Source organism: Micromonospora sp. NPDC049274, from assembly GCF_040678875.1.
Taxonomy (GTDB): Bacteria; Actinomycetota; Actinomycetes; order Mycobacteriales; family Micromonosporaceae; genus Micromonospora.
Map to the genome: position 1 here is coordinate 169,996 of NZ_JBFAQS010000003.1, position 56,460 is coordinate 226,455.

The 56,460-nt window shown below is 70.8% G+C and carries 53 protein-coding genes, 2 tRNA genes and 1 pseudogene (1 of these 56 only partly in view); 30 read left to right on the forward strand and 26 right to left on the reverse strand.

The genetic code is table 11. From position 1 onward, the window contains the following. Positions 1-744: 744 nt before the first annotated feature. From AB0K10_RS07190 to rpmH, 8 genes are all read right to left on the reverse strand, one after another. Positions 745-1,773, reverse strand: coding sequence for a ParB/RepB/Spo0J family partition protein (locus AB0K10_RS07190; protein WP_363680813.1), 1,029 nt, complete (start codon positions 1,771-1,773; stop codon positions 745-747). Between the two features lie 27 nt (positions 1,774-1,800). After that, positions 1,801-3,117 (reverse strand): AAA family ATPase, encoded by a 1,317-nt coding sequence (locus AB0K10_RS07195; protein WP_363680815.1) that lies wholly within the window; start codon positions 3,115-3,117, stop codon positions 1,801-1,803. Positions 3,118-3,370: 253 nt separating this feature from the next. Further along, positions 3,371-4,285, reverse strand: coding sequence for a 16S rRNA (guanine(527)-N(7))-methyltransferase RsmG (gene rsmG / locus AB0K10_RS07200; RefSeq protein WP_363680817.1), 915 nt, complete (start codon positions 4,283-4,285; stop codon positions 3,371-3,373). 4 nt (positions 4,286-4,289) lie between these two features. Further along, positions 4,290-4,910, reverse strand: coding sequence for a R3H domain-containing nucleic acid-binding protein (locus AB0K10_RS07205; protein WP_363680819.1), 621 nt, complete (start codon positions 4,908-4,910; stop codon positions 4,290-4,292). Between the two features lie 213 nt (positions 4,911-5,123). Then, positions 5,124-6,116 carry a membrane protein insertase YidC gene (gene yidC, locus AB0K10_RS07210; protein WP_363680821.1) on the reverse strand — a complete coding sequence of 331 codons (993 nt, stop codon included), beginning with the start codon at positions 6,114-6,116 and terminating at the stop codon, positions 5,124-5,126. Further along, entirely contained in the window at positions 6,113-6,406 is a 294-nt protein-coding gene (gene yidD, locus AB0K10_RS07215) for a membrane protein insertion efficiency factor YidD (protein WP_363680823.1), read from the reverse strand. Before yidD ends, yidC begins: the two co-directional genes overlap by 4 nt. Next, entirely contained in the window at positions 6,403-6,819 is a 417-nt protein-coding gene (gene rnpA, locus AB0K10_RS07220; protein WP_363680825.1) for a ribonuclease P protein component, read from the reverse strand. Before rnpA ends, yidD begins: the two co-directional genes overlap by 4 nt. Positions 6,820-6,853: 34 nt before the next feature. After that, on the reverse strand, positions 6,854-6,991 hold the full coding sequence (rpmH, locus tag AB0K10_RS07225; protein ID WP_007453904.1) for a 50S ribosomal protein L34: 138 nt from the start codon (positions 6,989-6,991) through the stop codon (positions 6,854-6,856). Between the two features lie 629 nt (positions 6,992-7,620). Here rpmH and dnaA point away from each other — a divergent pair. From dnaA to AB0K10_RS07250, 5 genes are all read left to right on the forward strand, one after another. Continuing rightward, entirely contained in the window at positions 7,621-9,441 is a 1,821-nt protein-coding gene (dnaA, locus tag AB0K10_RS07230) for a chromosomal replication initiator protein DnaA (protein ID WP_363680827.1), read from the forward strand. 795 nt (positions 9,442-10,236) lie between these two features. Continuing rightward, entirely contained in the window at positions 10,237-11,370 is a 1,134-nt protein-coding gene (gene dnaN / locus AB0K10_RS07235; protein ID WP_363680829.1) for a DNA polymerase III subunit beta, read from the forward strand. A gap of 39 nt (positions 11,371-11,409) precedes the next feature. Then, the gene (gnd, locus tag AB0K10_RS07240) at positions 11,410-12,282 is read left to right on the forward strand and encodes a phosphogluconate dehydrogenase (NAD(+)-dependent, decarboxylating) (RefSeq protein WP_363680831.1); all 873 of its coding nucleotides are present in this window, start codon (positions 11,410-11,412) and stop codon (positions 12,280-12,282) included. A gap of 16 nt (positions 12,283-12,298) precedes the next feature. Continuing rightward, entirely contained in the window at positions 12,299-13,432 is a 1,134-nt protein-coding gene (recF, locus tag AB0K10_RS07245; RefSeq protein ID WP_363680833.1) for a DNA replication/repair protein RecF, read from the forward strand. Then, the gene (locus tag AB0K10_RS07250; RefSeq protein WP_363680835.1) at positions 13,422-14,099 is read left to right on the forward strand and encodes a DciA family protein; all 678 of its coding nucleotides are present in this window, start codon (positions 13,422-13,424) and stop codon (positions 14,097-14,099) included. The genes recF and AB0K10_RS07250 overlap by 11 nt, the downstream gene beginning before the upstream one ends. A 10-nt stretch (positions 14,100-14,109) precedes the next feature. On the opposite strand, the gene AB0K10_RS07255 is transcribed toward AB0K10_RS07250, so the two are convergent. Further along, entirely contained in the window at positions 14,110-14,337 is a 228-nt protein-coding gene (locus tag AB0K10_RS07255) for a hypothetical protein (RefSeq protein ID WP_363680837.1), read from the reverse strand. Between the two features lie 100 nt (positions 14,338-14,437). Here AB0K10_RS07255 and AB0K10_RS07260 point away from each other — a divergent pair, with 100 nt between their 5' ends. Continuing rightward, positions 14,438-14,938 carry a MarR family transcriptional regulator gene (locus AB0K10_RS07260; protein WP_363680839.1) on the forward strand — a complete coding sequence of 167 codons (501 nt, stop codon included), beginning with the start codon at positions 14,438-14,440 and terminating at the stop codon, positions 14,936-14,938. Here AB0K10_RS07260 and AB0K10_RS07265 read toward each other — a convergent pair. Continuing rightward, positions 14,923-15,477, reverse strand: a complete 555-nt coding sequence (locus AB0K10_RS07265) for a hypothetical protein (protein WP_363680841.1) — start codon at positions 15,475-15,477, stop codon at positions 14,923-14,925. The genes AB0K10_RS07260 and AB0K10_RS07265 overlap by 16 nt on opposite strands. Positions 15,478-15,999: 522 nt before the next feature. Between AB0K10_RS07265 and gyrB the strand changes: the two genes are divergently transcribed. The 6 genes from gyrB (at position 16,000) to AB0K10_RS07295 (ending at position 22,014) form a co-directional block, all read left to right on the forward strand. Next, positions 16,000-17,946, forward strand: coding sequence for a DNA topoisomerase (ATP-hydrolyzing) subunit B (gene gyrB, locus AB0K10_RS07270; protein ID WP_363680843.1), 1,947 nt, complete (start codon positions 16,000-16,002; stop codon positions 17,944-17,946). Positions 17,947-18,076: 130 nt separating this feature from the next. Then, complete coding sequence (gene gyrA / locus AB0K10_RS07275; protein ID WP_363680845.1) at positions 18,077-20,599, forward strand: DNA gyrase subunit A; 2,523 nt, start codon at positions 18,077-18,079, stop codon at positions 20,597-20,599. Positions 20,600-20,603: 4 nt separating this feature from the next. Then, positions 20,604-21,509: a DUF3566 domain-containing protein gene (locus AB0K10_RS07280; RefSeq protein WP_363680847.1), complete on the forward strand. Its 906-nt coding sequence runs from the start codon at positions 20,604-20,606 to the stop codon at positions 21,507-21,509. A 152-nt stretch (positions 21,510-21,661) separates the two neighbouring features. Further along, positions 21,662-21,735: transfer RNA gene (locus AB0K10_RS07285), tRNA-Ile, on the forward strand. A gap of 42 nt (positions 21,736-21,777) precedes the next feature. After that, entirely contained in the window at positions 21,778-21,906 is a 129-nt protein-coding gene (locus AB0K10_RS07290) for a DLW-39 family protein (protein ID WP_007453934.1), read from the forward strand. Positions 21,907-21,938: 32 nt separating this feature from the next. Further along, positions 21,939-22,014: transfer RNA gene (locus AB0K10_RS07295), tRNA-Ala, on the forward strand. A 91-nt stretch (positions 22,015-22,105) separates the two neighbouring features. On the opposite strand, the gene AB0K10_RS07300 is transcribed toward AB0K10_RS07295, so the two are convergent. After that, the gene (locus AB0K10_RS07300; protein WP_363680849.1) at positions 22,106-22,471 is read right to left on the reverse strand and encodes a tyrosine-type recombinase/integrase; all 366 of its coding nucleotides are present in this window, start codon (positions 22,469-22,471) and stop codon (positions 22,106-22,108) included. A 219-nt stretch (positions 22,472-22,690) separates the two neighbouring features. Between AB0K10_RS07300 and AB0K10_RS07305 the strand changes: the two genes are divergently transcribed. The 3 genes from AB0K10_RS07305 (at position 22,691) to AB0K10_RS07315 (ending at position 25,495) form a co-directional block, all read left to right on the forward strand. Next, a complete protein-coding gene (locus tag AB0K10_RS07305; protein ID WP_363680851.1) occupies positions 22,691-23,185 on the forward strand; it encodes a GNAT family N-acetyltransferase in 495 nt (164 codons plus the stop codon). A gap of 639 nt (positions 23,186-23,824) precedes the next feature. Further along, positions 23,825-25,009: an IS110 family transposase gene (locus tag AB0K10_RS07310; RefSeq protein WP_363680853.1), complete on the forward strand. Its 1,185-nt coding sequence runs from the start codon at positions 23,825-23,827 to the stop codon at positions 25,007-25,009. A gap of 9 nt (positions 25,010-25,018) precedes the next feature. Beyond that, positions 25,019-25,495 (forward strand): SMI1/KNR4 family protein, encoded by a 477-nt coding sequence (locus tag AB0K10_RS07315; protein ID WP_363680855.1) that lies wholly within the window; start codon positions 25,019-25,021, stop codon positions 25,493-25,495. Between the two features lie 351 nt (positions 25,496-25,846). Here the strand turns inward: AB0K10_RS07315 and AB0K10_RS07320 are convergent, their stop codons facing one another. The 3 genes from AB0K10_RS07320 to AB0K10_RS07330 all read right to left on the reverse strand — a co-directional run bounded on the left by AB0K10_RS07320 (position 25,847) and on the right by AB0K10_RS07330 (position 28,559). Beyond that, positions 25,847-26,401, reverse strand: coding sequence for a hypothetical protein (locus tag AB0K10_RS07320; protein ID WP_363680857.1), 555 nt, complete (start codon positions 26,399-26,401; stop codon positions 25,847-25,849). A 181-nt stretch (positions 26,402-26,582) separates the two neighbouring features. Then, positions 26,583-27,191: a DUF4145 domain-containing protein gene (locus tag AB0K10_RS07325; protein ID WP_363680859.1), complete on the reverse strand. Its 609-nt coding sequence runs from the start codon at positions 27,189-27,191 to the stop codon at positions 26,583-26,585. Between the two features lie 978 nt (positions 27,192-28,169). Continuing rightward, positions 28,170-28,559 (reverse strand): hypothetical protein, encoded by a 390-nt coding sequence (locus tag AB0K10_RS07330; RefSeq protein ID WP_363680861.1) that lies wholly within the window; start codon positions 28,557-28,559, stop codon positions 28,170-28,172. 307 nt (positions 28,560-28,866) lie between these two features. On the opposite strand from AB0K10_RS07330, the gene AB0K10_RS07335 reads away from it, so the two are divergent. After that, positions 28,867-29,211 carry a hypothetical protein gene (locus AB0K10_RS07335; RefSeq protein ID WP_363680863.1) on the forward strand — a complete coding sequence of 115 codons (345 nt, stop codon included), beginning with the start codon at positions 28,867-28,869 and terminating at the stop codon, positions 29,209-29,211. Between the two features lie 18 nt (positions 29,212-29,229). Next, positions 29,230-29,334 (forward strand): annotated as a pseudogene (locus tag AB0K10_RS07340) (VapC toxin family PIN domain ribonuclease); the annotation flags it as partial. Here AB0K10_RS07340 and AB0K10_RS07345 read toward each other — a convergent pair. Both AB0K10_RS07345 and AB0K10_RS07350 read right to left on the reverse strand, forming a co-directional pair. Further along, the gene (locus AB0K10_RS07345) at positions 29,318-30,121 is read right to left on the reverse strand and encodes an MBL fold metallo-hydrolase (protein ID WP_363680865.1); all 804 of its coding nucleotides are present in this window, start codon (positions 30,119-30,121) and stop codon (positions 29,318-29,320) included. The pseudogene AB0K10_RS07340 and the gene AB0K10_RS07345 sit on opposite strands and share 17 nt — an antisense overlap. Before the next feature lie 40 nt (positions 30,122-30,161). Then, positions 30,162-34,634 (reverse strand): HAD-IC family P-type ATPase, encoded by a 4,473-nt coding sequence (locus AB0K10_RS07350; RefSeq protein WP_363681416.1) that lies wholly within the window; start codon positions 34,632-34,634, stop codon positions 30,162-30,164. Between the two features lie 162 nt (positions 34,635-34,796). On the opposite strand from AB0K10_RS07350, the gene AB0K10_RS07355 reads away from it, so the two are divergent. The 6 genes from AB0K10_RS07355 to AB0K10_RS07380 all read left to right on the forward strand — a co-directional run bounded on the left by AB0K10_RS07355 (position 34,797) and on the right by AB0K10_RS07380 (position 38,975). Beyond that, positions 34,797-35,114, forward strand: coding sequence for a hypothetical protein (locus AB0K10_RS07355; protein WP_363680867.1), 318 nt, complete (start codon positions 34,797-34,799; stop codon positions 35,112-35,114). Between the two features lie 58 nt (positions 35,115-35,172). After that, a complete protein-coding gene (locus AB0K10_RS07360) occupies positions 35,173-36,561 on the forward strand; it encodes an MFS transporter (RefSeq protein WP_363680869.1) in 1,389 nt (462 codons plus the stop codon). 52 nt (positions 36,562-36,613) lie between these two features. Beyond that, on the forward strand, positions 36,614-37,267 hold the full coding sequence (locus tag AB0K10_RS07365) for a GAP family protein (RefSeq protein WP_363680871.1): 654 nt from the start codon (positions 36,614-36,616) through the stop codon (positions 37,265-37,267). A gap of 64 nt (positions 37,268-37,331) precedes the next feature. Continuing rightward, the gene (locus tag AB0K10_RS07370) at positions 37,332-38,111 is read left to right on the forward strand and encodes an NAD(P)H-binding protein (protein WP_363680873.1); all 780 of its coding nucleotides are present in this window, start codon (positions 37,332-37,334) and stop codon (positions 38,109-38,111) included. A 37-nt stretch (positions 38,112-38,148) separates the two neighbouring features. After that, positions 38,149-38,343, forward strand: coding sequence for a hypothetical protein (locus AB0K10_RS07375; RefSeq protein WP_234584465.1), 195 nt, complete (start codon positions 38,149-38,151; stop codon positions 38,341-38,343). A gap of 83 nt (positions 38,344-38,426) precedes the next feature. Beyond that, on the forward strand, positions 38,427-38,975 hold the full coding sequence (locus tag AB0K10_RS07380) for a YbaK/EbsC family protein (RefSeq protein ID WP_363681418.1): 549 nt from the start codon (positions 38,427-38,429) through the stop codon (positions 38,973-38,975). Between the two features lie 39 nt (positions 38,976-39,014). On the opposite strand, the gene AB0K10_RS07385 is transcribed toward AB0K10_RS07380, so the two are convergent. From AB0K10_RS07385 to AB0K10_RS07410, 6 genes are all read right to left on the reverse strand, one after another. After that, positions 39,015-39,650 (reverse strand): DsbA family oxidoreductase, encoded by a 636-nt coding sequence (locus tag AB0K10_RS07385; RefSeq protein WP_363680875.1) that lies wholly within the window; start codon positions 39,648-39,650, stop codon positions 39,015-39,017. Between the two features lie 20 nt (positions 39,651-39,670). Then, the gene (locus AB0K10_RS07390) at positions 39,671-40,099 is read right to left on the reverse strand and encodes a SufE family protein (RefSeq protein WP_363680877.1); all 429 of its coding nucleotides are present in this window, start codon (positions 40,097-40,099) and stop codon (positions 39,671-39,673) included. 25 nt (positions 40,100-40,124) lie between these two features. Continuing rightward, a complete protein-coding gene (locus AB0K10_RS07395; RefSeq protein WP_363680879.1) occupies positions 40,125-40,550 on the reverse strand; it encodes a CBS domain-containing protein in 426 nt (141 codons plus the stop codon). 56 nt (positions 40,551-40,606) lie between these two features. Beyond that, on the reverse strand, positions 40,607-42,376 hold the full coding sequence (locus AB0K10_RS07400) for a proline--tRNA ligase (protein WP_363680881.1): 1,770 nt from the start codon (positions 42,374-42,376) through the stop codon (positions 40,607-40,609). A gap of 78 nt (positions 42,377-42,454) precedes the next feature. Next, positions 42,455-43,666: a hypothetical protein gene (locus AB0K10_RS07405; protein WP_363681420.1), complete on the reverse strand. Its 1,212-nt coding sequence runs from the start codon at positions 43,664-43,666 to the stop codon at positions 42,455-42,457. Continuing rightward, positions 43,552-44,601, reverse strand: a complete 1,050-nt coding sequence (locus AB0K10_RS07410) for a transporter substrate-binding domain-containing protein (RefSeq protein WP_363680883.1) — start codon at positions 44,599-44,601, stop codon at positions 43,552-43,554. Before AB0K10_RS07410 ends, AB0K10_RS07405 begins: the two co-directional genes overlap by 115 nt. 365 nt (positions 44,602-44,966) lie before the next feature. Here AB0K10_RS07410 and AB0K10_RS07415 point away from each other — a divergent pair, with 365 nt between their 5' ends. The 4 genes from AB0K10_RS07415 to AB0K10_RS07430 all read left to right on the forward strand — a co-directional run bounded on the left by AB0K10_RS07415 (position 44,967) and on the right by AB0K10_RS07430 (position 49,439). Then, positions 44,967-45,734, forward strand: a complete 768-nt coding sequence (locus AB0K10_RS07415; protein ID WP_363680885.1) for an SGNH/GDSL hydrolase family protein — start codon at positions 44,967-44,969, stop codon at positions 45,732-45,734. Positions 45,735-45,736: 2 nt separating this feature from the next. Then, a complete protein-coding gene (locus AB0K10_RS07420; RefSeq protein ID WP_363680887.1) occupies positions 45,737-46,183 on the forward strand; it encodes a hypothetical protein in 447 nt (148 codons plus the stop codon). 128 nt (positions 46,184-46,311) lie between these two features. After that, entirely contained in the window at positions 46,312-48,438 is a 2,127-nt protein-coding gene (locus AB0K10_RS07425) for a hypothetical protein (RefSeq protein WP_363680889.1), read from the forward strand. Between the two features lie 98 nt (positions 48,439-48,536). Next, positions 48,537-49,439: a sulfurtransferase gene (locus AB0K10_RS07430; RefSeq protein ID WP_266247570.1), complete on the forward strand. Its 903-nt coding sequence runs from the start codon at positions 48,537-48,539 to the stop codon at positions 49,437-49,439. A 41-nt stretch (positions 49,440-49,480) separates the two neighbouring features. Here the strand turns inward: AB0K10_RS07430 and AB0K10_RS07435 are convergent, their stop codons facing one another. The 3 genes from AB0K10_RS07435 to AB0K10_RS07445 form a co-directional block, all read right to left on the reverse strand. Then, positions 49,481-50,662 carry a hypothetical protein gene (locus AB0K10_RS07435; protein ID WP_363680891.1) on the reverse strand — a complete coding sequence of 394 codons (1,182 nt, stop codon included), beginning with the start codon at positions 50,660-50,662 and terminating at the stop codon, positions 49,481-49,483. Beyond that, on the reverse strand, positions 50,659-51,204 hold the full coding sequence (locus AB0K10_RS07440) for a SigE family RNA polymerase sigma factor (RefSeq protein ID WP_363680893.1): 546 nt from the start codon (positions 51,202-51,204) through the stop codon (positions 50,659-50,661). The genes AB0K10_RS07435 and AB0K10_RS07440 overlap by 4 nt, the downstream gene beginning before the upstream one ends. A 68-nt stretch (positions 51,205-51,272) precedes the next feature. Continuing rightward, positions 51,273-51,854: a TetR family transcriptional regulator gene (locus AB0K10_RS07445; protein ID WP_363680895.1), complete on the reverse strand. Its 582-nt coding sequence runs from the start codon at positions 51,852-51,854 to the stop codon at positions 51,273-51,275. A 107-nt stretch (positions 51,855-51,961) separates the two neighbouring features. On the opposite strand from AB0K10_RS07445, the gene AB0K10_RS07450 reads away from it, so the two are divergent. Next, positions 51,962-53,113, forward strand: a complete 1,152-nt coding sequence (locus AB0K10_RS07450; RefSeq protein ID WP_363680897.1) for an FAD-dependent oxidoreductase — start codon at positions 51,962-51,964, stop codon at positions 53,111-53,113. Positions 53,114-53,118: 5 nt separating this feature from the next. Here AB0K10_RS07450 and AB0K10_RS07455 read toward each other — a convergent pair whose 3' ends face one another. Further along, positions 53,119-54,378 carry an MFS transporter gene (locus tag AB0K10_RS07455; protein ID WP_363680899.1) on the reverse strand — a complete coding sequence of 420 codons (1,260 nt, stop codon included), beginning with the start codon at positions 54,376-54,378 and terminating at the stop codon, positions 53,119-53,121. Positions 54,379-54,498: 120 nt separating this feature from the next. Between AB0K10_RS07455 and AB0K10_RS07460 the strand changes: the two genes are divergently transcribed. Next, complete coding sequence (locus AB0K10_RS07460) at positions 54,499-56,286, forward strand: HSP90 family protein (protein WP_363680901.1); 1,788 nt, start codon at positions 54,499-54,501, stop codon at positions 56,284-56,286. A gap of 2 nt (positions 56,287-56,288) precedes the next feature. Beyond that, positions 56,289-56,460, forward strand: the 5' end (the start) of a protein-coding gene (locus AB0K10_RS07465) for a hypothetical protein (protein WP_363680903.1). 2,714 nt of this gene lie beyond the right edge of the window; 172 of the gene's 2,886 nt are visible here — the first part of the coding sequence; it begins with the start codon at positions 56,289-56,291; its stop codon lies beyond the right edge, outside the window.

A 56,460-nucleotide genomic window follows, 5' to 3' on the forward strand; every position in this document is an offset into this window, starting at 1 on the left:
CTCGTCGACTGCGCTGACTTCGCGCGGTCGAACCCTCCCTGGCTTCGCGCGACCGGGACTCGCCGGGCTCTGGACCGGTCGACGCTTTCCGGCTCTGCATGGCCTGGCACTCACTGGCTTGCGCGCCTTCCACCCTCACTTAAGCGACTACTCCCGCTGCCTTGCATGCCCCCGCCCTCGGCGACTTTCGCGATCAAGCCCCGCCGCTGGGCGGCCGGCGCTCGGAGTTCCCGGCCTGTCGACTCCCAAGGCTCGGCGCAGGATCGCGACAGCTCTGGCCGATCGGGCTAGATCTCGGCACCCGCCAGGGTCCTGGCCGATCGGGCTGGATCTCGGCACCGCCACGGAGGCGTCGCCGTTTCGGCCCAGGGGTGGGCATCGGACCGCCAGGGCGTCGACCATCCCGGCCAGATCTCGCCGCTGCACCGCCGGAGACGTCGACCTCCGGTTAGATCTCGGCGTCGTTCCGAGGCGTCGGCTATCCCACCTGTCGAACACCCATCGGCCGCCAGCGAACCCACCGTGCACCACGACGCCAAGCGGCCGGGCCGGGCCGGCACTGTGCCCGCTCATCCACCCACCGTCGGGCGGGACGTGCGACCCGGCCTGGCACGTGAGGCCGGGGACCGGCCAGCCGAGGCAGGACGTGCTGAGCCGGTGGTGCCGTTTCACGTGAAACGCGGGCGGATGCGGAACGGTCGCGCCTCCCGAGGGGAGGCGCGACCGCGAAGGGAGACGGGGAGCTCAGTCCTCGGTCTCCTCCTCCTGCTGCACGCCGATGATGCCGACGATGCGCTCCAGGTCATCCACCGTGGCGAACTCGATCGTGATCTTGCCCTTGCTCCGGCCGATGTCCACCTTCACCCGGGTATCGAAGCGGTCCGACAACCGATCGGCGAGATCCGACAGGGCGGGCGCGTGGGGCTTCGGGCGTCGCTTGGCGGCCTGACCCTTCGCCGGGCCGTCGTTCAGGGTGAGAGCAACGATCTCCTCGGTCGCCCGCACCGACAGACCTTCGGCCACGATCCGCAGCGCCAACTGCTCCTGGGCCTCAGAGTCGTCGAGACTCAGCAGCGCGCGGGCGTGACCCGCCGACAGGATGCCCGCAGCGACCCGGCGCTGCACCTGGGCCGGCAGGTTCAGGAGTCGGATCGTGTTGGAGATCTGCGGCCGGCTGCGGCCGATCCGGCGGGCCAACTCCTCGTGGGTGGCGCCGAACTCCTCCAACAGCTGCTGGTACGCCGCGGCCTCTTCCAACGGGTTCAGGTTGGCCCGATGGATGTTCTCCAGCAGCGCATCGCGGAGCATGGCGTCGTCGCGGGTGTCTCGGACGATCGCCGGAATGTTCTCCCGACCCACCGCCTGGGCGGCCCGCCACCGGCGCTCGCCCATCACCAGTTCGTACTTCTCGTCGTCGAGCTGGCGCACGACGATCGGCTGAAGGAAACCGACCTCCTGGATAGAGGTCTTCAACTCCTCCAGTGCCTCCTCGTCGAACACCTGACGGGGCTGCTTCGGGTTCGGCACGATCGCGTCGACCGGGATCTCAGCGAACCGGGCACCCGGCACGGGACTGAGCGTGGGCTCGGACTGATGGACGGGCGGTGCGACCGCAGCCGTCGACACGGCTCCGGTCGTCACGCCGTCATCGTCGACGTCGGCGTGCCCGTTCTCCGGCTCGGCCGTCATGGTGCCGGCGGCACCCGGCACCGGCCCGGTCGGGATGAGCGCGCCCAGGCCCCGTCCCAGACCGCCCCGAGGACGGTTCTTCATGCCACGCCTCCCAGCGACTTGTCCCCACTACGCATTCCGGCCCACCGGCTCCTTGACGCCCCGCTCGGCGATCTCCTGGGCAGCCTCGAAGTAACTCGTTGCGCCCCGCGAACCGGGATCGTAGGTCATCACCGACTGGCCGTAGCTGGGTGCCTCGGACACCCGCACGTTGCGGGGGATGACCGCCTGGAGAACCTTGTCGCCGAAGTGGTTCCGGACGTCCTGCTCGACTGCGTCCGCCAGGCGGGTACGCCTGTCGTACATCGTGAGCAGGATGGTGGAGACGTCGAGCTTCGGGTTGAGGTGCTGTCGCACCAGGTTGATGTTGTTGATCAGCTGGTTCAGCCCCTCCAGGGCGTAGTACTCGCACTGGATCGGGATCAGCACCTCCTGCGCGGCGACCAGAGCGTTGACCGTTAGCAGGCCGAGGGAGGGCGGGCAGTCGATGAAGACGTAGTCGAACTGGCCCGGGTAGGCGGCGATAGCGCGGTCGAGGCGCGACTCCCGCGCCACCACCGACACCAGCTCGATCTCCGCGCCAGCGAGGTCGATGGTGGCCGGCACGCACCACAGGTTGGGGATGCCCTCGACCGCCTGCGCCACCTCGGAGAGCGGCACACTGTTGATCAGGCAGTCGTAGACGTCGGGGATGCCTGTGTGATGCGGCACGTTCAGCCCGGTCGAGGCGTTGCCCTGCGGGTCGAGATCGACCACGAGCACCCGGTTGCCATGCAGGGCGAGAGCCACTGCGAGGTTGACAGTGGTCGTGGTCTTACCCACGCCGCCCTTCTGGTTGGCGACGCACATGACCCGGGTCCGGTCCGGTCGAGGCATGGTCACCTCGCCACTGGGATTCAGGATCTGCACGGCGCGCATCGCCTCCATAGCCAACGGTGGGTCATCCTCTTCGCGCGTCGGGGTTTCACGTGAAACGTACGTGGGGTCGGCCGCAACCGCAGCCAGCGACTCGGTCGACGCAACCGGTGCGTCGGGGACCACCGGCACGGTGTCGCGTGCCGCCGCCGTGGGCTGATGTGGCACTGCCGGCTCGAAGCGAACCGCCGCAGCCGTGTTCCGCCGACCGAGCGTGTGCCGCACCTCGGCGACGTTGACGGGTCGACTCGGTACGTCCGATGCGCGACGACCAGCCGTCGACTCGGGTGCCTCCGACCCGGCGAGGTGAACCGCCGGTTCGTCCCGCGCTGCCGGCGGATCGGTGTCCGCCGGGTGGGTGGACGCGCCGGCGGCACCGGGCGACCAGCTCGGGTAGTCGGTTTCACGTGAAACGGGGTCGCTGGTTGACCCGGTCACGCGTGGATCGTCGTACCTGCCGTCGTCATGCACCTGTCATCCCTGCCCGCTTCGGATGGTCGGTCCGCGCCTCGGTCAACTTGGCCATACCCGCGCTCGCACCCCGGAGCGTACGGCCCCTCGGGAGCGGTCGGAGTCCGCGACGTCCGTCGGCCGCTCCACATTATCGACGCGCGGTCAGCCTACGGCGGACGGGCGCGGCCGGTCCACGTCGGGTTCTCATTCACTCGTCCATCCGTACCGGTACAACGAGGCAACCCTCCGACCGGACGCCCGATCGCGTTGGTCAGCGGCGGCGGGCCCGCCCGCCACGGGAGCGCTTGGCAGCAGCCGGTCGGGCCGGGCCGACCATCCGCTCGCGGACGATCTCCACAACGGTTGCGGGCGGGTCGATCACGCCGACACCACAGAGGTGTACGGCGGCGTCACCGCCCCCGAGCCGCGCCACCACATCGGCGTGCTCCTCGATCTCCGCGGCGGCGGACGATCCCTTGAGCGCCAGCAGCCGCCCACCCCGCACGGCGAGCGGAAGGCACCAGGTCGCCAGCCGGTCCAGCGGTGCGACCGCGCGGGCAGTCACCACGTCGCCGCTGATCGGTTCCCGGCCACTCGATCCGCTGGCGGCCTCGTCGGCGCGGCCGCGGAATACGCGTACCGACCTGGTCAGGCCGAGCCGTTCCACGACCTCGATCAGGAACGACGTACGCCGCGCCAACGGTTCGATGAGGGTGACCGTCAGGTCGGGGCGCGCGATGGCCAGCACCAGACCGGGCAGGCCGGCGCCGGAGCCCACGTCGAGCACACTCGCGCCGGTCGGAATGCGCTCGATCACCGCGGCGCAGTTGAGGAGGTGACGGTCCCAGATCCGGGGTGCCTCGCGCGGACCGATCAGACCGCGGACCACGCCGTCGGTGGCCAGGATCTCGGCGTACGCGGCGGCCAGGTCGAGCCGGTCACCGAAGAGAGTCAGTGCGGCCGGGGCCAGCTCGGGCGGCAGCGCGACGTCCGACGGCGACGGTGTGCCGTCGGACGGGGCAGCCGGTGACGGCGAGCCGTCGGCGGGGGAAGCCGAGGACGGGCTGCCGTCGTACCCCGTCGGGTCGGCGTCGGTGCCCGAGGTGGTGTGCCGGACAGCGGACGGCCCGGACGGCGTACCGCCCGGGCCGGTCACGGCATCAGCCGCGGCGTCGTCGTGGGTCACCCGGTCAGTCCGCCGGCCGCACGACGATGCGCCGGTTCGGCTCGACGCCCTCCGACTCGCTCTCCACGCCGGACATGGCGTTGACGACGTCGTGGACGCACTTGCGCTCGAAAGCGGACATCGCCTCCAGGCGCACCGGCTCGCCGTACTCCTTGACCTTCTCGACGGCGTTCTTGGCAACGGCGGCGAGTTCCTTGCGACGGTTCGCCCGGTAGCCACCGACGTCGAGCAGCAGGCGACTCGGCGTACCGGTCTGCCGGAAGACGGCAAGCCGGGTCAGCTCCTGCAGCGCCTCCAGGGTGGCGCCACGCTGGCCGACCAGGTTCTGCAGTCGGGCGCCGACCACCTCGACCACCGGACGGCCGCCGGCGACCAGCTCGTCGATGTCGCCGTCGTAGTCGAGGATGTCGAGCAGCCCTTCGACGTAGTCGGCCGCGATCTCGCTCTGGCGGAACAGGTCGCCCTCGCCCACGGCCTTCTTCTCACGACCACCGGTGGCGGCCTCGGTGTCGTCGCCGTCGACCTCGGTCTCGTCGGCCTCGGTGTCGTCGCCGTCCACCGCGAGCGTCGCGGTCTCCTCCTCGTCCAGGGACTGCTGGGCTTGGGGGATGCTGGTCTCGGTCACGGTCTCATCTCCGTACTCGCTCGGCGGACCGTCGGGTCCGCTGGTTTCCCGGGGCCGGCGGGAGGTCGCCGGTGCCCACGGGCACGTCTGTACGGGCAGTGTCGCCCGTGACCGCGTCGTGCGCGGTCGGTTCCGCCCGGCGCCGGCCGTACGGCGGCTGCACGGTGCGGGGTCGGGCCGCCGCCGGTACTCCCGACGACGGCCCTACGGGGATCAGCCCTGCCGCTTGGCCGGAGGGCTCTTCTTCGGGTTGGTCGGCTTGGCACCCGGCTTCGGGCCCGCCACCTTCGGCGCGGTCGCCTTGACCGGGACCGCGGGGGCGGCCTTGCCACGCCCGAACAGGCCGCCCGACTTGGCGGGCTGGACCGGGCTACGGGTGGCCGCGGGGGCGGTGGCCTTCTTGGCGGTCACCGGCGGCGGGAACTTCCGCAGCACCCACTGCTGCTGGGCGAGCGTGAAGAGGTTGTTCGTGACCCAGTAGATGATCACGCCGATCGGGAAGATCGAGCCGGAGATCAACAGCGACGCGGGGATGCCGTAGAGCATCAGTCGCTGGATCATCCGCTGCTGCGGGTCCTCCGCCCAGCCGGTCTTGAGGATCATCTGACGGCTGGTCAGGTAGGTGGTCGCGATCATCACCAGGACCAGGACACCGGCGATGACCTTGACCGTCGTGCCGTTGGCGCCGAGGCGGGCCAGATCCTCCGCGGTGGATCCGAACTTGCCGGAGAGCGGGGCGGTGAAGAGCTTGGCGTTCGAGGCGCTGTTGAACTGGTCGACGGTCCAGCCGTAGATCGTCTTCTTGTCTTCCGGCTTGAACGGGTCGAGGCGGCGCAGCACGTGGAAGAGGCCGAGGAACACGGGGATCTGGAGGAACATCGGAAGGCAGCCCATGAGCGGGTTGGCCTTTTCCTTCCGATAGAGCTCCATCATCTCCTTCTGGAGCGTCTCCCGGTCACCCTTGTGCTTCTCCTGCAGCTCCTTGACCTTGGGCTGCAGTGCCTGCATCGCCCGCTGGGACTTGATCTGCTTGACGAAGACCGGGAACAGGATCACCCGGACGGAGACCACCAGGAAGACGATGGCCAGGATCCAGGCGAAGTTGGTGCCGATCACCGCGTCGACGGGCACCCCGATGGCGTCCCAGGCGGAGTGCCAGGTCAGCAGGATCCACGAAATCGCGTAGTAGATCCAGTCGAGACTCAATTCGGTGCTCCAGTCACATCGGCACGGCGGCGACTGCCCGGCTCCGGCACCGGGTCATGTCCACCAGGGTGGAAGGGGTGGCAGCGCAACAGCCGCCGGACCGCAAGCGCGGCTCCCCGGAGCGCGCCGTGCCGGGCCACCGCCTCCTGGGCGTACGCACTGCACGACGGGTAGAACCGACAGCGAGCCGGCAGTGCCGGACTTATCCACCGACGGTACGCGATGATGGGCGCGATCAGCACCCTGGCACCGGTTGACGTCGGGCGCGTGGCGGTCGGGTCGGTGCTCACCGGGACCGCCTCTCGCGGGGTGACCGGGCAACCGCGATGGCGGAGTCCAGGTCTGCGGAGAGTCGGGGGTACGACGCCTCGGCCGCGGCCGGCAGCGCCCGGACGACAAGGCTGCTGCCTGCGGGCAGCGCGTCCAGCCGCTCCCGGACCAGTGCCCGCAGTCGACGCCGGACCCGGTTGCGGACCACCGCGTTGCCGACGGCCTTGGATACGACGAAGCCGGCGCGGGCCGGAACGGAGGGCTGCTCCGCAACGGTGTGCCGCGCCGGCTCCGGCGAGGTCGTTGTGCTGGCTCCGGTGGCCGACGGCGCGGTCAGGTGGACCACGATCGCGCCTCGGCCGACGCGTCGGCCACCGCGAACCGCTGCGGCGAAGTCAGCGCTACGCCGCAGTCGCTGTGCGGCGGCCAGCACGACTGCCCACGTCCCCCGGACCGGCCCGGTCGGCTCAGGCCGACAGGGTGGTGCGACCCTTGGCGCGGCGGCTCGAGAGGATGGCACGGCCGGCACGGGTGCGCATGCGCAGCCGGAAGCCGTGGGTCTTCGCGCGCCGGCGGTTGTTCGGCTGGTAGGTGCGCTTGCTCACGTCAGGCTCTCCGTTTTCGTACGCGCCCCGCGCGACGGGATCGCCGGGGTCGTGGGGTGGTCCAGGCCACCTCGACGGTGGCCACCGATCGGTGCTGCCCTGCGGAGCCGAACCTCGGCGGTGCGGGGATGCGACCGCGGACAGCAAGCACCCATCACCCTAGCAGAGGACGAGAGAGCAGCCGCTCCAGCCTACGCAGGGGTGCAATGACCGTCAAACACCCACAGCGGGGGACATCGGGACGCGCCCGGGACCGAAGCGGCGCTTTTCGCTGATGCCGACAAGGCCGTTGCCGCGTCGCCGGTTGATGGGGCAGGGACAACGCTGTTACCGTGCCCGATTGCGGTGAGCGTCGGAAGCTCCGGTCGTCGCGCGCAGGCAAGACCGGACACGCCGGTGAATCGTTCGGCACGGTGAACCCGCTTCAGCGCACGTCCAGGCAGGGGGCAGGTCCCACCCGGCCCGGCGGGCGGCCACAATCGTTCGGTACACAGGCTGTGGATAACCTGTGGACGACAGTTGGTCAGCTGTCCGGGTGGGTGATGTTCCACCCGCGCACGCGGCGGGCCCGGGACGGCCGGCTGGCAGACAGCGGCGGCCGGGAGCAGAGGCGAGGGGGTGGCACGACGGTGGCCGGTACGACCGACCTTGCCGCGGTGTGGTTAGCGGCGACCGACGAGCTCGCCGACGAGATCATCTCCGCTCAGCAGCGTGCCTACCTCCGGCTCACCCGGCTCCGGGCGATCGTCGAGGACACCGCGCTGCTCTCCGTCCCGGACGCGTTCACCCGGGACGTGATCGAGTCGCGGCTCCGCCCGGCGATCACCGAGGCGCTGACCCGCCGACTCGGCCGGCCGATCCAGGTGGCCGTGACCGTGCGGGTGGCCGAGGACGCCACCGGCCGCCCGGCCGGCACCGTCTACCGCAGCACCCCGGAGCCGGAACTGCTCGACGTCGAGGGTCCACCGTCCGACCAGCTCGGCGACGAGTACACCGGCCGACCCGTAGCCGACGATGCCTTCCCCGAACAGCAGCGCCCACAGGCGTCCGCCGTACCGCCGGCGCCGGCGGGTCCGCCTCCCGCGTCGGCCGTCGACGGGCACCGGTCCGGCCTGATCCCCGCCAGCCGGGACGGGCAGGAGGCTCTGTTCAGTGCGGCCTTCGTCGAGCCGATGCGCTCGCCCCGACCGACGCCCGAGCGGCGTGGGTACGACGAACAGGCGGCCCGCCTCGATCCGCCCGGCCCCGACACCCGGCCGTATGAGCCCCGCTACCGCGAGGACGCCGCGTCGCCCCGGGACCAGCACGTGATCCGTCCGCTACCCCGCGACGGTGCGACGGACAGCGGTCCCGGGCGCAGCGCGGTGGACCACCGGACGGGCGGCCGCGACGACCGCCGACTGCCGGGCACCGACACCGGCGGCAACCGGCTGAACCCGAAGTACATGTTCGAGACGTTCGTCATCGGCTCGTCGAACAGGTTCGCCCACGCGGCGAGCGTGGCGGTGGCCGAGTCGCCGGCGAAGGCGTACAACCCGCTGTTCATCTACGGGCACTCCGGGTTGGGCAAGACGCACCTGCTGCACGCCATCGGGCACTACGCCACGACGCTCGGCAACGCCCGATCGGTGCGGTACGTCTCGACCGAGGAGTTCACCAACGACTTCATCAACTCGCTCCGGGACGACAAGACCAGCGCGTTCCAGCGGCGCTACCGCGACGTCGACATTCTGTTGATCGACGACATCCAGTTCCTGGAGAACCGCGAGCGTACGCAGGAGGAGTTCTTCCACACCTTCAACACCCTGCACAACGCCAACAAGCAGATCGTGATCACCTCGGACCGGTCGCCGCGTCAGCTCGCCACCCTGGAGGACCGGATGCGAACCCGGTTCGAGTGGGGATTGCTGGCCGACATCCAGCCACCGGACCTCGAGACCCGGATCGCGATCCTGCAGAAGAAGGCGGCGCAGGAGCGGATGTACGCCCCGCCGGACGTGTTGGAGTTCATCGCCTCCCGGGTGTCGAACTCGATCCGGGAACTGGAAGGTGCGCTGATCCGGGTGACGGCGTTCGCCAGCCTGACCCGGTCGACAGTCGAACTGTCGCTCGCCGAGGAGGTGCTGCGGGACTTCATGCCCGACGGCGCCGGGCCGGAGATCAACGCCGACCAGATCATGGCCTCCACGGCCGACTACTTCGGGGTGAGCCTGGAGGACCTGCGCGGCCAGTCCCGCTCCCGGGTGCTCGTCAACGCCCGTCAGGTGGCCATGTACCTGTGTCGGGAGCTGACCGAGCTGTCGCTGCCACGGATCGGCCAGGCGTTCGGCGGCCGGGACCACACCACAGTCATGCACGCGGACCGCAAGATTCGCCAGCAGATGGCCGAGCGACGCTCGCTCTACAACCAGATCGCCGAGCTGACCAACCGGATCAAGCAGAACACCTGAGGGGTACGCCGCACGACGCGGCGGACACGCCCGGCCGGATCATCGGCCGGGCGTTCTTTTTTCTTCTCCGGCGGGGCCTTCGCACGCCCCCCGGGTGGCTCGGGCTTGACCCTCGACATGGTGCAGACCACAGGATCGACGCCGTGTCCACCTCGATGCCCACTCGTTGTCCACAGCTCGTTGTCCACCGCCGGTGGATAACTACGGTCCGTCCTCCGCCAGTTACCCACAGGCTGTGGAAAAACCCTGTGCACGACGCTGTGGACGGTTGGGGACAACGAGGAAGTTATCCACCGATGATCATCGACCTGTGCACGAGCTGTTGAAGGTTCTGGGGACAACGGCAATGGTGATCTTCTCGGTCATCCACAGGCATGGGGAGAAAGTCGGTGGATTACCGGTGGACAACCGGTGGACAACTGTGGACAACTGGCCGTCGTCGTCCGGCTGTGGATACACGAGGCGGTTGTCCCCCCGGTTCTCCACAGCTAACTCACCGGTGGATAACCTGTCTGAGCTGCGCAGACCCGAGTTCTCCACAGTTTGCACAGGTGCGATGAAGACGATGGGTTATCTCTTCTAAGAGAACAAAAACCAATCATCACCGTTGGGCTTTCTGTGGATCGGGCCGAACGCTGCCGGACAGGCCGGTCAGCATCGACACGATCCATGGGGTCGGGCGCACAGCCGATGTCCCCGCGCCCTAAGGTGCGATGGGTACCCGCACGGTCGGGCGGGACGGTAGGCAGCGGTCGGCATGAGAGAGTTGTCGCTGACGTCGACGCGGAGGCATTGATGAAGTTCCGAGTGGAGCGCGACGCGCTCGCCGAGGCCGTGGCGTGGACCGCGAAGAGCCTGCCGAGCCGGCCATCCGTACCGGTGCTCGCCGGGGTGATGCTCCGCGTCACCGACGGCAACCTGCGGGTCTCCGGTTTCGACTACGAGGTCTCCAGTCAGGTGACCGTCGAGGTGCAGGGTGACGCCGACGGCGCCGCGCTGGTCTCCGGCCGCCTGCTCGCCGAGATCACCAAGGCGCTGCCGGCCAAGCCGGTAGACATCGCCGCGGTCGGCGCACACCTCGAGCTGGTCTGCGGCAGCGCCCGGTTCACCCTGCCCACCATGCCGGTGGAGGACTACCCCGCCCTGCCCGAGATGCCGCAGAGCGCCGGCACCGTCGACGCCGCGGCGTTCGCCACGGCGGTCGCCCAGGTGGCCATCGCCGCCGGCCGCGACGAGACGCTCCCGATGATGACCGGCGTCCGCGTCGAGCTGTCCGGCGGAACGCTGTCGATGCTCGCCACCGACAGGTACCGGCTGGCGCTGCGCGAGATCCAGTGGCGGCCCGACGACCCCGAGGTCAGCATCAACGCCCTCGTCCCGGCCCGCACCCTGAACGACACCGCCAAGGCGCTCGGCCCGCTCGGCGGCGAGGTCACCCTCGCCCTCGCCCAGGGCGCGGCGGGTGAGGGAATGGTCGGCCTCGCCGGCGGCACCCGTCGCACCACCAGTCGGCTGCTCGACGGCGCCAACTACCCGCCGGTGCGCTCGCTCTTCCCGGCCACCCACAACGCCGAGGCCCGGGTGTCGGTCAGCACCCTCATCGAGGTCGTCAAGCGGGTCGCCCTGGTGGCCGAGCGCACCACCCCGGTGCTGCTCAGCTTCAGCGCCGACGGGCTGGTCGTCGAGGCCGGCGGCTCCGAGGAGGCACGGGCGAGCGAGGCGATGGAGGCCACCTTCACCGGTGACGCGCTGACCATCGGCTTCAACCCGCAGTACCTCATCGACGGCCTGGCAAACCTGGGCGCGCAGACCGCCGTCCTGTCGTTCGTCGACGCCTTCAAACCCGCGGTGATCTCACCCGCCGGCGAGGATGGCGAGGCCATTCCGGGGTATCGGTACCTCATCATGCCGATCCGCGTGTCTCGCTGATCGCGCCCAGCAACACCAGATCCACGGAGGTAGGAACAGATGCAGCTCGGCCTGGTAGGACTCGGCCGGATGGGCGGCAACATGCGTGAGCGGTTGCGGGCCGCCGGCCACGAGGTGGTCGGGTTCGATCACAACCCGCAGCTGAGCGACGCGGCAAGCCTCGCCGAGTTGGCGCAGAAGCTCGAATCGCCGCGAGCCGTCTGGGTCATGGTGCCCGCCGGCGTCACCGATGCCACGATCGACGACCTCGCCGAGGTGCTCGGTGACGGCGACATCATCATCGACGGGGGCAACTCCCGCTTCAGCGACGACGCACCGCGGGCCGAACGGTTGAACGAGCGTGGCATCGGCTACGTGGACGTCGGGGTCTCCGGGGGCGTCTGGGGTCGGCAGAACGGCTACGGGCTGATGGTCGGCGGTGCGCAGCAGCACGTCGACCGGCTCATGCCGATCTTCCAGGCGCTCAAGCCGGAGGGCGAGTTCGGCTTCGTGCACGCCGGTCCCGTCGGCGCCGGGCACTACTCGAAGATGGTGCACAACGGCATCGAGTACGGCCTCATGCACGCCTACGCTGAGGGCTACGAGCTGATGGCCGCCTCGGAGCTGGTGACAAACGTCCCGGGTGTCATCAAGTCCTGGCGCGAGGGCACCGTGGTCCGCTCCTGGCTGCTCGACCTGCTGGACCGCGCCCTCGACGAGGACCCGGAGCTGGCCGACCTCAGCGGCTACACCGAGGACACCGGCGAGGGTCGCTGGACCGTCGACGAGGCGGTCCGGCTCGCCGTTCCGCTCAACGTCATCACCGCCTCCCTGTTCGCCCGGTTCACCTCCCGACAGGACGACTCACCCGCCATGAAGGCCGTCTCCGCACTGCGCCAGCAGTTCGGTGGCCACGCCGTCCACAAGCGCTGAGCGGTATCCACACCCTGTGTACGTCCACCGGCTGGAACTGGTCGACTTCCGCTCGTACGAGCGGGTCGCCGTCGACCTCCAGCCGGGGGCGAACGTCCTGATCGGCGCCAACGGCGTCGGCAAGACCAACCTCGTCGAGGCGCTCGGGTACGTGGCGACCCTGGATTCGCACCGGGTCGCCACGGACGCGCCGTTGGTCCGGATGGGCGCCACCTCGGCGGTCATCCGCTGCGCGGTGGTCCACGACGGCCGGGAACTCCTCGTCGAGCTGGAGATCGTGCCGGGCCGGGCCAACCGGGCGCGGCTGGGCCGGTCCCCGGCGCGGCGGGCCCGGGACGTGCTCGGCGCCCTGCGACTGGTGCTCTTCGCTCCGGAGGACCTGGAGCTGGTCCGCGGTGACCCCGCCGAGCGGCGGCGTTACCTGGACGACCTCCTGGTCAACAGGCAACCCCGCTACGCGGGCGTACGGGCCGACTACGAACGGGTCGTCAAGCAACGCAACGCCCTGCTGCGCACCGCGTACCTCGCCCGCAAGACCGGCGGCTCCCGGGGCGGCGACCTCGGCACGCTGGCCGTCTGGGACACCCACCTGGCCCAGCACGGCGCGGAGCTGCTCGCCGGCCGGCTGGAACTGGTCGCCGCGCTCACCCCGCACGTCGCCAAGGCGTACGACGCGGTGGCCGCCGGGCGCGGAGCGGCCGGCATCGCCTACCGGCCGTCGATCGAGCTGGCCGAGCCGACGACCGACCGGGCCACGCTGGCGGAGGCGCTGACCACCGCGCTCGCCGCCTCCCGTACCGCCGAGATCGAACGGGGCACCACCCTCGTCGGCCCGCACCGCGACGAGTTGGCGCTGTCCCTGGGCCCGCTCCCCGCCAAGGGGTACGCCAGCCACGGCGAGTCCTGGTCCTTCGCACTCGCGCTGCGGCTGGCCGGGTACGACCTGCTGCGCGCCGACGGCATCGAGCCCGTCCTGGTGCTCGACGACGTCTTCGCCGAGCTGGACACCGGGCGTCGGGAACGACTAGCGGAGTTGGTCGGCGGGGCCAGTCAGTTGCTTGTCACCTGTGCCGTCGACGACGACGTGCCGGCCGCGCTGCGCGGCACCCGCTACGAGGTCGGCGAGGGGACGGTACGCCGTGTCGGATGAACCGGGCACCAGGCGGGCAGGCGCCAACCGCACCGGCAGCGGCCGGCAGGCCGGTGACGCCGCGAACGCGCGTACCGCCCAGGCGGGCGCGACCGGCGGCAGCGGGCCTGGCGCGGCGGGTGCCGACGGCGGCGGCGGGCCGGCGGAGGGTGCGACGGGGCCGGAGCTGGCCCGGGCGGTGCTCGACGCGGCGCTGTCCCGCAGGCAGGCGGCGGCGCGCACCCGGCGTACCCCCGGCGGCGGCGCGGGCACCGACGGCGCCGGCGGCTCGGGACGGCGGCTGCGTGGCTACTCCGGCCCGGGCCCCGACCCGCGCGACCCGCAGCCTCTCAGCGCGGTGCTGAACCGGCTGGTCAAGGCGCGCGGCTGGCAGCAGCCGGCGGCCGAGGCCACCGTGTTCGGTGCCTGGGAGCGGGTGGTCGGCGCCGAGGTCGCCCAGCACAGCCGGCCGGTCAAGCTGGAGAACGGCGAGTTGACCGTGGAGGCGCGTTCGACGGCCTGGGCGACCCAACTACGGCTGCTCGCCGGCTCGCTGCTCAAGCAGATCGCCCAGGAGGTCGGCCACAACGTGGTGCGCAAGCTGCACATCCACGGCCCGGCCGCGCCGTCCTGGCAGAAGGGACCGCGTCGGGTGCGCGGTCGAGGGCCGCGCGACACGTACGGCTGAGCCCGCCCACTCAGCGCCGCCGCTCGGCGTCGCGGGCCGCTCGCTTACGGTCACGCTGCTCTTGGGTGTAGCGCTTGCGCTCGGCCAGGTCGCGTTTCCACGCCTCGCGGGCTGCGGTCGAGCCGCCCTGCACCGCGCCCTGGACGCCGTCGGCCGGCCCGGCGAGGTGTCGGAACGCCCACCGCAGGAGTCGACCGCCCTCGCCCGGGGCCCTGGTGGTCGCGCCGTCCTCGCTCATCTGCCGCCCTCTCGCCCACGTCGCACCGAAACGTTGGTGTGGCAATGATTGGTACACCAACGATCGTTACGATAGTCAGCATGCATCCAGAGAGCAACCGATGAGTGGGCAACCGGAGAGCCTCGACCCGTTGGCACTGGAACAGCAGGTCTGCTTCGCCCTGTCGGTCGCGGCACGCAGCGTGGTGGCCGTCTACCGGCCGCTGCTGGAACCGATGGGGCTGACCCACCCGCAGTACCTGGTGATGCTGGCGCTCTGGCAGCACGCGCCGCTCTCCGGCCGCGACCTCAGCCGCCTGTTGCAGCTCGACCCGGGCACCCTGTCACCCCTGCTCAAGCGGCTCGAAGCGGCCGGCTACCTGCGCCGTGAGCGCGACGCCTCCGACGAGCGCAGCCTCGCCGTCACCCTCACCGCCGCCGGTGCGGCGCTACGCGCGCAGGCCGAGCGGATCCCGGCCGCGATCGTGCAACGCCTCGGGCTGCCCGTGGAGGACCTGCAGCACCTGCACGCGGTGCTCACGCAGGTGATCGCCGCGGCAAACCGCCCGGGCGGCGACCAGACCGCCGCAGCGAGCGGGACGGGCGCTCAGGCGTCGGCGTAGACGGCGAAACCGCGCTCGGCGCAGCGGCGGTAGAACGCCGCGAGCACGCCCAGCTCCGCACAGGTGAAGTTCCACTGCGGCGGATCACCACTTTCGTCGCGCAGCGCGTCGAGACGAGTCTCCAGCCAGCGCAGCTGCTGCTCGGCCAACCGGCCGTCGCCGAGCAGCGAGCGCAGCACGGTGCTCACCGACTCGAAGGTGACCGCCTCGCTGTTCGCGCGGTGCGCGGCCACGAACCGCTCGATGCCGCTCGCGATCCACGAGCAGCCGTCCGGGTCGATCACCGGGTCCTCGTCCTCGGCAGCGGCATCTGTGGCATACAACACACCTTCGAGACCGAGCAGGAGATCCACCAACTCGGTGTACGCGGTCGCCCGGACGGTGCCGGTCTTCGCGATCAGCTCGGCCAGCGCCGCCGTCGGCGCGGAGATCCGCGGCAGGTCGACGATCTCGCCGAAGTCGACGAACTCGGCCGGCGCCACCGGATCGTAGAAGCGGCCGGTCCGCGGCCAGTGCACCGCGACGTTGTCCAGCCCCATCTGTCACCTCTTAGAGAGCACGTGTCGGGTCGATCGGGTCGATCGTCCCGGTTCCGGCCGCTAAAGATCAAGGCCGCTTCCGGAGCGCCGCAAACGTACGGCACGGACGGTTCGGCCGCGACCCCCGACCCGCCCGGGCGCGGGTCAACCCGTTCGGCGGCGGCGCGTCCGATCGGAGCCTGGCGTGTGGGGGGAGTCGCGGGTAACGGGGTTCTGCCGGCTACGGACATCTCAGCCGCCCCGTTGAAGGTGCCGAGTGGTGGTTCTGTCCCCCGCGCACAGTAGGATTGACAGTGAGACGAAGACCCGGTGCGGGGCGAGCGACGGGGCCGGTGGCCCCAGGATCATTCTCCACTCCGGGTCGAGCCGATCGCGATCCGCGGGCAACCGCGGCGACCGGCGCGTTCGACCCGCTGTCCGGAGGTCTCCGGCACCGGTCCGCGCGCCGACGTCGCGTCCTGTCCGCCGAACCCGCGCCCGACGCGCCCTCCCGGCGCCGACGACGCGAGAAAGTGGCCGAGGGTGGCAGCGCAGGACAAGCAGGAGTACGGCGCAGAGTCGATCACCGTTCTCGAGGGGCTGGAGGCGGTCCGCAAGCGGCCCGGTATGTACATCGGGTCCACCGGTGAGCGCGGTCTGCACCACCTCGTCTGGGAGGTTGTCGACAACGCGGTCGACGAGGCGATGGCCGGCTACTGCGACACCATCGACGTGGTGCTGCTCGCCGACGGCGGGGTCCAGGTCACCGACAACGGCCGTGGCTTCCCGGTCGACCTCCACCCGAAGCTCAAGAAGCCGGGCGTCGAGGTCGCGCTGACCGTGCTGCACGCGGGTGGCAAGTTCGACGGCAAGGCGTACGCGGTCTCCGGCGGCCTGCACGGCGTCGGCGTGTCAGTGGTGAACGCGCTGTCGACGAAGATGGCCGTGGTGATCCACAAGTCCGGCTTCGTCTGGCGGCAGCAGTACACCAACTCCAAGCCATCCACGCTGGAGAAGGGCGAGACCACCGATCGCACCGGCTCCGCGGTTTCCTTCTGGCCCGACCCGGACGTCTTCGAGACGATCGACTTCGACTTCCAGACCATCTACCGACGCCTGCAGGAGATGGCCTTCCTCAACCGGGGCATCACCATCCACCTGCTCGACGAGCGGGTCCCTGAGGACGAGGACGGCAAGACCCGCGAGGTCACCTTCCGCTACGACGGCGGTATCGCCGACTTCGTCCGGCACCTCAACGCCTCCAAGAACCCGATGCACAAGACTGTGGTCGAGTTCGAGGCCGAGGAGGAGGGCATGTCCCTCGAGATCGCCATGCAGTGGAACGAGTCGTACGGCGAGTCGGTCTACACCTTCGCCAATAACATCAACACGCACGAGGGCGGCACCCACGAGGAGGGCTTCCGGTCCGCGCTGACAAGCGTGGTCAACCGGTACGGCACCGACAAGAAGCTGCTCAAGGGCGACGAGAAGCTCTCCGGCGAGGACATCCGCGAGGGCTTGGCCGCGATCATCTCGGTCAAGCTGACCAACCCGCAGTTCGAGGGCCAGACCAAGACCAAGCTGGGCAACACCCCGGTGAAGAGCTTCGTGCAGCGGGTCTGCAACGACCGACTTGTCGACTGGTTCGACCGCAACCCGGCCGAGGCCAAGACGATCATCCAGAAGGCGTCCCAGGCCGCCCGCGCCCGGATCGCCGCGCAGCAGGCGCGCAAGCTGGCCCGGCGCAAGTCGCTGCTGGAGTCCGGCTCGATGCCGGGCAAGCTGGCCGACTGCCAGTCCACCGACCCGCGCGAGTCCGAGGTCTTCATCGTCGAGGGTGACTCGGCCGGTGGCTCCGCCAAGCAGGGTCGCGACCCACGGACGCAGGCGATCCTGCCGATCCGCGGCAAGATCCTCAACGTGGAGAAGGCCCGGATCGACCGGGTGCTGAAGAACAACGAGGTCCAGGCGCTGATCACCGCGCTGGGCACCGGCATCCACGACGACTTCGACATGGAGAAGCTGCGGTACCACAAGGTGGTGCTGATGGCCGACGCGGACGTCGACGGCCAGCACATCCAGACGCTGCTGCTCACCCTGCTGTTCCGCTTCATGCGTCCGCTTGTCGAGCTGGGCCACGTCTACCTGGCCGCCCCGCCGCTCTACAAGATCAAGTGGAACAAGCGGGGCGACGACGCGCAGTATGCCTACTCCGACCGCGAGCGGGACGGGCTCATCGCGCTGCGCCAGCAGAAGAAGCCGAACGCCAAGCCGGACGACATCCAGCGCTTCAAGGGCCTTGGCGAGATGAACTATCCCGAGCTGTGGGAAACCACCATGAACCCGGCGACTCGTACCCTGCGTCAGGTCACGCTCGACGACGCCGCAACCGCGGACGAGTTGTTCAGCGTCCTGATGGGTGAGGACGTCGAGGCGCGTCGGTCGTTCATCCAGCGCAACGCCAAGGACGTCCGGTTCCTGGACATCTGACGGACCGCGGCGGGCTGGTCGGGGAGCACCCGGCCGGCCCGCCGGTCCACAGAGTTATCCACAGCTTGGCCGGTATCCACAGCCGTTATCCACAGCACGAAAACGACTCTGAGTCTGATAAGGGTATACAGTGACCGATTCCCCCGAGTCCACACCGAACGAGCCCGAGGTTCCCGCCGAGGCACTCGCCGCCGTGGTCGCGCACGACCGGATCGAGCCGGTCGGGCTCGAGGTGGAGATGCAGCGCTCCTACCTCGACTACGCGATGAGCGTGATCGTCGGGCGCGCGCTGCCGGACGTCCGGGACGGGCTCAAGCCGGTCCACCGCAAGATCCTCTACGCGATGTTCGACTCCGGCTACCGGCCGGACCGCGGCTACGTGAAGTGCTCCCGGGTCGTCGGCGACGTGATGGGTCAGTTCCACCCGCACGGTGACTCGGCCATCTACGACGCGCTGGTCCGGATGGCACAGCCCTGGTCGCTGCGCTACCCGCTTGTCGACGGCAACGGCAACTTCGGCTCGCCGGGTAACGATCCGGCCGCCGCGATGCGCTACACCGAGTGCAAACTCGACCCGCTCGCCATGGAGATGCTGCGGGACATCGACGAGGACACCGTCGACCTGCAGGACAACTACGACGGCCGGGCCAAGGAGCCCACGATCCTGCCGTCGCGGATCCCCAACCTGCTGGTGAACGGCTCCGAGGGCATCGCCGTCGGCATGGCCACCAAGATCCCGCCGCACAACCTGCGGGAGATCGGCGCGGCGGTGCAGTGGTGCCTGGAGAACCCGGAGGAGGACGAGGAGACGACCCTCGAGGCGCTGCTCGGCATCGTCAAGGGTCCGGACTTCCCGACGCACGGTCTGATCGTCGGCACGACCGCCATCCAGGACGCGTACCGCACGGGTCGTGGTTCGATCCGGATGCGTGCCGTGGTGGAGGTCGAGGAGGACAAGCGGGGTCGCCCCTGCCTGGTCGTCAGCGAGCTGCCCTACCAGGTCAACCCGGACAACCTGGCCGAGCGGATCGCCGAGCTGATCAAGGAGGGCAAGCTCGCCGGGATCGCCGACATCCGCGACGAGTCCTCCGGGCGTACCGGCATGCGGATCGTGCTGGTGCTCAAGCGCGACGCGGTCGCCAAGGTGGTGCTGAACAACCTCTACAAGCACACCCAGCTCCAGGAGACGTTCGGCGCCAACATGCTGGCCCTGGTCGACGGGGTGCCGCGCACGCTCAACCTGGCCCAGTTCATCCGCTACTACGTCGAGCACCAGATCGACGTGATCCGCCGGCGGACCGCGTTCCGGCTGCGCAAGGCCGAGGAGCGGGCGCACATCCTGCGTGGCCTGGGCAAGGCGCTGGACGCGCTGGACGAGGTGATCGCGCTGATCCGGCGGTCGCCCACCGTGGACGACGCCCGGCAGGGCCTGATCCGACTGCTGGAGATCGACGAGATCCAGGCGACCGCGATCCTGGACATGCAGCTGCGCCGGCTCGCCGCGTTGGAGCGGCAGCGGATCGTCGACGACCTGGCCAAGCTCGAGATCGAGATCGCCGACCTCAAGGACATCCTCGCCAAGCCGGAGCGGCAGCGGAAGATCGTCTCGGAGGAGCTGGGCGAGATCGTCGCCAAGTGGGGCGACGACCGCCGTACGCAGATCATTCCGTTCGACGGCGAGGTCTCCATGGAGGACCTCATCGCCCGCGAGGACGTGGTCGTCACGATCACCCGCACCGGGTACGCCAAGCGGACCAAGGTCGACCTGTACCGCTCGCAGCGGCGCGGCGGCAAGGGCGTCAGTGGCGCCACGCTGCGGCAGGACGACATCGTGAGCCACTTCTTCGTATGCTCGACGCACGACTGGATCTTGTTCTTCACGAACAAGGGCCGGGTGTACCGGGCCAAGGCGTACGAGTTGCCGGAGGCCAGTAGGGTAGCCAAGGGCCAACACGTGGCCAATCTGCTCGCCTTCCTACCCGACGAGCAGATCGCGCAGATCATCGAAATCCCGAACTACCAGGTAGCCCCCTATCTGGTACTGGCCACGAAGAACGGCCTGGTGAAGAAGACGCGGCTCGAGGAGTTCGACTCCAACCGTTCCGGCGGAATCATCGCGATCAACCTGCGCGATGAGGACGAGCTGGTCGGTGCTGCGCTGGTGGCGCCGGAGAACGACCTGCTGCTGGTCTCGAAGAAGGCGCAGGCGATCCGGTTCAACGCCTCCGACGAGGCACTGCGGCCGATGGGCCGGGCCACCTCGGGCGTGATCGGCATGCGCTTCACGGACGACGACGTCCTGCTCGCCATGGAGGTCGTTCGGGACGGTTTGGACGTCCTGGTGGCCACGAACGGGGGATACGCGAAACGTACCCCGATCGAGGAATACCCGGTGCAGGGCCGGGGAGGTAAGGGCGTGCTGACTGCGAAGATCACCGAACGGCGCGGTGGTCTGGTCGGTGCCGTGGTGATCGACCCAGACGACGAGTTGTTCGCGATCACCAGCAACGGTGGTGTCATCCGGACTCCGGTGAAGCCTGTACGCCGTACGCGTGACCGGAACACAATGGGGGTCAAGCTGATGGACCTCCCGGACGGCGTGACTATCGTGGCGATTGCTCGCAATGCCGACGAGCCTGACGAACAGGACTAGTTGAATGACGGAGACACAGGCGAAGTCGGGGAACACGGGGACCTCGGCCAACCCGGTCGACGAGGAGGCCGCCAAGGGCGGCACACCAGCGACCGGCCGCGCGGCCGTGGGCCGGGCCACGGTTCCCGCCGACGCGCCTGCCCCGAAATTCACCCGGGCTCCCGGCATGACACCTCCCCCGGAGCAGCCGGGCGAGGACGGGGGTTCGGGCGACGCCAAGGCCGAGACGTCGGCTGTCGAGGCACCGACATCCGCCGGGGTGGCCCCCACGGCGGCCGCCCCGACCCCTGCTCGGCCGACGACCACCCAGCCGATCAACACCCGACCCGGTCAGGCGACATCGACCGGGTCCACCGGCACCCAGCCCCGGATCATGCCGGGCATGGGCCAGCCGGACCCGGGGCGTACGGTCGCGGGCGGTCGCCCCGCGAGCGGTGGTGGCCTGCCTCCGGGAATCGGCAACACGTCGGCCGTCGGGGCCGCTCGCGTCGGCGAGGCGGTACGCGCCGCGCGTAGCTCGGTGAGCTCGGCGGCGTCTCGCGGACCGCGCCGGGCCCGGCTGAACCTCAAGCGGATCGACCCCTGGTCCGTGATGAAGTTCGCGTTCGCCGTCTCGGTGGTGCTGTTCATCGTCGTGGTGGTCGCCACGTCGGTGCTCTACCTGGCGCTGGACGCGATGGGCGTGTTCCAGAGCGTCAACGACAGCCTCAGCGACCTGGTCAACGCGGGCGGTGGGCAGAGCACCAACGGCTTCCAGATCACCGCCAAGGGCGTCATCCTCAGCTCGGCGCTTATCGGCCTCGTCAACGTGGTGCTGTTCACCGCGCTGGCCACGCTGGGAGCGTTCGTCTACAACGTCTGCGCCGACCTCGTCGGCGGGATCGAGCTGACGCTCGCCGAGCGGGACTGAGTGTGATCGGGGCGCCGGGGCACCGCGGAATGCGGTCGCTCCGGCGCCCCGTACTCGGGTAGGTTTTGCAGGCGGCGACGGCCTGGCTCGCAGGGTCGGACCCCGATTTGGGGCCGGCGGAGCGGATGGGTTAATCTTGCTCGTCGCAACGCGGGGCTATAGCTCAGTCGGTTAGAGCGCAGAGCTGATAACTCTGAGGTCGATGGTTCGATTCCATCTAGCCCCACCGCACATCGTCCGACGCTAGTCGAGCGCGAGGGGTCGCCCCATGTTCAAGAAGCTGCTGATCCTGGCCGGCGTCGTCGGCGTGGCTGCCGTCGTCTTCAACAAGGTCAAGGCCGCCAACGACGAGCGTGCCCTGTGGCACGAGGCGACCACCGCGCCCGACCTGCGCTGACGTCCGGCGGCGATGACTCCGTCGCCGCTCACGGGGCCCTAGCTCAACTGGCAGAGCACTGCCTTTGCAAGGCAGGGGTTAGGGGTTCGAGTCCCCTGGGCTCCACCACACACAGCCTGTGAGCTGCACCGGAGCTACGTCCGAGATCATCGGGCACAGATCCGGCACAGACCAGCAATGATCTTCCCTCGGTTGGCATCTACCGGCGGTGCGCCGCAGCCCGCAGGACATCACCGATGAAACCGCGCCGCCGCTCTCGCCGAGGCCACCAGTGGACGTAGGTCTCCAAGGTGATCCGTAGCGTCCGGTGACGCAGGAGCCGTTGCACGTCCTGTGGTTCGGCGTGATTGGTGATCAGCGTCGTGGCGAAGAAGTGCCGCAGCGCGTGAAACCCTCCGTGCTTCTTGGGCCATCCCGCCTTGTCCCGCCACTTGACCCACTCGTTCGACCAGGTCCGTGAACGGATTCCCGCGCGTGGTCGTGAACAACAGTGCGGGGAGTACCGGAGCTGCTGAGTGACGTGCAGCTCCTGGGCGCTCACGTCGACACTCTTACCGTGCTCCATCCCCAGCATCTCGCCGAAACGGCACCCTTGGCCGGCACCGAGCCAGATCGCAGCCCGATACCGAGCCGGAACCGCGTCGAGGAGCGCCAGCACCTCGTGTTCTGTCGGTACCCACTTCGGCACGCGGGACAGACCACGGAGAACCTTCACGAGCTTCACCCCGTCGCACGGGTTAGATACCGGGTTGCCTGCTCCCCAGACCTGCGGCACCCTTCACCGATGATCGAGACGCGTGTTCTCAGCGAGGACGATTGGAAGATGTGGCGAGAGCTGCGACTCGCTGCGCTCGCGGAGGCGGCATACGCGTTCGGGTCCCAGTTGGCGGACTGGCAGGGCGAGGGCGACCGTGAGGAACGCTGGCGCGGACGGCTGGCCATCCCCGGCTCGTACAACATCTTGGCGATGCTCGACGGGCGGCCCGCCGGGATGGCCAGCGGAGTACCGACCGATCAGGGCGGCGTCGTAGAGCTGATCTCGATGTACGTGGCGCCGGTGGGACGTGGCCGGAGCGTGGGCGACCACCTCGTGCGGGCGGTCGAGCAGTGGGCTCGGCTGGTGGGCGCGGAGACGCTGCGCCTGGCCGTAGTGGAGGGCAACAAGAACGCCTGGGCGCTCTACCAGCGGAACGGCTTCCGTGACACGGGAGAGCTAGGCGACCTCATGCCCGACGGCGTGCGTCGGGAGCACACATTGGCCAAGAGCCTCGTGGCTTAACGGTCGGCCGTCGATCGTGGGTCTTCGACCAATGCCTCACAGTAGGTAGCCAGCGCGCCGGAGATTGCGTAACCCATCGAGCGGAGTCAACCTGTGACGCATCAACCGGAGTACGATACCGGACTGCCGACGTGTGATCCGTCAGCTGATGTGACGTAGCTCTGCCAGATCAAGGCGGCCCGCAAGCGGGCCGCGTCTGCCCGGCCCCGGCCTGCTGGCGACCTCCGGCCGGCAGCGGCCGGACCGGCCGGCCACGCTAACGGACTGCAAGAGCTGTTTGCCCTCCGGGCGGGGGATCTTCGACAGAGATGGGGGAGGCCCGTCCGGACGGTGCGGTAATCGGTGGTTACGCGGGTCGCCATCTCCACCATGAGTCCCAGGCAGAGCCGAACAGACCAGGGGCCAGGGTGCCAAGGTCGTTCCTTAGGGTTCTTCTGTCTGGATGGTGTTCCGGGCCGCCGGGTTGGTTGGGTGTGGCTCAAGGTCGTTTGCCGTCAGGTGGCCATGGACGAGCGGCCGCCCAGCCAGCCCAGGGCGCCTTGGCCGCTGATTGAGATCTGCGAGTCGTCGCTTGCTAAGGAACTGCCGGCGGGGTCGTCCGAGGTGACCTGGATCTGGGTGCTTCGGGAGGACGGCTTGGTGCAGGTATGGATAGGCGTGGACGCGGGCAAGCAGGCTCACCACGCTGCGGCGGTGGATGTGGCCGGGCGGGTGCTGTGGTCGACGCGGGTGGCCAACGATCAGCAGGCGATCGCGGACTTGATCGGGCGGGTCGGCGCGGATGACGAGGTGGTGTGGGCGGTCGACCTGGTCGGCTGCGAGACCGCGCTGCTGCGGGCGATGTTGGCGCTGGCCGGGCAGCAGACGGTGTATATCCCAGGCCGCACGGTCAAGACGATGGCTGCCGGGTTCGCCGGCGAGGCCAAGACCGACGCCCGTGACGCGGTGGTCATCGCGAACACCGCTCGGATGCGGCGTGACTTTCTGCCGGTGGAGACACCGACGGAGCTGATCGCCAAGCTGGCGCTGTTGGTGGCGCACCGCGCCGACCTGGTCGAGGACTGGGTCCGCACCGTGAATCGGCTGCGTCGCCTGATGCTCGGAATCTCCCCGGTGTTGGAACGCGCGTTGACCTTCACCAACGTCGCGACGCTGATTCTGATCAGCGCATATCAGACGCCCGAGCAGATCCGCGCCGCCGGTCGCGAGCAGCTCGTCGCTCATCTGCGCCGGCATCGAACTGTGAACGCCGCCAAGGTGGCCGACCAGGCGTTGGCCGCCGCGGCTGAGCAGGATCTCACCCTGCCGGGCCAGGACACCGCTGCCGCACTCGCCGCTGAGCTGGCCAGCCACCTGCTGCAACTGCACCGACGGATGCGGGACACCGACAAGGCGATCGAGGCCGCGTTCAGCGACCACCCGCAGGCCGGCATCATTCGCAGCATGCCCGGCATGGGGGCACTGGCGGCGGCGGAGTTCATCGTCGCGGCCGGGGACCTGTCGACCTTCGCCAGCCCCGATCACCTCGCGGCGTACGCGGGCCTGGCGCCGGTGGCCCGCGACTCCGGCAAACGGGTCGCCAACCTGCGCCGGCCGCAGCGCTACAACCGCCGTCTGCGCCACGTGTTCTACATGTCCGCCCTGGCCACCCTCAGGATGAACGGCCCGAACCGGGACTACTACCAGCGCAAACGCGCCGAAGGACGCAAGCACCAACAGGCGTTGATCGCCCTCGCCCGCCGCCGCGTCGACGTCCTTTGGGCACTGCTCCGCGACAACCGCTGCTTCCAACTCCAACCACCAGCACCATCAACACCGGCCTAGGAGTCGGAGATGATCGACGGCATGGACTTCGAGGAGTTCGACCAGCACGTTCAATCACTCCGCGCCCGGGCCGCCAGGTCCGGCTTCGAGGAAATCGAAGACTTCAAGGTGATCGACGGGCTGACCGCGTCGGCGGAGGACATCACCGAGGCGGAGCGAGCGCTGGGCGCGACCCTGCCCGAGCAGTACAAGGCATTCATGAGGCGCTACGGCGGCGGGCAGTTCGGATTCCTCGACCTGCTCCCCATACCCACAGCAGGATCCGTGCAGCACGTTGACGACGTCGTCTCCGTCAGCCAGGCCGAGTTCCCGGACGGATCGTTCGTCGCGGTGGCACCCGTCGGCACGGGCGACTACTGGTGCTTCCCCGTCCTCAACGGCGGATGCAGCGACGAGGTGTGGTTCCACTACCACGACGCCGACGACCCAACACTGGAGGCACCAGACTTCCTGGACTTCGCAGCACGGCGCGGTACTCAACCCTGACCCAAACAGGCACCACGGTCGACGCCACCAACCCTGCCCTTCCGGAAGCGGGGCGCTGCCCCGCACCCCGACCCTCCCTCAGAGACCGCAACGGGTCTCCTCGCCCGGGCACCACAAGGGCTGCCCGAGAACCCCGGCCAGGTCAAGGCCAAGCCGCTACGCGGTCGCCTTCGGCGAGCCTTGACCCGACCGAGAACCCCGGGCAGGAACACGCCTGCCCGACCGAGGAGACCCTGCCCACCGCACGCTCGCTTGACAACCGCCATTGAGACTCGTCCGGTAGGGCGCTCCACCTTGTCCCCGTCCGGGGAGGCTGGACGGTCTGACGACTGCCCGACGAGGAGATCGCTCTCAGCCTCTCGACGCATCCGTTGGTGGCGCATAGACCTCAGAGCGAACAGCGTCGGTAAATCCTCGAACAAGGCGCTGCAAGCCTTCTAGGTCGAAGTGATCTGGTGACTTCGCTGCTGCTGCTAGGCCGCTTGAGAGGTAGGTCTCGATCTTTTCTCCTACCTCTGAAACTGCCCGCCCGAAGTGGAGATGGACCGCCGACAGCGCGACCCCGACTTCCTCGTTGGTGGCGAGGATCGAATCAACAACCTGCTTTGGATCGTGACCGAGGGTCTTGAGGCCCTCCCCTCTGACGAAGGCCAGATAACTTGCCCCAGCCCCGTAGGCGCGCCAAACCGCCGCGAGGAAAGTCTCCGCAGCTCTCCTTTGATCTTCTGTGCGCCGTCGATGCAGTTCTTCGTCTCGCCTCTGGTGCTCTCGATCTTGTTCACGCTCCCACCGCTTGTCATCCCGCCGGCCGGAGACCCACTGGCCAACCACAGCTCCTGCAATCCCGAAGATGCCGGGGGCGGCGAGGCCAACGATCGTGACCCAGAGGGGTGGAGAGGTGGTCATGTAGACACCGTACTGATGCCGGTCGAAGGGACCGCGCCACGAAGCTTGTCTGCTGGCTGTACAGCCATCCATCCAACCAAGGCCGCCCACCAGCACCGCCCCTGACCGACAACGACCGATGGACCGGCGAGGCGACCAGCCAGCGCTGGTCTTCTTCTAACCCCAAGCGGCGGCGGCCGGCTTACGTGGCGGTTCCTGCCGCCTTGGCAGCCCGCTTGTCCTGGGCTCGCTTCACCCGTGCAGGCGATTGGAACACCTCTTCGAGCACTTCACCCATCAGCGTCAGCGTCAGGTCCAGGTCCTCTGAATCCACTGGCTCGACGAAGTCACCATGAGCCATCTCGTTGCCGAGGTGCCTTACCTCGTGCGCCCCATCCTTGATGTGCTCGCGGATGAAGCCTTGGGCGTACAGCGCGTCAATCTTAGCCAACAGTGTCCCGCTGGTGATCTGCTTGTCCTTGGCCGTTGCCTCGATCACGGACCGGGCGAGGAGAACCGCGGCGCGGCGCGCCCCGATGCTGGAGCAGCGGTAGGCCTCGTCTGCTGCATCGGCAATCTGTGCGGGCACGTCAGGGAAAGCCTTGCCACCAACAGTCTCCGGCCACACCCGCTCGATCGTCGACCTTGACTGGTTGAGCACTCCCGAGATTGGCAGGCCGCAGGCGACGCACACCAGGGCCGCTACGTGCTTGACGGTTGCTCCGACGTGGTTCCCGGAGCTCCGCTCGTCCGACCAGACAATCTTGAAAAGAGATAAAGCCCCGCAGTGCGGACAGACATGAGTAAGCATCGAGGAATCCTAACCCCATTACCACAGACGGCAGACACACTGTCGGCCGTCCACCGTTTTCCACAGGGATGTCCCGAGGCTCGTCCACCAGCGCTGTCGGCTCTGTCATGTGAGCGCCATACGCTCCGACCGCAGCCACCCGGTTGCGTGCACGACGCTGAGAAGAGGCCTCCGGGATAGCCGGCCAAAGCAGTTCCCGGAGGCCCAGGTTCGACGCACGTGCTCTGTGCTAGCAGACACAGGAGGACCGAACCGTGCCGAGCGTACGTCGCTATACCCGGCAAGCCGTAGATGAGCCTGCCGGTGAGCCGAAGCTTCCACTCCGTTGGGCAGTGATCATCGCGGTCTCAGCGGCAGCGGGCCTTGGTATCGGGCAGGCTGCTGGACTGGTAGCCGGGGCGACTGTGGGCATTGCGCTTGCTGGGCTGCTCCACAAGGTGATGGCGTAGCCAAGAGCTGGCTTGGCTGTACAGCCATCCGTACAGCCAAGCCGGCCGACGACCAGGGTTCGGAGCCGACGCGTGACGACATGACGAGCAGGCCAGCGGCAGTCATCGACCCCGGCCGACAGGCTGCTTGATCTTTGCAAGGCAGGGGTTAGGGGTTCGAGTCCCCTGGGCTCCACCAGCACTTTCACCGGTTGATCTCGGGCCGAGTACAGCCAAGCTGGTCACGCCGTCTCCTCTTGGCCGAGAATCCGGTCAATGGTTGAGGCAGCATTTGCGAGCCCGCGCCGGCACCTCCTGCCCGTCGTCGTCGTGATCCTCGGGTCGCTCTTCCTCCACGAAGCCGTCACCACCGCGATCGCGGCCGTCCTCGCTGGGTCACCCTCACCCGAAGCGGTCGGCCAAGCACCGGTAGCAGTTGTCTGGTCCCACCTGATGCTTGACAGATCAGTCCCAGCACATGCGCGACAGTCGGCCTTGGTTGCTCAGTTGCCCTGGTTACAGTCAGTGCCACCGCACCCCAGTCGTGCACCTACGCTTCTGGCCAGTCGGACGCGATGACCAATGGGACTGAGTCCGGCGAGCGGTATTCGTCACCAGGAAAATACTCGATGTGCTGATGCCGGTGGACGGTCCGGTCATCGGCGGTCTCGGCTTGCTCAGCCACACCATCGAGCGCGTCCCAGATGATGTCGAGATACTCACTCCCGCCGGAGAAATGCAGCCTGGTCCCGCCTTGCAGACTGACAAGCAGCGGGCCCGCGGTCGCCTCTTGACTGACGGCCCCGTCGGTCACCGCCACCTCAAGGGGCTCAGCATGATGGCGTAGCAGCCGGCTGAGGGCGCGGAGCGCAGCCGGCGGACCGGCAAGCTCCAGCTCGTCGTCGCTGACGAAGAGACGGCAGCGTCGGTGATCGTCCATCGGCGCATTGTCCCTCACCGCGGCCCCTACCGTCGGCCACCGTGAAGGCCTCCGCGAGCGCCTTGAGGATCATGTCGGGCATCAGGTGGGACACGAGCGTCAAGCATCTCCCGTGACGGGACAAGCACCGGTAGCAGTTGGTTGCCGGATTCCGCTCCACCAGATCAAGGCAGCCGCAAGCGGGCTGCGTCTGCCCGGCCCCGGCCTGCTGGCGACCTCCGGCCGGCATCGGCCGGGCCGGCCGGCAACTGATGTGCCGGTATCCTGCGCTTCTCCAAGGCAGGGCAGCTCACTACGCGGAGGAAGCGTGGGATACGAGGTACACATCGGCCGGGCCGAGGAGTACTACGACAGCGAAGAGCATCCCATCGCTCTGGAGGAATGGCTGTCCTACGCGGAGAGCAACCCCGCGCTCAGGGCAGACGGATGGCTCGGCTGGGATGAGGACCGCCAGCCCATCTTCGAGTACACCTGCGTTGACGGAAGCGTGGTTTCGCTGACCTGGTTCGAAGGTGGCATCAACATCGAGGGTCACTTCGCCAGCGACCCGTACCGGGAGTTCGGAGCCCTCGCCGAGGACTTGCGAGCCAACCTCCAGGGCGACGAAGGAGAGCGATACACCGCGGACGGGGTCCTTCCGCCCACTCGGTAGACCGTGGGGCTCCGCCCCGTCGCGGCGGCGGAGTTGCTGGCCTGCCCACTTGTCGCCGGTGATGGTCGGCTGGCGAAGGCCAGCGGCGTCGGATGCGAACGACCGCTCACACGTGCGGCGTGAGGGGCGCGGTCTCGCCGCGGGCGATGGTGCGTACCTGCCGAACCCAGCCGCGACGGCGGGCCTCGTCGACGAAGTGCGCCAGCGGGGAGCGGAAGACCGGGTAGTCGTCGTAGTGGATCGGCACCGTCAGCTTCGGGCGGACCAACTCCACCAGGTCGGCGCCCTGCCGAGCGTCCATGGTGACGAGGATTCCGGCGATCTTGGTGCCGCCGAGGTGGATCAGCATCGCATCGATGTCCGGGTAGCGCTCGGGGATGTCGGTGAGCAGCGGCCGGTTGAGCGTGTCGCCGGTGACGTACAGCCGGAACTCGCGCCGCCCGCCACGTTCCACGTCGATCATCGTGCCCATCACGTCGGGCAGCAGCCGGTCCAGCGCGCCGGGGCCGTGCTTGCCGGGCATCGAGGTCAGCCGCACTGTCGTACCGTCGCGGTGCAGCTCTCGTGACGACCAGGTCGGCAGGCCCTCGGCGGCGCGGAAGCCCCAGCGGCGCAGCTTGCGTTCGGCGGCGGGCGTGGTGACGATGGGCAGTTCCCGGTCCAACTCCCGGCGGGCCACCCGGTCGAAGTGGTCGCCGTGCAGGTGGGACAGGACCACGGCGTCCAGGTGGGGAAGCTGGGCGATCCGCAGCGCCGGGTCCGTGCGTCGGCGCGACCACAGACCCTTTCCGAGGTACGCCCGCTGGCCGCGATGCAGGAAGTTGGGGTCGGTCAGCAGGGTGAACCCGCCGATCCGCAACACTGTCGTCGCGGTGCCGATGAACGTCACCTGTGGATGCTCGGCCGTCATGTGCACCTCCCTCCGGCTCCGGTACCCCAGCCGGTCCCGCTCAAGCCTCAGCCCCGGAAGGGGTGGTCTCCTCGGGACTGGGCTGCGCGAGGTCTGGTCGCGCCGACGGGAGGTGTTCCACCAGTTTGGTGAGCGCCCCGTTGGCGAAGGTCGCGCCGAGCGCCGAACCGGCGCCGATCGTCCAGCCCACCGGGCCGAGCGGTGTGCAGCCGAAGAACTGACTCACCCCCGGCGTCTGCACCACCACGACCAGCACTCCCAGCGACGCCGCCGTGGACGCCAGCACGGCCGGGCTGGTGCCGCCGGCCAGGATGGTCTGGCCGAGCTGAGTGCCGACGAGCGAGACGAGGGCGACAGTTCCGGCCCGGCGCTGGCGTCCGGTGTACCGGGCCAACGTCCAGCCGACTGTCGCGCCCAGCGTGGTGGACGCCGCGCGGAGCCCGATCTCCCTGGTGAGGGTCTCGCCGAGCGATTGGTCGGGGCCCTCCCGGAGCAGCCCGTCGGTGCGGTCCGAGGCGGGTGGGCGGACGGCGATGGCCAACGCGGGCGCCAGGTCGGTGAGCAGGTTGACGAGCAGCAGTTGCCGGCCGGTGAGGGCGGAACGGCCGGTTACCGCGGCGGTGAGCACGCTGAACGCGATCTCGCCGAGGTTGCCGCCGACGAGGATGCTCAACGCGTGGCGGACCGACGACCACATCGCGCGGCCCTCGACCAGTGTGGCGATGATGGTCTCCAACCGGTCGTCGGTGACCACCAGGTCGGCGGCGGCCCGGGCCGCTGGCGTGCCGCGTTGACCGAGGGCGATGCCGACGTCGGCCAGCCGGATCGCCGGAGCGTCGTTGGCGCCGTCGCCGGTCATCGCCACGGTGCGCCCGCACTTCTGCAACGCCTGGATGATGCGCACCTTGTGCGCCGGGGTGCAGCGGGCCACCACGTCGGTGTGGGCCAGCCGTTCGGCGAGCGCGTCGTCGTCGAGTTGGTCGAGTTCGGTGGCGGTGACCACCCGCTGTTCGTCGTGCTCGCTGATGGTGGCGGCGATCGCCTCGGCCGTGGCCGGGTGGTCACCGGTGATCATGATGGTGTGGACGCCTGCCTGCCGGATCCGGCGTACCGCCGGGGCGGCGCTCTCCCGGACCCCGTCCGCGAGGGCCAGGAACCCCACGAAGGTCAACCCGCGGACGTCCGCGTCGGTGACCTGCGCGGCGTCCACCTGGCACTCCGCGACGGCCAGGATCCGGTGCCCCGCTCCGGCCCGGTCGGCCAGCAGGCGGTGCAGTTCCGCGCGGCCGGCGTCGTCGAGCGGCTCCTGCCGACCGTCCATACGCCGTGTCGCGCAGCGCGGCAGCACCGTCTCCGGGGCGCCCTTGACGCTCAGCAGCAGGCGACCCTCGGTCTCACCGATGCTCGCGTGATAGCCGCGGGACGGCTCGAACGGCAGCCCACCGGCCGCGCGCCAGCCGGCGGCGCCGGTCTGCTCCACCACCTGAGCCGTGGCGGCGCCCCGCCGGACCGCACGGTCGGTCTGCAACGCCAAATCCTCCGGCTTGGCCGCGGCGGGGGTGGCCCGCAGCGCCGTGGCGAGGGTCAACCGGAGCCGGTCGTCGAGCCGGTCCACCGGGGCGTACCGGTCGCCTACCCCGTCGCCGACCCCGGCGAGCAGCAACTGACCCTCGGTGAGGGTGCCGGTCTTGTCGAAGCAGAGCACGTCGACCCGGCCCAACGCCTCGATGGTGCGCGGGTTGCGGACCAACGCGCCGTGCTCGGCCAGCCGCCGGGCGGCAGCCAGCTGCGCGGCGCTGACGAGAAACGGCAGCCCCTCGGGCACCGACGCCACGGCGAGGTTCGCGGCGGTCGCCGCCGTCTCGGCCAGCGGTACGCCCCGCAGCAGCCCCGCGCCGGCCACCGCTATCGCCGACCCGGCGGCCAACGGGATGGCGGCGCTTGTCAACGAGCCGAGCCGGGCCTCCACTCCGCTGGTCGGGGGCGCCTGCTTCACCAGCGCCAGGCTGCGCCCGGACTCGGTGTCGACGCCGGTCGCCACCACGACGGCGGTTCCGTGGCCGGCGGCGACCGTGGTGCCCTCGTACAGCATGGAGTGCCGGTCGGCGATGGCCGCGGCGACGACAGCGCGGTTGCTCTTGGCGACCGGCAGCGACTCGCCGGTCAGCGACGACTCGTCCGCCTCCAACCCGACCGATTCGAGCACCCGGCAGTCCGCCGGCACCGAATCTCCCGGTTCGAGGGTGATGACGTCTCCGAGCACGAGGTCCTCGGCCGCGACGACCCGCTCGGCGCCGTCGCGGCGAACCCGGGCGGTCACCGCCGAACGGGACAGCAGCTCCGCCAGCGACCGTTCGGTGTTGCGTTCGTGCACCGCCCCGATCAGGGCCGACCCGCCGACGACGCTGCCCACCAACGCGGCGTCGACAAGTGAGCCGAACGACGCGGAGAGCACCGCCCCGGCGGCCAGTACGGGGGTGAGCGGGTTGGACAGCTCGTCCAGGAACGCCCGCAGCAGGCCACCACCGGCGGGTGTGTCGCCGCCGCCCGGCCCCTGACCGTCGTGTCGGCGGTGCGCCTCCGCGCTGGCCAGCCCGTCCGGCGTGGTGCCCAGGCGGTCGAGCACGGTCCGGACCGGCATCAGGTGCCAGGCGGTCGCCACCGGCGCCGGAGTGTCCGACCGGTCGGGCAACCGGCGGGCCTGCCAGACCCCGTTGGCGAAGGCCAACCCTGCCGCGCCGTTGACCGCGACGAGCGACCGGTGAGGCAGCTGGGTCGGTGGGGCGGTGAACGCGCCCAGCGCCCCGAGTCCGGTGCCCGCCATGGCGAGCTTGATGTTCTGCTGCGTCATCCGCCGGGCCGCCCCGGTCGCCTCGATGACCAGGGCCACCACCCGCAGGTCGGTGCCGACCAGCAGGTGCGCACCCCACGGGGGCAGCTCGTCCGGAGCGGACATGCCCAGCCCGCAGTCGGACGCGCCGAGCGCCGCCCGGTCCCCGGAGACCAGCATCACCACCGCCCCGTCGCGCTGCAACGCGCGTACGGAGTCGGCCAGGTGATCCCCGCCGGGCAGTAGCGCCTCGGCGAAGCCGTACCGCTGCTCGTCGCCGCCGGCCACGATCAGCTTCAGGCCGGCGTGCCGGGCGGCGGCCGGTAGGCCGTCGACACCCGGCGCGGGCTCGGGTTCGACCCGCAGCAGTGCCGCGAGTCGGTCGGAGTGGGTGAGCCCGAGCAACTGCCCGCCCGCCGCGCGCAGCCGCTCGCCGTCGGGTACGTCACCGGGACCGCCGGCCTGGAGGTGGTCCAGGGGTGCCAGCCGCCAGCCGTCCCGCTCCCGTGAACCGGTCGGGTCGGTCGGATCGAAAAGCGCGAACGCCTGATCCGCCACCTCGTCAATGTCCACCTCGGACGCCGGGGCCAGGTCGGCGAGGACGCCCCGCTCCGAGCCGAGCACCGCGGCGTCCAGCACCAGCGTGTCGATCCGGTCCAGCTCCCGCAGCACGCCACGGTCCATCGCGATCACCCCGCGCCGGGCGAGGACCCGGCCGAGCTGTGCCGCGTACCCCTCTCGTCCGCTGCCCGGGGCCTTGGGCAGCGCGGACAGGCCCAGCGCGGCGGCTCGCTTGCGCCCGGCGAACGGCGTCGCGGCCACCGCGGCCGCCGTGCCGGCGGCCAACATCCGGTTGATGTAGCGCTCGACCGGGCCGTCCGGCTTCGGGCGGGGACGGTCGACCGCCGGCCACCGCGCGGTGGCGCGCTCCGGGTCACCGGTCAGCCGGGGCTCGGCCTTCTCCCACGCGGTGAGTTGGGCCCGCGCCTCGCTCCACTGCACCATCCGTTGGGCGCCGTCGAGAACGATCCCCGTCCAACGGCCGGTCAGACCCTGCACCACAGCCTCGGCCAGCGGAAAGATGACGTCGGCGCGGGGGTCGGACCGCAGCCGCCGGCCCACGAACGCGTGCAGCTTCGGTTGCAGGTCACCGGCGGCCAGCAGGCCGGCGACCTCGCCGGGCAGCGGCGCGAACGGCAGGAGTCGGGTGGCCGCCGAGATGGTCAGGCCCAGCGCGTCCGAGGCGAGTGCGCCCAGGGTGCGCGGAGTGCGAGGCCCCTCCTCGGGCGGGTGCGGGGGCGGGATCTCCGGGTCCGGCTCGTGGTCGCAGGTCCGCTCGATCCGGTCGATTGCGGCGATGAGGTCCCGCAGTCTCGGCTCGGGCGCCTGTACGGCCACCACCACCCGGCCGGACGGGGCGTTCACCCGGGCCCAGGCCACCCCGGGCACCCGCTCCAACGCGGTCTCCACCTGCCGGGCCAACCGGTCGCCGCCGTCCTGACAGACGCCGTGCACCTCGATGTGGTGTCGGCCGGGGCGCGACCAGACGCGACGCCGGGTCAGCCCGGCCGTCTGAGCCAGCCGGGTCGCCGCGGACCCGACGGTCCGGGACGCCTCCCCGACCAGGTGCGGCACGCCGATGGACGGCAGCAGGCGGCCGACGACGCGACCCGCCGCCGTCATCGAGGCGTACGGCCGGACGGACGCCGACCCGACGTCCCGTTGTCGCTGCTGGTGCCGTCGGTCATCTCGTCCTCCCACCGCTTCACGTCCGGCGGCCTGGCTTCCCGACCTGGCGTCCGTTATGCCCCTTGGAGCGCCGGAACTTTGCCGGGTCGGCCGCGCATGGACGGGGTGGGCTGTGGAAACCGACGACCATCACCGGACACGGGGGAGGCCGGAATGAGCACCTTGACGCGACATCTCAACGGCGCACACGAGAACGTGCGGATGTATCGACGGCGGTTCGAACTGCCGATGCTGGGCGAGGTGGCGGTGCCACCACCGGACAAGATCGCCTACTACGCAGGGCTCGGTGTGCTGGCCGCGTTGCAGGTGATCGAATGGCCGCTCGCCCTGGTGATCACCGCCGGGCACGTCCTGGCGGACCAGCACCTGTCGGGACTGGTACGCGGCGTCGGGGAGGCGCTCCAGGAAGCCTGACGAGAGTCGGGTCACCACCTGTTGACATGAATGCGGGTTGAGGTCGCAGGCTCGGTGCATGTCGAGCCGAACCGCCACCCCCGTACCGGCCCCCGCGGGGCTGTTCGCACCCCGGCTGCGGGCGATGACTGTGGGCAGCGTCGCCCTGGTGTCGCTGCTGGCGTTCGAGGCGTTGGCGGTCGGGACTGCCATGCCGACAGTCGCGCGCAGCCTGGACGGTTTGGCGCTGTACGGCATCGCGTTCGGTGGCCCGTTCGCCGCCGGTGTGCTGGCCATGGTCGTTTCCGGGATCTGGTGTGACGCACGGGGACCCCGAGGACCGATGTGGCACGGCGTCGGGTGGTTCGTGGTCGGGCTGCTGATCGCCGGAACCGCGCCGGTGATGACCGCGCTGGTGGTCGGACGGGTCGTACAGGGGTTCGGCTCCGGGTTGCTGTCGGTGGCGCTCTACGTGATCGTCGGGCAGGCGTACCCGGAGGAGTTGCATCGGCGGATCTTCGCCGCGTTCGCGGCGGCGTGGGTCGTACCGTCGCTGGTCGGGCCGGCGCTCGCCGGCCTGATTGTCGAATACCTGGGCTGGCGTTGGGTTTTTCTCGTGGTGCCGGCGGTGGCCGTACCGGCGGTGTTGCTGATCCATCCGGGTCTGCGGTCGCTCGACCGGACCGTGCCGACCCGGCCGCCGGCCGGCGCGGTGGCCCGCATCGGCTGGGCCTGTGGGGCGGGCGTGAGCGCCGCACTGCTGCACATCGGGGGACAGCAGCGCGGCGCGGCGGCCCCGGCGGTGATCGCGGTCGCCCTGGCCGGCCTGCTGGTCTGCGCTCCGCGACTGCTGCCACCGGGGTTCCTGCGGGCGGCCCGCGGGCTGCCCACAGTTGTCGGTCTGCGCGGTCTGGCGTCGGCGGCGTTCGTCGGCGCGGAGGTGGTCATCCCGTTGATGCTCTCCCGGGAGCGGGGACTGTCGCCTACCGCGGCCGGCCTCGTTCTCACGGTAGGCGCGTTGGCCTGGTCGGTGGGCTCCTGGGCGCAGGGCCGTTTCGCGCAGCCGGGCTCCCGGGCCACCCTGCCCCGCGTCGGGTTGTGCTGCATCACGGCCGGCACCGCGACTGTGGCGCTGGTAGTGCGACCCGAGCTGCCGGTGGCCGTCGCCGTGCTGGGCTGGGCGGTGGCGGGGCTCGGCATGGGCCTGCTCTACCCGTCGTTGTCGGTGCTCACCCTGGAGCTGTCCGCGCCCGGCGAGCAGGGGCGCAACAGCTCGTCGCTGCAACTGGGCGACTCGCTCTTCGCGGCGACCGTGCTGGCGCTCACCGGTGCCGTCCTGGCAGCCGGGAGCGCGCCCGGCCCCGCCAGCTACGTGGCGACCCTGGTGGTGGCGGCCGGCCTGGCACTGCTCGGCGTGCTGCTGGCCGGCCGGGTGGTGGTGGACGGGACCCCACGGCCGGGTGGGTGATCCGCCGGGGATCCGCCGTGGCCGTGCGAGGTGGGCGCGAGGATGGCAGGCGATGAACTTCCTGACCGTCCTGCCGCTGGCCGTGGTGATGGTCGCCGGGACCCAACTGGTCGTGGCGGTCTTCCTCGCGTCGTCCGACCGGCCCCGGGCCGCGTCGCTGGGCTTCCTCGCCGGCGCCGGCCTGGTGGTCGCCGCCGGGGTGACAGTGAGCTGGTTGCTGACCCGGTTGCTGGGCGGGTTGGCGACCGACGCCAGCGAGGCCGCCAGCAGGATCGATCGTGGCCCGGCCATCGACCTGGTGGTGCTCGCGCTGCTGGTGAGCCTGGCCCTGGTGGTCTGGCTGCGCCGCAACCGGTCCGGGCCACCGCGCTGGTTGGGCAGTGTCAGCCACGCCGGTCCACGCTGGGCCGCGCGGACGGGGGCGCTCCTCTTCGTGGTGACACCCACCGACGACCTCACCATGGCGACGGTGGGCGCGACAGTGGCCCGACACAACCTCCCGTGGTGGCACCTGGTGCCGTTCGTGCTGCTCACCGTGCTCCTGCTCGCGGTGCCGTTGCTGGCGTTGGTGCTGCTCGGGGAGAAGGCGGCGCGTGTGCTGAGCCGGATGCGGGAGTGGGCCGAGGGACATTCCTGGATCGTCAACGAGATCGTGATCGCGTTCTTCGCGCTGCTGACCGTGCTGGACCTGATCCGTTCGGGGTGAGCCGTCACGTGTGCCGTCGCGCGGCCGTCATCAGCACGACGGGTCCGCGGAGGAGGAGGGGACGATGAGGGTTCTGGTCACCGGGGCTGGTGGTCGTCTGGGGAGCGACGTGCTGGCGCGGCTGCGCGACGACGGCATGCGTGTGCGGGCCAGCAGCCGCCGGCCGCGTACCGGCTCGGACGTGGAGTGGGTCGTGGTCGACCTGGCCACCGGGGACGGGCTGGTCGAGGCGGTGACCGGGGTGGACGCGGTGCTGCACCTGGCGTCCTCACCCCGGGGGCGTACCCACCAGGTGGACGTGCTGGGCACCCGTCGGCTGGTGGTGGCCGCCGCCACGGCCGGCGTCCCGCACCTGGTCTACATCTCGATCGTCGGGGTGGACCGGGTGCCGATCCCGTACTACAGGCACAAGCTGGCGGCCGAGCAGGTGGTCGCGGCCGGTCCGGTGCCGTGGTCGGTGCTGCGCGCCACCCAGTTTCCCCAGTTCCTCGACGATCTCTTGGCGACCAGCGCGCGGCTGGGTCCGGTGCTCGGTGACCGGGCGGTGCTCGCCCAGCCGGTCGACCCCGTCGAGGTGGCCGCCCGGCTCGCGGCCCGGCTGGCCGCCGGCCCGCTCGGTGGCATCGAGGAGTTCGGTGGGCCACAGGTGCTCCGCTTCGACGAGGCGGTCCGTGCCTGGCGGGAGGCGCGGGGGTCACGCCGACCGCTGCTGCCGGTACGGATTCCCGGCCGGCTCGGTCGTGAGCTACGCGCCGGTGGGTTGGTCACCGAGGCGCTGCCGCGCGGTACGCGTACCTGGGCCGACCACCTCGCGGACACGTACGGGGGAACCACGCGGAGATGAGAGGGACGCCGGTTCACGTTCGTCTTACGGTGACGCCATGTTCGTTGTCGTCACCACGGTGATCCTCTACGTCTTCGGTTTCGTCTTCCTCTACGGCGTGATCCGGCTGGGCGTCCGGCACGCGCTCGAGGACCTGGAACTTCAGCGGGCCCGGGCCCGGCGCGAGGAGGAACTGGCGGCCGCCCGCGACCGTTCCTTCCTGCGCGACAACGCGTTCCTCGCCGGCAGTTGAGCCGCGACGTGGAGGTGGTGTCACGAGACGGCCCGGGAGTCGGCGGGCGATCCGGCGGCGCGGGTGCGAGGATCGCACCCGTGATGGGAACGTTGAAGACCGAACCGGCCCGAGCCCGCCTGGATCTGCTCGCCGCCCCGGTGGCGGAGGCGATCGCCCAGTGGCCCGCCGACGCGCCGGTGGACGTCGACGACGTGTTGGTCGCGCCGATCGACGCCGATCTCGCCGACACGGCGGCGTTCTGTACGGCGTACGAGGTGGGGCTGGACGTGTCGGCCAACTGTGTCGTGGTGGCCGGGAAGCGCGAGGGTGTGGTCCGCTACGCGGCCTGCATCGTGTTGGCCACCACCCGCGCCGACGTGAACGGTGTGGCCCGACGGGCACTGGACGTGCGCAAGGCGAGCTTCGCTCCGATGGACGACGCGGTCGAGTTGACGGGCATGGAGTACGGCGGCATCACCCCGATCGGGCTGCCGGCCCAGTGGCCGATCCTCGTGGACGCGCGGGTGATCGCCACCCCGCACGTGATCATCGGGTCGGGCGTACGGCACAGCAAGATCGCGCTGCCGGGGCCGGCGCTGGGCGCCCTGCCGGGTGCGCAGGTGGTGGAGGGCCTGGCCAGGCCTGCCTGACCAGGCACCGACATCGATACCGTTGCACGTGAAACATCGCTAGCGCGCTGCGGCCTCCCGCTGCTCGACCTCGGCCAGCGCGGCGAGGAGCGTCTCCGTCTCCTGAGCGCCGCTCACCGCGTACTTCCCGGCCAGCACGAAGGTCGGTACGCCCGTGATGCCCAGGTCGCGGGCGGCGGCCAACTCGGCGGCGAGTTCGGCGGTCCGCTCGCCGGAGTCGAGGAACCGACGGGCGTCGGCGGCGTCCAGACCGATCCCGACGGCGACGGTGGCCAGCGCCTCCCGCGAGCCGAGGTCGAGGCCCTCGGTGAAGTGCGCCTGGTACAGCGCCTCCACCATCTCGGCTGCGCGACCGTGCTCGGCGGCGTAGGCGACCAGGCGGTGCGCGTCGAAGGTGTTCGCGGCCACCGCGCGGTCGTAGTCCAGCCGAAGCCCGTCACCCGCCGCAGCCTGGACCACCCGCGCGATCATCTGCCGGGCACGCTCCGGCCCGCCGAACTTCTCCGCCAGCGCGTCGATGACCGGGCGGGGCGCCGGCACCGGCGACGGGTCGAGCTGGAACGGCCGGTACCGGACGGTCACCTCGCCGTCGTAGCGGGCGATTGCCTCATCCAGTCGTCGCTTGCCGAGGTAGCACCACGGGCAGACGACGTCGGCGTAGATCTCGATCTCCATGATCGGTGGCAACTGCCCGCTCAGTCGAGTTGTTCCCGGACCTGCCGCTTGAGCCGGCCCAGGATCGCTGTGCCGCCGCGTACCCGCAGCGGGCTGATCGCCTGGGCCAGGCCCATCCGCTGGTAGAGGTCGTCCGGCACGGCCAGCACCTCCTCGGCGCTCGCGCCGGCCAGACCCTCGGCGAGGATCCCGGCGAACGCCCGGGTGGTGGGCGCCTCCGGCGGGCAGTCGAAGAGGGTCTCGACGGTCCCGTCCGCTGCCACCTGGGCGCGCAGGAAGAACGCTGTCTGGCACTCGGGCACCTGCTCCATGCCCTCGTGCCCGGCAGCGTCGGCGGGCAGCGGCGGGATGACGTCGGCGTACTCCAGCAGCATCTCCAGCACCAGGTCGCGTGGCGCGGCAGCGAACTCGTCGACGATCTCGGCCAGTCGGGCCGGCATGTCAGCCATGAGTCGAGGCTACCGCCGGCCGTTCCTAGACCGTCGGCGACTGTTCGCTGATCTCGCTCAACGCGCTGGTGGGGTCGAGCTGCATGGCCAGGTCGCCGAGCGAGACGATCCCCACCAGCTTGCGGTCGCTGTCGCAGACCAGCACCCGACGGATGCCCCGGTCCCGCATGAGCGCCGCGGCCTCACCCGCCGTGCAGTGCTGCTCGATCATGACCACCTCGCGGGTGACGATCGAGCCGATGGTGGTGGACGCCGGTGAGCTGTTCTCGGCCACCGCCCGCACCACGATGTCCCGGTCGGTGAGCATGCCGGCGAGGGTGGCGCCGTCGGTGACCACCACGTCGCCGATGTCCGCCTCCTTCATCACCCTGGCCGCTTCGTCCAGGGTGGTCTCGGCCGACAGGTACACCACCTGCTTGGTCATCACGTCGCTGACCCGGTAACCGGTCATGAGATCCTCCGAAGACGTATCACCCGATCCGACTGCACTACCCCGTGACGCGGCGGCTACACCAGGTTCCCACGCTCCCGGCGTGCGTCGTCGACAATCCGCTCCACCACGGCGTCCACCGGCAGCTCCGCGCGCCCGTCGCCGGCCCGCTCGCGCAACTCCACGTACCCGTCGGCCAGTCGGCGGCCGACCACGACGGTGCGCGGGATGCCGATCAGCTCCGCGTCGGTGAACTTCACCCCGGCCGAGACGTGCGTCCGGTCGTCGACAAGCACCCGCAGGCCGGCGGCGGCCAGGCGTCCGCCGAGGTCCAGCGCCGCGTGCAGCTGCGGGCCCTTGCCGGCGACCACCAGGTGTACGTCGCACGGCGCGACCGCCGCCGGCCAGACGAGTCCCCGCTCGTCGTGGTGCTGCTCGGCGATGGCCGCGACCGCCCGGGAGATCCCGATGCCGTAGCAACCCATTGTGGGCCGGACCGGCTTGCCGGCCGGCCCGAGCACGTCGACAGCGAACGCGTCGGTGTAGCGGCGACCGAGCTGGAAGATGTGCCCGATCTCGATGCCTCGCCGGATGGTCAGCTCGCCGTCGCCGCAGTCGGGGCACCTGTCGCCGGCCCGCACCTCGGCCGCCTCCACCGTGCCGTCGGGCGTGAAGTCCCGTCCGCAGACCACCCCCGTCGCGTGCCGACCCGGCTCGTTGGCCCCGGTCAGCCACGCCGAGCCGGTCACCACCCGGGGATCGACGAGGTAGCGGATACCAAGCTTGCCGAGCACCTGCGGTCCGATGTACCCGCGCACCAGCTCCGGATGCCCGGCCCACTCGTCGAAGACGGCCACCTGGGCCGGCTCCAACGCGGCCGTGAGGCGCTTCAGGTCGACCTCCCGGTCACCGGGCAGCCCGATCACCAGGAGCTCGGCCCGCTCGGCGCCCGGCTGACGAACGGTCAGCACCACGTTCTTCAGCGTGTCGGCGGCGCTCCAGTCGGCCCGGTCGCCGAGGCGGCGGGCGTTCGCCACCTCGACCAGACTGGCGATCGTCGCGGTCTCCGGCGTGTCGTGCACCTCGGCCGGAGGTGCGGTGGTGGGGTCGCCGGCGGCGGGTGCCCGGGTGACGACAGCCTCGGTGTTGGCCGCGTAGTCACACGCGGTGCAACCGACGTACGTGTCCTCACCGACCGGGGTCGCGGCCAGGAACTCCTCCGAGGCCGAGCCGCCCATCGCACCGGACATCGCGTGCACCACAGTGTGGTCCAGGCCCAGCCGGTCGAAGATCCGCTGGTACGCCGCCCGGTGCCGGGCGTACGCGTCCCGCAGCCCCGCCTCGTCCAGGTCGAAGGAGTACGCGTCCTTCATCAGAAACTCGCGGCCGCGCAGCAGGCCGGCCCGGGGCCGCGCCTCGTCGCGGAACTTCGTCTGCACCTGGAACAGCGTCACCGGAAAATCCCGGTACGAGGTGAACAGGTCCTTGACCAGCAGCGCCGCCATCTCCTCGTGGGTGGGCGCCAACAGGTGCTCGGCGCCGCGCCGATCGGCGAGGGTGAAGAGGAGGTCGCCGTACTCCGTCCACCGGCCACTGGTCCGGTACGGCTCGGCGGGCAGCAGCGCCGGGAAGTGCACCTCCTGGTCGCCGATCGCGATCAGCTCGGCACGTACCACCTCGGTGATCCGGTCCAGCACCAGCTTGCCCAGCGGCAGCCACGTGTAGCCGCCCGGCGCGGCGCGACGGATGTAACCGGCGCGCAGCAGCAGCCGATGGCTCGGCACCTCCGCGTCGGCCGGATCCTCGCGCAGGGTCCGCAGCAACAGGGTCGACATGCGTAGCAGCATTCGCGCAGATTAGTACCGCGAGTCCCGACTCCACGATCCAATTCGGCCGCGTTGCCCGACGGCAGGTTGCCGCTGGAGTCACCTGACGCCGGGGAGGCGGCCCTCGCAGCGGACGTCCGGGTCGACCACCGGCCGCCGGGGCATCATCCAGTTCAGCGCGGTCTCCTCCACCGGCCAGCCACGCACCGACACCAGGCTGTACGGAACCGCCGCCGGCTGTGGGCAGAGGACCTGCGACTCGACCCACCCGTTGGGCAGGAACCGTACGGTGGCGGTCCGGTCCAGCACGATCGTCGACGTGTCGGTCACCGCGATGAGCGCGCCGAGCACCACCTGCCTGCCGTCGGCGGCCGACGGGCGGCCGTCCGGGTTTGCCGCGCCGCCGTTCCTCGGACCGGGCGAGGCCTCGGCCGTGCCTCCCGACGAGCGCGAGGCCGGGCCGCCCGGGGCTGGCGAGGCTGAGGCTTGCGGGGCCGTCGCGGTCGGTTCCTTCGGCACCACCTCGACGGCGGCGGTGGGCAGCAGCGGCACCCGGAGGAAGACCGCGCCCATCACCACCGGGAGCACGGCGGCGACAGTGAACGCCAGGCCGTGGGTAAGCGTCGGGGCGATCCAGCCGGGGATCGGGCCGGTGAGCAGCAGGGTGGCGGCGGGCGGCACCGCCAGCAGCGCGGCGGTGGCCAGCTCGTCATTCCGGTACGCCGCCCAGATGGCCGGGCCCAGCACGGTGTACGCCAGGACCGCCGCCGCCAGCGGCAGGGCCACGCTGACCACCAGGACCCGGGTCGGTTGGTCGGGGTGCAGGTAGCGGGTGCGCAGCGCCAGCAGCCAGAGGCCGAGCATGAGCAGCGACGGCAGGAAGCGGAGCTGCCAGGTGAGCGCCCCCAACGCGACGGCTGCGGTGATCACCCAGCCCGGGGTGCGTGCTGTCCCGGAGGCCAGTAGGGACCGTTCCGGGTCGAACCGGTCCGGAGCGCTGAGCCGGAGCAGTCGACCGAGGACGCCGAAGGTGAGCACGACCACGGGGAACGCCCACACCAGGGCGATCAGCAGGGCGCTGAGCAGGCCGAGTGGGCTGACGTACTGGACCAGCAGCAGCATCGTGGACATGTCCTGTTGGCTGAGCTGCCACAGCCGCAGCACCAGGAGCAGGACGGGGAAGGTGGGGAGGAGGGTCAGCAGCCACTGCTGCGCCTGCCGCGCCCCCGCCATCCGGCGCGGGCGGACGGCCTTGTCGGAGATGGTGGTGATCCGGGGTACGCCGGAGGTGGCAGCGCGATCCTCTCCCACGGCCACTGTCGCACCTCCACCTTCCTCGGATCGGGTTGCTGCTGCTCCGCGACCGGCTGCGGGAGGTTGTACCCCTGCTGCCAGCGCAGGTTGGCGTTGTACGCGTTCTCCCAGGTCGAGTTGTTCTCGTCCTTCGCCGACTCGTAGAGGGCGAGGTCGACCAGGTCACGCAGCGCCTTGTTGGGGCCGGTGTTGACACCCCACCGCTCCCGCGGGGATGAGCCGATGTCCCAGTGCTTGAGTGGCTTCACGTTCTTCAGCGTGACCGGGAAGCGTTGACCGTCGGTGCCCTCTCGGTCCCCGGTGACGAAGCCGGCGAGGATCGCCGCGTCGGTGGTGACGGCTTTCACCTTGCCGTCGTGCATCTCCTGGATGCACTCGCTGATCCGGTTGCGGCCCACCGGCTTCGCGCCGGCCTCACCGAGTCGCTGGATCGACGTCGAGGTGGTGAGCGAGCAGACCGTCTGCCCGGTCAGATCCTCCAGGCTGCTCACCTGGCCGGCGTAGCTCTCCAAGGTCACCACCGACTGCTCGGTGTGCAGGTACGACGCGGAGAAGACGGCACCTTCCTCCTCGCGCTTCGCGTTGATGCTGTACGAGGCGATGACCAGGTCGACCGTGACGAAGCCGTCATTGTCCCGGGCCTGCCGGCGGGCCCGGTCCTCGCTCTCGATCGGCAGGAACCGCACCTGGGAGTGGTCGAACCCGAGGTACCCCGCGATCATGTACGCGATGTCGACGTCGAAGCCCTTCCAGGTGTTGTTCGGGAGGTGCAGCGAGATGCCGGGCTGGTCGTCCTTCACGCCGATGACGAGCTGCTGTTTGCCCTTGAGGCCGGCGTCCTCCAGCAGTTCGTCGCGGGTCGGCGGGCCCATCGCGAGGACGATCGGGACGAGGGCGGCGGCCAGGACGGCCAGCGCGACGACGAGCCCCACGAGCCGGATCTGACGGGTCCGTGGGTTGCGCGGCGATGTGGGCATCGCTGGGGCCGGCCCGGCGGGGCTCGGCTCGCTTGCCTGACTCAACTGGGCCCTCCCCACAGCGCGGTCCGGTGACCGGCCCCCATTGTGGGGCCTGAATGCGAGCCACGACACTCCGCCACCAGCCGGATAGACGACTGATGCCGCGGTGATCCACGCGAGTTCACCGAAACTGCGGTGTCCGAGGCGAAGTGATACCGCGATTTCGGCGATCTCGTGTCGATCAAGTGCGATCCGCCACGTCGGCGGATCGGGGCGTCGTCCGGCGTACCGCCGGTGGAAGACTGGTCGCCGCAGGCAACGGGTGAGGGGGGCGCGGGGTGCGCTGGCGCAGTTTTGTCGCGGTCGGGGACAGCTTCACCGAGGGTATGGACGACGCGTACCCGGACGGCACCTACCGGGGCTGGGCGGATCTGGTGGCGACCCGCCTCGCCGCCGAGGCCGGCCCCGACTTCCGGTACGCGAACCTGGCCATCCGGGGGCGGCTCTTCCCCAGCGTGGTGGCCGAGCAGGTGCCCTCCGCGGTGGCCATGCGGCCCGATCTGATCAGCTTCGCGGCCGGCGGCAACGACGTGCTGCGGCGCAGTTTCGACCCGGACACGTTGGTGTCCCGCTTCGACGAGGTCGTCCGGCAGCTGCGCTCGGGCGGCGCGGACGTGCTGCTGTTCCGATTCGCGGACGTGATGGCACGACTGCCCGGTCAACGTCTCGTGGCTCCCCGCGTGGAACTGCTCAACCAGGCGGTCGGTGAGACCGCCGAGCGCCACGGCGCGATCCTGGTCGACCTGTACGCCGACGACACCTTCCTTAACCCGATGCTCTGGAGCACCGACCGGCTGCACCTCTCCCCGGCCGGGCACCGGCGGGTCGCCGGGCAGGTGCTGAACGCGCTCGGCGTGGGCTGCGACGAGGAGTGGCTGATGGTCCCGCCGCATCCGGCGCCGTCACCGTGGCTCGCCGCCCGCGCGTCTGACCTGCGCTGGGCCGGCCAGCACCTGGCCCCCTGGATCAGGCGGCGGCTCACCGGTCGGTCGTCCGGTGACACGGTGACCGCGAAGCGCCCGCTGCTCGGGCCGATCACCGACTGAGCGTGCTCACCCTGCACAGCGCGCCGCTGCTCCGGCGTACCCCCGACGGCGAACCGGTGCCGGGCCAGGCTGTGCTGGTCGGCGGCGACCGGGTCGAGGCGGTGGGTCCGCTCGCCGAGCTGAGCGAGAAGTACGCGGGGGTGCGGGTACGCCGATGGCAGGGCGTGCTGGGTCCGGGCCTGCTGCACGACGGCCCGCTGCCGACTGCGCCCACCCCTCGCGAGCGGGTGCACGCGTTGCTGCGGCACGGGGTGACGGCGGTGCTGGCCGAGCACCTGGCCGACCCGTCGCTGCGGGCCGCCGTCGACCGGAGCGACCTGCTGGTGCTGCCCACCGCCGTGGCGCCGACGCTGCGTCCGGACGGGCGGGCCGACCTCGCGGTGCACGACGTCGAAGGCGCCTGCCTGGTGACCGTGGTAGCCGGGCGGATCGTCCACCGCCGCACCTGAACAGGTCGGGCCAGCTCCACGGTGGACCGTTTCGTCTAATCGGGGTCGCCCGATGTCGGCCGGCCCCGATAGCATCCGCTGCCCCCGCTGATCGGAAGGCGGGGACATCGGGGAAAGGTGGATGGGGGATGACCCTCATGCCCAGCACGACGACATCCGCAAGACCGGTCCGAGCGCTGCTGGCCACAGCGCTGTCCATGACTGTTGCCGGCGGGATGCTCACGCTCACGGCCACGCCGGCAGCGGCCTACGACATGCGGTACGAGAAGAACAACTCGTGGGCCTACACGGACGCGCACCGGCCCACGAAGATCACCATCGACCAGGCCGGCGACGTGCCGGTCGGGTCCTGGAAGGACGACCGGGGGCGCAAGCACACCGCCCGCGCCTACTTCACGTTCGACATCTCCCGCTACCGGGGAGCGGAGATCGAGTCGGCCGTCTTCTCCGTCAAGGAGACCTCGGTCGTCGACTGCACCAAGCGGCCGGGGGTGGAGCTGTGGCGCACCGCGGCCTACAGCGCCACGTCGAGTTGGGCGAAGCCGCCGGCGGAGGTGGCGAAGCTGGACACGGCCACGCTGCCGGCCGGCGCCGGCTGCCCCGCGCCGTACGTGGAGTGGAACGCGGTCGAAGGGCTGCGGCAGGCGGTTGCCGAGGGCGCCTCGACGCTCACCCTGGCGCTCCGGTTGCCGGCCGGGGCGGAGGCCGATCCCGCGTTGGGTCGCCGCTACGCCAGTGTGGCGGGCATCTCCATCGACTACAACCACCGGCCGGGCGTGCCGACCGAGCAGCAGACCTCCGGGACGCCGTGCACGACTGCGGAGCCGTACCAGTTCGAGCGGGGCGGTGACCTGGCGCTCTCCGCGATCCTGCACGACCAGGACGAGAACAGCGGTGGTGGCACCGACCTGCTGACGACCACCTTCGCGCTCTGGCCCGTCGACGAGCCGTCGGCCCGGGTCGAGCGGACCGGAAACGGTAGGGACGGCGAGCGGGCCAGCGTCATCTTCAACCGCGACACCCTCACGCACGACCGCGTGTACGCCTGGCAGGTGCGGGCGGCGGACAGCCGGGCCACCGGCGGGTGGAGCGGCCTCTGCTACTTCCGTACCGACTTCCAGGGCCCGGCGACCGCGCCGATCGTCTCCTCCACCGACTTCCCCGCCGACGGGACCTGGCATCCGGCGCTGCCCGGCCAGTTCACCTTCGACGCCGGTGCGGCGGCGGACGCGATCGCCTTCCGGTACCGGCTCGACGGAGGACTCGAGACGACGGTGTCGGCGGACCGGCCCGGCGGCACGGCCACTGTCACCATCACCCCGAACGCCGGGCCCAGGAGCCTCACCGTGGTGAGCGTGGACGCGGCCGGAAACCGGTCACCTGAGGCACGGTACGAATTCCGGGCCAGCGACGTCGCGCCGATCGTCACCGGCAGACTCACCGAGGTCGGCGTACCGACCACGTTCACAGTCGCGCCGCAGATGCCCGGGGTGGTCCGCTACCGCTTCAGCCTGGACGGCGACCCGGAGCAGACGGTGCAGGCCGAGGCCGACGGCACCGCCACGTTCACCGTCACCGCTACCCGGGCCGGCAGCCGCACCCTCTCGGTTACCAGCGTGACCGCCGACGGTGTGACCGCGACGGCGACGCGCAACTTCCAACTGACCACGGCACCGAAGATCTCGGCGACGGTCTACCAGCAGGGTGCCACCAGTGGCGGCCAGGGCGTTCCCGGGGTCTTCACCTTCACTCCGCGCCAGTCCGACGTGGTCAGCTACCGCTACCGCTTCGGCACGGTGACCAGCACCGTGGCTGCGGCGGCCGACGGCACCGCCTCGGTGACGTGGGCGCCGACGAAGGCGGGTTTGACTCCGCTCACCGTCTGGAGTGTCGACCGGGACGGCACCCAGTCGGACTCGGCGAACTTCACCTTCGTCGTCCGTGACCTGCTGCCGAGCGTCCAGGGGCTGCTCTACGGCCCGAGCGAGCCGCTGGGCGGCCCGGGCCAGGCCGGCGACTTCCTGATCAGCTCGAAGGTGCCCGGTACGACGGAGTTCCGGTACCGCTTCGACGACGGCCCGGAGCAGGTGATCGGTGCCGACATCAACGGCGGTGCAGTCGTCACCTGGACCCCGGAGCAGGCCGGCACGCACACCCTGATGGTCCGCACCGTCCTCGCGGACGGGACGGTGTCGCAGGAGCGCGCGTACACCTTCCTCGTCGCCGAAGCCGCCGAGGCCGAGTCGGCGAGGTAACCGAACGACGTCCACGGTCCGGCCCACCATCCCGTGCGGGTGGTGGGCCGGGCCTGTTACAGCGGTCGCGGGCGGCGATCCGGCGTACCTTGGGGATCATGTCTGTGCCGAACGATCCTGATCCCCGCCTCCAGGCGTACGCCGACCCGCAGCGCTTGGTCACCACCGAGTGGTTGGCCCAGCACCTGGGCGACGAGGGCCTCGTCGTGGTCGAGTCCGACGAGGACGTCCTGCTCTACGAATCCGGTCACATCCCCGGCGCCGTCAAGGTCGACTGGCACCTCGATCTGAACGACCAGGTCACCCGGGACTACCTCGATGCGACGAGCTTCGCCGAGATGTGCGCCGCGAAGGGCATCGGTCGGGGCGACACGGTGGTCTTCTACGGCGACAACTTCAACTGGTGGGCCGCGTACGCCCTCTGGGTGTTCTCGCTCTTCGGCCACGCGGACGTGCGGCTGCTCGACGGCGGCCGGCAGAAGTGGATCGCCGAGGGGCGCGAGGTGACCCGCGACAAGCCGGCCCGGCCCCGCGCGGACTACCCGGTGCCGCTGCGCGACGACGCGCCGCTGCGGGCGTTCCGCGAGCAGGTGATGGCGCACATCGCCGTCGGACGGCCGCTTGTCGACGTCCGGTCCCCGGGCGAGTACACGGGCGAGATGCTGCACATGCCCGACTACCCGCAGGAGGGCGCGCTGCGCGGCGGGCACATCCCGGGTGCGGTCAGCAAGCCGTGGAAGTCCGCGGCGAACGAGGACGGCACGTTCAAGTCCGCCGACGAGCTGAAGGCCATCTACGCCGACCAGCTCGGGCTGAGCCCAGACGACGACGTGATCGCGTACTGCCGGATCGGTGAGCGGTCCAGCCACACCTGGTTCGTGCTGCGGCACCTGCTCGGCTACCCGCAGGTGCGCAACTACGACGGCTCGTGGACGGAGTGGGGCAACCTGGTCCGGGCACCCGTGGTCAAGGGTGACCAGCCCGGCGGCATCGCCGCCTGACAGGTCTCCGGAAGCTGGCCGGCTGAGCATTCGACACCCCCTCAGCCGGCCAGCACCAGCACGCCGCGCAGATCACGGATCATTCCGGTGATCTCGCCGCTCTCCGGGTCCCAGCGGGCCAGGGCGGCCGGTTCCAGGCGGAGCAGCACGTTGCCCTTGTTGTCCCAGCCCAACACCGGGCAGCAGCCCTTGGCGCGATCCCGACCCAGGTCGAGCAGGTGGGTCACCGCGCCGGTACGGGAGTCCAGCACGGCCACCCCCTCGGCGCCGTCGATCTCGTTGTTGGTGATCCACGCCGCTGTCGCCATCCGGCCGCCGTGCAGCCAGCCCCGGCCGTAGAACTCGTTGACCTCGTACGGCGAGGGCAGCGCGTCGTCGGTGATCCGCTGTTCGGAGCGGATCGTGGCCTCGCGCGCGGAGCGGCTCCGCAGCGCCAGGCTGCCCCGCTCGCCGACCGTTTCGATCAGCGCTGCCTCGCGGCCGGCCTCCGGGTCGGGTGTGACCACGTTCCAGGCCGACACGTCGATGGTGCCCGCCGCCTCGGTGTCGCGCTCCACCGCGTACGTCCGGTTGTCGCCGCCGACCAGCACCCGATCGTGCGCCCACACCACCAGCTCCAGGTAGCCGTCGAGCGGAACCCGGCGTACGCCCGCAGTGGTGAGGTCGATCATGATCAGCTCGTTGGTCTGTGCGAAGGCCGCCCAGCGACCGTCCGGGGACAACACTCCCGGCTTCACAGCGGTCGCCTCGTTGCCGTCGGCGTCCCGGGTGGGCGCCAGCGTCACCACGTCGAGGCTGCGGACGACGCCGTCGTCGCCGAGGATCCGGATCGGCCCGTCCGCGCGGTTCTCCTCGTCCACCGGCTGGAAGAGCGCCAGCGCCCGCTGGACCGGTCGCTCGGACAGTCGCACGGTCGCCGGGCCGGTCAGCCGATTCAGCGGATCGGGGGGAAAGGTCAGCTCGGCGGGCGGGCGCTGCACCGGACCGGCGTGCGAGGGCGCGACCGTCGGCGCCACCGTGTGATGCAGGGGCGGACTGGGTGAAGGCCGGCGGACGGCCACCGTGGCACCGCCGACCAGCACCACGGCCAGGACGGCCGCGCCGACCGCCCGCCGGGTACGCCGGGTGCGCCGCGCCCGGTCCCAACCGGCTGTCGCGGGCCTGCTGGGCAGCACGTCCTCCACACTGACGGCGAAGAGGTGGCGTAGATCCTGCTCGTTCACCGGTTCACCTCCAGGCCGGTGGTCGGGTCGCCGGAGCGGGCCGGTGGGCCGTCGCCGGTGAGATCGGGGGCCACCTCGCGGAGCCGACGCAGCGCCATGTGGCACTGGCTCTTCACGGTGCCGACGGTCACCCCGAGCGCCTCCGCCGTGGCGACCTCGGTCAGGTCTTCGTAGTAGCGCAGCACCAGGACGGCCCGCTGCCGGGGCGGCAGCAGCCCCAACGCGTCGTGCAGCGTCAGCCGCAGGGCGCCGTCACGGTCGGGGGCCACCTGCTCCGGCGGCGCGGCGCTGAGCCACTCCCGTCGTCGCCGACGCCACCACGACACCGCGTCCCGATAGAGGATGGTCCGTACGTAGGCGGCGGGATCGCCGTCGCGGACGGAGGTCCAGCGCAGCGCCAACTTCAGCAGGGCGTCCTGGAGGAGGTCCTCGGCCTGGTGCCGGTTGCCGCAGATCAGGAAGGCCGCGCGCAGGAGCCGGTGCTGGTTGCTCTCCACGAAGGCGAGGTAGCCGTCGCGGCCTTCGTTCGCCGTCGATCCCATCCGCACCCCTTCCGGCCGTCGCGGTGCGCGTCACTCGACAGACGCACGGGCAGGGGTAAAAGGTTGGGTCAGGTCTGCGGCAGCCCGGTCAGGTAGCGCTGGAGGGTCGGTGCGGTCCAGGAGACCAGCTCCTCCGGGGTCATGTCCACCATCGGTGGGAGCCGGACGATGTAGCGGGTGAGGGCGAGGCCCAGGATCTGGCTGGCCACCAGGCCGGCACGTCGGGCGGTCAGCGCAGGGTCGGTGCCGAACGTGGCCACGGCCGAGGTGAGCTGGTCGGCGAAGATGCCGCGCATGCGCTCGGTGGCGCCCGGATTTGTGCTGGCGGCCCGCAGCAGCGCCACGAGCGTCTCGTCGCCCTCCCACCGGGCGAGGAAGTGCCGAACCAGGACCTCGCCGAGTTGCTCGGACGACACGGCGGTCAGGTCGGGCAGGCGGAGGTCGAACTCGGCCGCCGCCGCGAACAGGCCCTCCTTGCTGCCGTAGTACCGCATGACCATCGACGGGTCGATCCGGGCGTCGGCGGCGATGGCCCGGATCGTGGCGCGCTCGTAGCCGTCGGCGGCGAACCGCTCGCGGGCGGCGCGCAGGATCGCCGCGCGGGTGGCGTCCGAGCGGCGGGGGTGGGCCGGGTGGGTGGACGCGGTCATGTCAACGACCGTATGCCAACGGCTGTTGACACACAACGACTGCGGTCCTAGCGTTGCCAACGAGCGTTTGCCAACATCTGTTGGCAACAGTCGTTCCGGAGGTGGCCGTGCTGCCCACGAATACCGACGTCCTGGTGGTGGGCGCCGGCCCCACCGGCCTCGCCACCGCACTGACGCTGGCCCGTCGCGGGGCCGACGTGACAGTGCTGGACCAGCAGGCCGAACCGCCGCAGACGTCCCGCGCGGCAGTCGTGCACGCGTACACCCTGGAGGTGCTGGACCGGATCGGCGTCGCGGCGCCGCTGGTGGCCCAGGGGGTGCGTGCGCCGCGTTTCACGGTCCGCGACCGGGACCGGACGCTGCTGTCGGTCCCGTTCCACCGACTGCCGTCCCGGTTCCCCTACGCGCTGCTGGTCTCCCAGGCGGTCACCGAGGCCGTGCTCGTCGCCCGGTTGGCCGACCTCGGCGTCCGGGTGCGGCGGCCGTGCCGCCTGACCGACCTGACCCCGACCGGCGACGGGGTGCTCGCGCGGGTCGACGGTGCGGAGCTGCGCGCCCGGTACGTGGTCGGCGCGGACGGCCTGCACAGCACGGTCCGGCGGGCGGCCGGCATCGGCTTCGCCGGCCCCGGCGACGAGGAGTCCTTCGTGCTCGCCGACGTGCGGGTGGACAGCGTGCTGCCCCGCGACGAGGCGGCGCTGTTCCTCGCCCGCCCCGGGCCCCTGGTCTGGGCACCACTGCCGGACGGGGTGGTCCGGCTGGTCGCCGCCGTGCCGACTGCGCCGCGTGAGCCGGACGCGGCGTACCTCCAGGCGCTCCTCGACGAGCGCGGCCCGGCGCGGCGACCCGACCGGGTGACCGACGTGCTCTGGGGATCCCGGTTCCTGGTGCGGCACCGGATCGCCGACACCTTCCGGTCCGGTCCGGTGCTGCTGGCCGGCGACGCCGGACACGTGCACAGCCCCGCCGGTGGGCAGGGCATGAACCTCGGCATCTGCGATGCCGTGGCCGTCGGTTCCGCCCTCGCCGACGTGCTCGGCGGTGGCCCGGAGACGCTGCTCGACGACTACAGCGCCCGACACCGCCCGATGGCCGAGGACGTGCTGAGCTTCGCCGCCGGGCTGACCCGGATGGCCACCGCCTCCCCGGCCCGCCGCCCGCTCCGCGACGGGCTGTTGCGGCTGGTCGGCGCCGTCCCACCGGCCCGTCGGCGGGTCGCGCTGCGCCTGTCCGGGTTGTCCCACCGGGAACCGAGCTGAGTCGTTCACCGCGACGAGTGCCGGGCCACTGCCGCATCGCTGGTCGGCACAGCGGCCGTCGGCACCGACGCGACCGGCCGAAGCGTCCGCCAGGCCACCAGCGTGACAAGCGCGAACGTGCCGGCCGCCGCGACCGCCACCGGTGCCGTCCCGTACGCGGCGGCGGCCAGCCCGGCGAGCGCCGCGCCGATCGGGGCGGTGAGCAGCCCGACCATGCGCTGTGCGGCACCCACCCGACCGAGCAACCCGCCCGGCACGTGCCGCTGCCCGTACGATGCCGACAGGCTGTTCCACACGACGGTGCCGGCGGCGAAGACGGCCAGCGCGATCCCGCCCGGCACCGGTTGCCGGGCCAACGCGAACCCGACAAGCGCGACGGTCTGCGCCGCGAGCACCGCCCGCAGCGCGGGCACCGTGCCCAGCCGGGCGGCGAGCCGCCCCGCCCCGAGCGCCCCGCCCACGCCGCCGAGAATGGCGCCCGCCGCGAACAGTCCGTATCCGGCCGGCGGCACCCGCAGCACGTCCAGCGCGTAGAGCACCAGCACCGCCATGAGGCCGCTGATCGCCAGGTTGCACGCGGCCGCCAACAGGGTGACCCGCCACAGTGTCCGGTGCCCGCGCAGCCAGCGCATCCCCTCGACGATCTCGCTCCACACCGAGCCGCGGCGGATCGCCGGCCCCGCGCTCCCGGCGGGCGGCCCAGCGAGGGCCAGCACGAGCAGGGCTGCCACCGCGAACGTGACGGCGTCCAGAGCGAACGGCAGGGCGGGAGCGGTGGCGAACAGGACGCCGGCGGCCGGCGCGCCGAGGAAACCGCCCGCCACCGCGCTTCCCGCCTGGAGCCGCCCGTTCGCTCGGGGCAGCGCGGCCGGCGGCACGACGGTGGGCAGCAGCGCGAACGAGGCCGAGTCGAAGAGGGTGCCCAGCGCGGCGAGGAGGAACGCGGCAGCCAGGAGCGTCACCACGGCCGCCCGGTCGAGGACGACCGTCACGGCCAGCGCCGCGACCACCGCCGCGCGTACCCCGTCGACCACTGCCATCGTCCGCCGCCGGTCCCAGCGGTCCGCGTACACGCCGCCGAGCAGACCGAAGAGCAGCGGGGGCAACTGGCCGGCCACGGTGACCGCCGCGATGATCCGGGGATCGTGGGTCACCGTCGCGGCCAGCAGGGCCAGAGCCGGCGTACGCAGAGCATCCCCGAACCTCGACGAGACGGCGGCGGTCCAGAGCAGCCGGAAGTCCCGGCCCAGAGCGGAGGAGGTCATGGCGCCGACCGTGCCGGTTCGACCGGGTCGAGGGTCAAGCCGCCGGGCGAAAGGGGGACGCGGGCAGTCGGTGATCATCGGTACGGTGGGCGCCGGCATCGGACCGGGGAGAACTCAGGCGTGGACCACACCTTCCAGGTCGACCTGCGTGGCGTGGTCGACCTGCTCAGTCATCACCTCTACGGCAGCCCACGGGTGTACGTCCGTGAACTGCTCCAGAACGCGGTGGACGCGATCACCGCCCGGCGTGCGACCGAGCCGGACGCGCCGGCGCTGGTTCGCATCGAGCCACCGGAGCTCACCGGCGACGGCACCCTGCGCGTGCACGACACCGGCATCGGCCTGACCGAGGCGCAGGTGCACGAGCTGTTGGCCACCATCGGGCGCAGCTCCAAGCGCGACGAGCTGGGCTTCTCCCGGCACGAGTTCCTCGGCCAGTTCGGCATCGGCCTGCTCTCCTGCTTCCTGGTGGCCGACGAGATCCAGGTGCTCACCCGCAACGGCGACAACCCCACGGTCCGGTGGACTGGGTACGCCGACGGCCGCTACGCAGTGAGCGTGGCACCGCCGGAGGCCGGCCGCGCCGAGCCGGGCACCACTGTCACGCTTGTGCCCCGCCGCGACGCCGACAAGTGGTTCGCCACCCCGACCGTCACCGACCTGGCGCGGCTCTTCGGCTCGCTGCTGCCGGTCACCGTCCGGGTCGGTGACACGGTCACCACCACCGGGGAACCGCCGTGGTCGACCGCGCCGGGGGCACCGCTCGACCGGGCGGCGTTGATCCGGTACGCCCGGGAGACGCTCGGCGTGGAACCGTTCGACGTGCTGCCCCTGGCAGTGCCGGAGGCCGGGCTCACCGGCGTCGCCGTCATCCTGCCCACGCCGGTGAACCCGGCGGCCCGGGCCGGGCACCGCGTCTACCTCAAGCGGATGCTGCTCACCGAGAACGCCGACGGTCTGCTGCCGGACTGGGCGTTCTTCGCGCACTGCGTGGTCGACGCGACCGAGCTCCGCCCGACGGCCAGCCGCGAGGCCCTCTACGAGGACACCCTGCTGACCGCGACCCGGGAGGCGCTCGGCGACCAGGTACGCGGCTGGCTGGTCCGGCTGGCGCGGCACGATCCGCACCGGCTGGCCGAGTTTCTCCAGGTGCACCACCTCGGCGTCAAGGCGCTTGCGCTGCACGACGACGAGATGCTCCGGCTGGTCGACAGGTGGTGGCCGATGGACACCAACGTCGGCACGCTCACCCTCGCCGAGTTCCGGGAACGCCACGGGGTGCTCCGCTACGCGGCCAGCCTCGACGAGTTCCGCCAACTCGCCGCGGTGGCCGCCGCGCAGGACCTGGCGGTGGTGAACGCCGGCTACACGTACGACACCGAGCTGATCGAGCGGCTGCCGGCGGTGGACCGGTCGGTGCTCATCGAACGGCTGGAGCCGAGCGATCTCACCACCCGGTTCGAGGCCCTCGACCCGCAGGTGGAGCTGGCGCTGCGGCCGTTCCTCACCGCCGCGCAGCGGGCCGTCGAACGCTCCGGCTGCGAGGTGGTCATCCGGGCGTACGACCCGGTCTCGCTGCCCGCGCTCTATCTGGTCAGCCGGTCGGCGGCGTTCAACGACCAGCTCGCCGCCAGCCGCGACCGGGCCGACGAGCTGTGGGGCGGAGTACTCGACGCGCTCGCCGCCACCGCCCCACCGGACCGCCCGCAACTGGTCCTCAACCATCGCAACCCACTGGTCCGGCGGGTCACGTCGCTCGGTGACCCGGAGCTGGTCGGGCTCGCCATCGAGGCGCTGTACGGGCAGGCGCTGCTGCTCGGCCACCATCCGATCCGCGCGGCCGACGCCGCGCTGTTGAACGATTCCTTCCTCGGCCTGCTCGGCCGGGCCGTGCCGGGACGGGAGTGACAATGAGCGACGAGGACCTGTGGCGGGTGCTGCGTGGCATCGCCGACATGCCGTACGGGGCGGGGCAGATCGCGGCGCTGGAGCAACTGCTGCGCCGGGTGGACGCCGCCGACGACAGGCACCTCGCCTTCGTCAGCCGGATGCAGGCCACCACCGGGTACGTCTACGGCGGCG

What these genes read in the sequence shown, in the direction of transcription:
- AB0K10_RS07190 (WP_363680813.1), bottom strand. Translation starts at nt 1,773, where the DNA reads ATGAAGAACCGTCCTCGGGGCGGTCTGGGACGGGGCCTGGGCGCGCTC.
- dnaN (WP_363680829.1), top strand. Translation starts at nt 10,237, where the DNA reads ATGAAGTTCCGAGTGGAGCGCGACGCGCTCGCCGAGGCCGTGGCGTGG.
- gnd (WP_363680831.1), top strand. Translation starts at nt 11,410, where the DNA reads ATGCAGCTCGGCCTGGTAGGACTCGGCCGGATGGGCGGCAACATGCGT.
- AB0K10_RS07255 (WP_363680837.1), bottom strand. Translation starts at nt 14,337, where the DNA reads ATGAGCGAGGACGGCGCGACCACCAGGGCCCCGGGCGAGGGCGGTCGA.
- AB0K10_RS07260 (WP_363680839.1), top strand. Translation starts at nt 14,438, where the DNA reads ATGAGTGGGCAACCGGAGAGCCTCGACCCGTTGGCACTGGAACAGCAG.
- AB0K10_RS07265 (WP_363680841.1), bottom strand. Translation starts at nt 15,477, where the DNA reads ATGGGGCTGGACAACGTCGCGGTGCACTGGCCGCGGACCGGCCGCTTC.
- AB0K10_RS07280 (WP_363680847.1), top strand. Translation starts at nt 20,604, where the DNA reads ATGACGGAGACACAGGCGAAGTCGGGGAACACGGGGACCTCGGCCAAC.
- AB0K10_RS07290 (WP_007453934.1), top strand. Translation starts at nt 21,778, where the DNA reads ATGTTCAAGAAGCTGCTGATCCTGGCCGGCGTCGTCGGCGTGGCTGCC.
- AB0K10_RS07300 (WP_363680849.1), bottom strand. Translation starts at nt 22,471, where the DNA reads ATGGAGCACGGTAAGAGTGTCGACGTGAGCGCCCAGGAGCTGCACGTC.
- AB0K10_RS07305 (WP_363680851.1), top strand. Translation starts at nt 22,691, where the DNA reads ATGATCGAGACGCGTGTTCTCAGCGAGGACGATTGGAAGATGTGGCGA.
- AB0K10_RS07315 (WP_363680855.1), top strand. Translation starts at nt 25,019, where the DNA reads ATGATCGACGGCATGGACTTCGAGGAGTTCGACCAGCACGTTCAATCA.
- AB0K10_RS07320 (WP_363680857.1), bottom strand. Translation starts at nt 26,401, where the DNA reads ATGACCACCTCTCCACCCCTCTGGGTCACGATCGTTGGCCTCGCCGCC.
- AB0K10_RS07325 (WP_363680859.1), bottom strand. Translation starts at nt 27,191, where the DNA reads ATGCTTACTCATGTCTGTCCGCACTGCGGGGCTTTATCTCTTTTCAAG.
- AB0K10_RS07330 (WP_363680861.1), bottom strand. Translation starts at nt 28,559, where the DNA reads ATGGACGATCACCGACGCTGCCGTCTCTTCGTCAGCGACGACGAGCTG.
- AB0K10_RS07345 (WP_363680865.1), bottom strand. Translation starts at nt 30,121, where the DNA reads ATGACGGCCGAGCATCCACAGGTGACGTTCATCGGCACCGCGACGACA.
- AB0K10_RS07350 (WP_363681416.1), bottom strand. Translation starts at nt 34,634, where the DNA reads ATGACGGCGGCGGGTCGCGTCGTCGGCCGCCTGCTGCCGTCCATCGGC.
- AB0K10_RS07355 (WP_363680867.1), top strand. Translation starts at nt 34,797, where the DNA reads ATGGACGGGGTGGGCTGTGGAAACCGACGACCATCACCGGACACGGGG.
- AB0K10_RS07360 (WP_363680869.1), top strand. Translation starts at nt 35,173, where the DNA reads ATGTCGAGCCGAACCGCCACCCCCGTACCGGCCCCCGCGGGGCTGTTC.
- AB0K10_RS07365 (WP_363680871.1), top strand. Translation starts at nt 36,614, where the DNA reads ATGAACTTCCTGACCGTCCTGCCGCTGGCCGTGGTGATGGTCGCCGGG.
- AB0K10_RS07370 (WP_363680873.1), top strand. Translation starts at nt 37,332, where the DNA reads ATGAGGGTTCTGGTCACCGGGGCTGGTGGTCGTCTGGGGAGCGACGTG.
- AB0K10_RS07375 (WP_234584465.1), top strand. Translation starts at nt 38,149, where the DNA reads ATGTTCGTTGTCGTCACCACGGTGATCCTCTACGTCTTCGGTTTCGTC.
- AB0K10_RS07380 (WP_363681418.1), top strand. Translation starts at nt 38,427, where the DNA reads ATGGGAACGTTGAAGACCGAACCGGCCCGAGCCCGCCTGGATCTGCTC.
- AB0K10_RS07385 (WP_363680875.1), bottom strand. Translation starts at nt 39,650, where the DNA reads ATGGAGATCGAGATCTACGCCGACGTCGTCTGCCCGTGGTGCTACCTC.
- AB0K10_RS07390 (WP_363680877.1), bottom strand. Translation starts at nt 40,099, where the DNA reads ATGGCTGACATGCCGGCCCGACTGGCCGAGATCGTCGACGAGTTCGCT.
- AB0K10_RS07395 (WP_363680879.1), bottom strand. Translation starts at nt 40,550, where the DNA reads ATGACCGGTTACCGGGTCAGCGACGTGATGACCAAGCAGGTGGTGTAC.
- AB0K10_RS07400 (WP_363680881.1), bottom strand. Translation starts at nt 42,376, where the DNA reads ATGCTGCTACGCATGTCGACCCTGTTGCTGCGGACCCTGCGCGAGGAT.
- AB0K10_RS07425 (WP_363680889.1), top strand. Translation starts at nt 46,312, where the DNA reads ATGACCCTCATGCCCAGCACGACGACATCCGCAAGACCGGTCCGAGCG.
- AB0K10_RS07430 (WP_266247570.1), top strand. Translation starts at nt 48,537, where the DNA reads ATGTCTGTGCCGAACGATCCTGATCCCCGCCTCCAGGCGTACGCCGAC.
- AB0K10_RS07440 (WP_363680893.1), bottom strand. Translation starts at nt 51,204, where the DNA reads ATGGGATCGACGGCGAACGAAGGCCGCGACGGCTACCTCGCCTTCGTG.
- AB0K10_RS07445 (WP_363680895.1), bottom strand. Translation starts at nt 51,854, where the DNA reads ATGACCGCGTCCACCCACCCGGCCCACCCCCGCCGCTCGGACGCCACC.
- AB0K10_RS07455 (WP_363680899.1), bottom strand. Translation starts at nt 54,378, where the DNA reads ATGACCTCCTCCGCTCTGGGCCGGGACTTCCGGCTGCTCTGGACCGCC.